Origin of the sequence: Actinomadura sp. KC06, assembly GCF_004348735.1 — a bacterium.
Lineage (GTDB): Bacteria > Actinomycetota > Actinomycetes > Streptosporangiales > Streptosporangiaceae > Spirillospora.
Map to the genome: position 1 here is coordinate 1 of NZ_SMKT01000007.1, position 56,864 is coordinate 56,864.

The 56,864-nt window shown below is 71.0% G+C and carries 52 protein-coding genes, 1 pseudogene and 1 riboswitch (1 of these 54 running past the window's edge); of the genes and pseudogenes, 34 read left to right on the top strand and 19 right to left on the bottom strand.

Annotated features, from left to right (window positions below; translation table 11 throughout):
- Nucleotides 1-191 (bottom strand): annotated as a pseudogene (locus tag E1287_RS04045) (hypothetical protein); the annotation flags it as partial.
- Between the two features lie 240 nt (nt 192-431).
- Between E1287_RS04045 and E1287_RS04050 the strand changes: the two are divergent.
- Nucleotides 432-914: a pyridoxamine 5'-phosphate oxidase family protein gene (locus E1287_RS04050; protein ID WP_131963443.1), complete on the top strand. Its 483-nt coding sequence runs from the start codon at nt 432-434 to the stop codon at nt 912-914.
- Nucleotides 915-969: 55 nt separating this feature from the next.
- On the opposite strand, the gene E1287_RS04055 is transcribed toward E1287_RS04050, so the two are convergent.
- Together E1287_RS04055 and E1287_RS04060 are read right to left on the bottom strand one after the other, a co-directional pair.
- The gene (locus E1287_RS04055; protein ID WP_131963444.1) at nt 970-2,376 is read right to left on the bottom strand and encodes an FAD-binding oxidoreductase; all 1,407 of its coding nucleotides are present in this window, start codon (nt 2,374-2,376) and stop codon (nt 970-972) included.
- A 138-nt stretch (nt 2,377-2,514) separates the two neighbouring features.
- Nucleotides 2,515-5,658 (bottom strand): AAA family ATPase, encoded by a 3,144-nt coding sequence (locus E1287_RS04060; protein ID WP_207933995.1) that lies wholly within the window; start codon nt 5,656-5,658, stop codon nt 2,515-2,517.
- 103 nt (nt 5,659-5,761) lie between these two features.
- Here E1287_RS04060 and E1287_RS04065 point away from each other — a divergent pair, with 103 nt between their 5' ends.
- On the top strand, nt 5,762-6,550 hold the full coding sequence (locus E1287_RS04065; protein ID WP_131963446.1) for a class I SAM-dependent methyltransferase: 789 nt from the start codon (nt 5,762-5,764) through the stop codon (nt 6,548-6,550).
- 376 nt (nt 6,551-6,926) lie between these two features.
- On the top strand, nt 6,927-8,327 hold the full coding sequence (locus E1287_RS04075) for a HAMP domain-containing sensor histidine kinase (protein ID WP_243718591.1): 1,401 nt from the start codon (nt 6,927-6,929) through the stop codon (nt 8,325-8,327).
- On the opposite strand, the gene E1287_RS04080 is transcribed toward E1287_RS04075, so the two are convergent.
- Nucleotides 8,302-9,183 (bottom strand): NAD(P)-binding domain-containing protein, encoded by an 882-nt coding sequence (locus E1287_RS04080; RefSeq protein WP_165968872.1) that lies wholly within the window; start codon nt 9,181-9,183, stop codon nt 8,302-8,304. The two genes, E1287_RS04075 and E1287_RS04080, sit on opposite strands and share 26 nt — an antisense overlap.
- Nucleotides 9,184-9,279: 96 nt before the next feature.
- Between E1287_RS04080 and E1287_RS04085 the strand changes: the two genes are divergently transcribed.
- Genes E1287_RS04085 through E1287_RS04095 form a run of 3 tightly spaced genes read left to right on the top strand, consistent with a single transcriptional unit; the run spans nt 9,280 to nt 13,500 of the window.
- Nucleotides 9,280-12,369, top strand: a complete 3,090-nt coding sequence (locus E1287_RS04085; RefSeq protein WP_165968873.1) for a BTAD domain-containing putative transcriptional regulator — start codon at nt 9,280-9,282, stop codon at nt 12,367-12,369.
- Entirely contained in the window at nt 12,366-13,259 is an 894-nt protein-coding gene (locus E1287_RS04090; RefSeq protein ID WP_131963448.1) for an arylamine N-acetyltransferase, read from the top strand. Before E1287_RS04085 ends, E1287_RS04090 begins: the two co-directional genes overlap by 4 nt.
- Before the next feature lie 52 nt (nt 13,260-13,311).
- Nucleotides 13,312-13,500: a hypothetical protein gene (locus E1287_RS04095; protein WP_131963449.1), complete on the top strand. Its 189-nt coding sequence runs from the start codon at nt 13,312-13,314 to the stop codon at nt 13,498-13,500.
- A 72-nt stretch (nt 13,501-13,572) separates the two neighbouring features.
- On the opposite strand, the gene E1287_RS04100 is transcribed toward E1287_RS04095, so the two are convergent.
- Together E1287_RS04100 and E1287_RS04105 are read right to left on the bottom strand one after the other, a co-directional pair.
- Nucleotides 13,573-13,770 (bottom strand): hypothetical protein, encoded by a 198-nt coding sequence (locus E1287_RS04100; protein ID WP_207933996.1) that lies wholly within the window; start codon nt 13,768-13,770, stop codon nt 13,573-13,575.
- A gap of 59 nt (nt 13,771-13,829) precedes the next feature.
- Nucleotides 13,830-14,186 carry a DUF3140 domain-containing protein gene (locus tag E1287_RS04105; RefSeq protein WP_131963450.1) on the bottom strand — a complete coding sequence of 119 codons (357 nt, stop codon included), beginning with the start codon at nt 14,184-14,186 and terminating at the stop codon, nt 13,830-13,832.
- Nucleotides 14,187-14,281: 95 nt separating this feature from the next.
- On the opposite strand from E1287_RS04105, the gene E1287_RS46230 reads away from it, so the two are divergent.
- The 8 genes from E1287_RS46230 (at nt 14,282) to metE (ending at nt 23,792) form a co-directional block, all read left to right on the top strand.
- On the top strand, nt 14,282-15,739 hold the full coding sequence (locus tag E1287_RS46230; protein WP_131963451.1) for an ornithine decarboxylase: 1,458 nt from the start codon (nt 14,282-14,284) through the stop codon (nt 15,737-15,739).
- Between the two features lie 101 nt (nt 15,740-15,840).
- Nucleotides 15,841-16,674, top strand: a complete 834-nt coding sequence (locus E1287_RS04115; protein ID WP_131963452.1) for a phosphoribosylaminoimidazolesuccinocarboxamide synthase — start codon at nt 15,841-15,843, stop codon at nt 16,672-16,674.
- A gap of 251 nt (nt 16,675-16,925) precedes the next feature.
- The gene (locus E1287_RS04120) at nt 16,926-17,909 is read left to right on the top strand and encodes an EcsC family protein (protein ID WP_131963453.1); all 984 of its coding nucleotides are present in this window, start codon (nt 16,926-16,928) and stop codon (nt 17,907-17,909) included.
- Nucleotides 17,910-18,099: 190 nt separating this feature from the next.
- A complete protein-coding gene (locus E1287_RS04125; RefSeq protein WP_131963454.1) occupies nt 18,100-18,990 on the top strand; it encodes an SRPBCC family protein in 891 nt (296 codons plus the stop codon).
- A 52-nt stretch (nt 18,991-19,042) separates the two neighbouring features.
- On the top strand, nt 19,043-20,080 hold the full coding sequence (locus E1287_RS44575) for a hypothetical protein (protein ID WP_207933997.1): 1,038 nt from the start codon (nt 19,043-19,045) through the stop codon (nt 20,078-20,080).
- Nucleotides 20,070-20,330, top strand: a complete 261-nt coding sequence (locus E1287_RS04135) for a hypothetical protein (protein WP_131963455.1) — start codon at nt 20,070-20,072, stop codon at nt 20,328-20,330. The genes E1287_RS44575 and E1287_RS04135 overlap by 11 nt, the downstream gene beginning before the upstream one ends.
- A 93-nt stretch (nt 20,331-20,423) precedes the next feature.
- Nucleotides 20,424-20,957: a hypothetical protein gene (locus tag E1287_RS04140; RefSeq protein ID WP_131963456.1), complete on the top strand. Its 534-nt coding sequence runs from the start codon at nt 20,424-20,426 to the stop codon at nt 20,955-20,957.
- A 253-nt stretch (nt 20,958-21,210) separates the two neighbouring features.
- A riboswitch (cobalamin riboswitch) is annotated at nt 21,211-21,420 on the top strand.
- A gap of 101 nt (nt 21,421-21,521) precedes the next feature.
- Entirely contained in the window at nt 21,522-23,792 is a 2,271-nt protein-coding gene (gene metE, locus E1287_RS04145) for a 5-methyltetrahydropteroyltriglutamate--homocysteine S-methyltransferase (protein ID WP_131963457.1), read from the top strand.
- 79 nt (nt 23,793-23,871) lie between these two features.
- Here metE and E1287_RS04150 read toward each other — a convergent pair whose 3' ends face one another.
- The gene (locus E1287_RS04150) at nt 23,872-24,402 is read right to left on the bottom strand and encodes a MarR family transcriptional regulator (protein WP_243718593.1); all 531 of its coding nucleotides are present in this window, start codon (nt 24,400-24,402) and stop codon (nt 23,872-23,874) included.
- 93 nt (nt 24,403-24,495) lie between these two features.
- On the opposite strand from E1287_RS04150, the gene E1287_RS04155 reads away from it, so the two are divergent.
- Nucleotides 24,496-25,461: a superoxide dismutase gene (locus E1287_RS04155; protein WP_207933998.1), complete on the top strand. Its 966-nt coding sequence runs from the start codon at nt 24,496-24,498 to the stop codon at nt 25,459-25,461.
- A gap of 75 nt (nt 25,462-25,536) precedes the next feature.
- Here the strand turns inward: E1287_RS04155 and E1287_RS04160 are convergent, their stop codons facing one another.
- The 5 genes from E1287_RS04160 to E1287_RS04180 form a co-directional block, all read right to left on the bottom strand.
- A complete protein-coding gene (locus E1287_RS04160) occupies nt 25,537-26,307 on the bottom strand; it encodes a hypothetical protein (protein ID WP_131963458.1) in 771 nt (256 codons plus the stop codon).
- 419 nt (nt 26,308-26,726) lie between these two features.
- Nucleotides 26,727-26,924: a DUF397 domain-containing protein gene (locus E1287_RS04165; RefSeq protein ID WP_131963459.1), complete on the bottom strand. Its 198-nt coding sequence runs from the start codon at nt 26,922-26,924 to the stop codon at nt 26,727-26,729.
- Between the two features lie 23 nt (nt 26,925-26,947).
- Nucleotides 26,948-27,790: a helix-turn-helix transcriptional regulator gene (locus E1287_RS04170; RefSeq protein WP_131963460.1), complete on the bottom strand. Its 843-nt coding sequence runs from the start codon at nt 27,788-27,790 to the stop codon at nt 26,948-26,950.
- Nucleotides 27,791-27,869: 79 nt separating this feature from the next.
- Complete coding sequence (locus tag E1287_RS04175; protein WP_131963461.1) at nt 27,870-28,088, bottom strand: DUF397 domain-containing protein; 219 nt, start codon at nt 28,086-28,088, stop codon at nt 27,870-27,872.
- Nucleotides 28,085-28,915 (bottom strand): SAM-dependent methyltransferase, encoded by an 831-nt coding sequence (locus E1287_RS04180; RefSeq protein ID WP_207933999.1) that lies wholly within the window; start codon nt 28,913-28,915, stop codon nt 28,085-28,087. Before E1287_RS04180 ends, E1287_RS04175 begins: the two co-directional genes overlap by 4 nt.
- Nucleotides 28,916-29,157: 242 nt before the next feature.
- On the opposite strand from E1287_RS04180, the gene E1287_RS04185 reads away from it, so the two are divergent.
- The 7 genes from E1287_RS04185 (at nt 29,158) to E1287_RS04215 (ending at nt 39,289) form a co-directional block, all read left to right on the top strand.
- A complete protein-coding gene (locus E1287_RS04185) occupies nt 29,158-30,624 on the top strand; it encodes an aminobutyraldehyde dehydrogenase (RefSeq protein ID WP_131963463.1) in 1,467 nt (488 codons plus the stop codon).
- A 26-nt stretch (nt 30,625-30,650) separates the two neighbouring features.
- Nucleotides 30,651-31,613, top strand: coding sequence for an agmatinase (gene speB, locus E1287_RS04190; RefSeq protein ID WP_131963464.1), 963 nt, complete (start codon nt 30,651-30,653; stop codon nt 31,611-31,613).
- A gap of 7 nt (nt 31,614-31,620) precedes the next feature.
- Complete coding sequence (locus tag E1287_RS04195) at nt 31,621-33,231, top strand: N,N-dimethylformamidase beta subunit family domain-containing protein (RefSeq protein ID WP_131963465.1); 1,611 nt, start codon at nt 31,621-31,623, stop codon at nt 33,229-33,231.
- Nucleotides 33,228-33,587: a cupin domain-containing protein gene (locus E1287_RS04200; protein ID WP_131963466.1), complete on the top strand. Its 360-nt coding sequence runs from the start codon at nt 33,228-33,230 to the stop codon at nt 33,585-33,587. Before E1287_RS04195 ends, E1287_RS04200 begins: the two co-directional genes overlap by 4 nt.
- A 74-nt stretch (nt 33,588-33,661) precedes the next feature.
- Nucleotides 33,662-35,128 carry a PucR family transcriptional regulator gene (locus E1287_RS04205; protein WP_131963467.1) on the top strand — a complete coding sequence of 489 codons (1,467 nt, stop codon included), beginning with the start codon at nt 33,662-33,664 and terminating at the stop codon, nt 35,126-35,128.
- A 139-nt stretch (nt 35,129-35,267) separates the two neighbouring features.
- Nucleotides 35,268-36,761 carry an APC family permease gene (locus E1287_RS04210; protein WP_165968874.1) on the top strand — a complete coding sequence of 498 codons (1,494 nt, stop codon included), beginning with the start codon at nt 35,268-35,270 and terminating at the stop codon, nt 36,759-36,761.
- The gene (locus E1287_RS04215) at nt 36,758-39,289 is read left to right on the top strand and encodes a CehA/McbA family metallohydrolase (protein WP_131963469.1); all 2,532 of its coding nucleotides are present in this window, start codon (nt 36,758-36,760) and stop codon (nt 39,287-39,289) included. Before E1287_RS04210 ends, E1287_RS04215 begins: the two co-directional genes overlap by 4 nt.
- Here E1287_RS04215 and E1287_RS04220 read toward each other — a convergent pair.
- The 3 genes from E1287_RS04220 to E1287_RS04230 form a co-directional block, all read right to left on the bottom strand.
- Nucleotides 39,262-40,077: an SAM-dependent methyltransferase gene (locus tag E1287_RS04220; protein ID WP_243718595.1), complete on the bottom strand. Its 816-nt coding sequence runs from the start codon at nt 40,075-40,077 to the stop codon at nt 39,262-39,264. The genes E1287_RS04215 and E1287_RS04220 overlap by 28 nt on opposite strands.
- Nucleotides 40,078-40,229: 152 nt before the next feature.
- The gene (locus E1287_RS04225) at nt 40,230-41,150 is read right to left on the bottom strand and encodes a helix-turn-helix transcriptional regulator (RefSeq protein WP_347813952.1); all 921 of its coding nucleotides are present in this window, start codon (nt 41,148-41,150) and stop codon (nt 40,230-40,232) included.
- 303 nt (nt 41,151-41,453) lie between these two features.
- Nucleotides 41,454-42,401, bottom strand: coding sequence for an NAD(P)/FAD-dependent oxidoreductase (locus tag E1287_RS04230; protein WP_131963471.1), 948 nt, complete (start codon nt 42,399-42,401; stop codon nt 41,454-41,456).
- Nucleotides 42,402-42,493: 92 nt separating this feature from the next.
- Between E1287_RS04230 and E1287_RS04235 the strand changes: the two genes are divergently transcribed.
- Both E1287_RS04235 and E1287_RS04240 read left to right on the top strand, forming a co-directional pair.
- The gene (locus E1287_RS04235; protein WP_131963472.1) at nt 42,494-43,090 is read left to right on the top strand and encodes an XRE family transcriptional regulator; all 597 of its coding nucleotides are present in this window, start codon (nt 42,494-42,496) and stop codon (nt 43,088-43,090) included.
- An 87-nt stretch (nt 43,091-43,177) separates the two neighbouring features.
- Nucleotides 43,178-44,125: a TIGR01777 family oxidoreductase gene (locus E1287_RS04240; protein ID WP_131963473.1), complete on the top strand. Its 948-nt coding sequence runs from the start codon at nt 43,178-43,180 to the stop codon at nt 44,123-44,125.
- A gap of 4 nt (nt 44,126-44,129) precedes the next feature.
- On the opposite strand, the gene E1287_RS04245 is transcribed toward E1287_RS04240, so the two are convergent.
- Nucleotides 44,130-45,317: a cytochrome P450 gene (locus tag E1287_RS04245; protein ID WP_131963474.1), complete on the bottom strand. Its 1,188-nt coding sequence runs from the start codon at nt 45,315-45,317 to the stop codon at nt 44,130-44,132.
- A gap of 59 nt (nt 45,318-45,376) precedes the next feature.
- On the opposite strand from E1287_RS04245, the gene E1287_RS04250 reads away from it, so the two are divergent.
- Complete coding sequence (locus E1287_RS04250; protein WP_131963475.1) at nt 45,377-45,565, top strand: hypothetical protein; 189 nt, start codon at nt 45,377-45,379, stop codon at nt 45,563-45,565.
- Nucleotides 45,562-46,545 carry a hypothetical protein gene (locus E1287_RS04255; RefSeq protein ID WP_131963476.1) on the top strand — a complete coding sequence of 328 codons (984 nt, stop codon included), beginning with the start codon at nt 45,562-45,564 and terminating at the stop codon, nt 46,543-46,545. The genes E1287_RS04250 and E1287_RS04255 overlap by 4 nt, the downstream gene beginning before the upstream one ends.
- Here E1287_RS04255 and E1287_RS04260 read toward each other — a convergent pair whose 3' ends face one another.
- The gene (locus E1287_RS04260; protein ID WP_131963477.1) at nt 46,546-48,249 is read right to left on the bottom strand and encodes an ABC transporter ATP-binding protein; all 1,704 of its coding nucleotides are present in this window, start codon (nt 48,247-48,249) and stop codon (nt 46,546-46,548) included.
- Nucleotides 48,246-50,003: an ABC transporter ATP-binding protein gene (locus E1287_RS04265; protein ID WP_243718597.1), complete on the bottom strand. Its 1,758-nt coding sequence runs from the start codon at nt 50,001-50,003 to the stop codon at nt 48,246-48,248. The genes E1287_RS04260 and E1287_RS04265 overlap by 4 nt, the downstream gene beginning before the upstream one ends.
- A gap of 90 nt (nt 50,004-50,093) precedes the next feature.
- Between E1287_RS04265 and E1287_RS04270 the strand changes: the two genes are divergently transcribed.
- Nucleotides 50,094-50,813, top strand: a complete 720-nt coding sequence (locus tag E1287_RS04270; RefSeq protein ID WP_131963478.1) for a TetR/AcrR family transcriptional regulator — start codon at nt 50,094-50,096, stop codon at nt 50,811-50,813.
- A gap of 1 nt (nt 50,814) precedes the next feature.
- Here the strand turns inward: E1287_RS04270 and E1287_RS04275 are convergent, their stop codons facing one another.
- Nucleotides 50,815-51,201 carry a nuclear transport factor 2 family protein gene (locus E1287_RS04275; RefSeq protein WP_131963479.1) on the bottom strand — a complete coding sequence of 129 codons (387 nt, stop codon included), beginning with the start codon at nt 51,199-51,201 and terminating at the stop codon, nt 50,815-50,817.
- Nucleotides 51,202-51,282: 81 nt separating this feature from the next.
- Between E1287_RS04275 and E1287_RS04280 the strand changes: the two genes are divergently transcribed.
- From E1287_RS04280 to E1287_RS04310, 7 genes are all read left to right on the top strand, one after another.
- Nucleotides 51,283-52,062 carry a helix-turn-helix transcriptional regulator gene (locus E1287_RS04280; protein ID WP_207934000.1) on the top strand — a complete coding sequence of 260 codons (780 nt, stop codon included), beginning with the start codon at nt 51,283-51,285 and terminating at the stop codon, nt 52,060-52,062.
- A gap of 152 nt (nt 52,063-52,214) precedes the next feature.
- On the top strand, nt 52,215-52,694 hold the full coding sequence (locus E1287_RS04285) for a hypothetical protein (RefSeq protein WP_131963480.1): 480 nt from the start codon (nt 52,215-52,217) through the stop codon (nt 52,692-52,694).
- A 53-nt stretch (nt 52,695-52,747) separates the two neighbouring features.
- Nucleotides 52,748-53,872 (top strand): ABC transporter substrate-binding protein, encoded by a 1,125-nt coding sequence (locus tag E1287_RS04290; RefSeq protein WP_131963481.1) that lies wholly within the window; start codon nt 52,748-52,750, stop codon nt 53,870-53,872.
- Nucleotides 53,873-53,902: 30 nt separating this feature from the next.
- Nucleotides 53,903-54,754 (top strand): ABC transporter ATP-binding protein, encoded by an 852-nt coding sequence (locus E1287_RS04295; RefSeq protein ID WP_131963482.1) that lies wholly within the window; start codon nt 53,903-53,905, stop codon nt 54,752-54,754.
- A gap of 10 nt (nt 54,755-54,764) precedes the next feature.
- A complete protein-coding gene (locus tag E1287_RS04300; protein WP_131963483.1) occupies nt 54,765-55,625 on the top strand; it encodes an ABC transporter permease in 861 nt (286 codons plus the stop codon).
- A complete protein-coding gene (locus tag E1287_RS04305) occupies nt 55,622-56,434 on the top strand; it encodes an IclR family transcriptional regulator (protein ID WP_131963484.1) in 813 nt (270 codons plus the stop codon). The genes E1287_RS04300 and E1287_RS04305 overlap by 4 nt, the downstream gene beginning before the upstream one ends.
- Before the next feature lie 61 nt (nt 56,435-56,495).
- Nucleotides 56,496-56,864: the start of a CoA transferase gene (locus tag E1287_RS04310; RefSeq protein ID WP_131963485.1), read on the top strand. Its footprint extends 834 nt past the window's final position; only the first 369 of its 1,203 coding nucleotides appear in the window; the start codon lies at nt 56,496-56,498; the stop codon falls past the right edge of the window.

Genomic DNA, 56,864 nt, shown 5'->3' on the forward strand with positions numbered 1-56,864 from the left:
CCCCCGTCCCGCCCCGACGCCGTGTGCCTGACCGCGTTCGCGACCATCTCGCTCACCACCATGATCATGTCGTCCAGCCCGGGAACGTCGAGCGCCATGTCCCGGACGAAGCCGCGCGCGAACCCGACCGACCGCCGCACCCCCGGCAACGTGATCTCGCCGATCACCACCCGGTCCCGCGCCTTTCCCACAGCCCCGCCTCCCCGACGCCGGGCACGGTCGACGCCAAGGCCCGCTTCGCCTCGGCCGGCAGCTCGCAACGCGTCCACGACGGCTCCCTTCGCCTCTGGAAAGTCGCCCGTCACCCTCGCTGTACGCGCAGGAACCCGTCTCCCGTTCACGTCCGGGACGAACGTTCTCCCTAATCGCACCACCCGTCCCACAAGCAACATGACATGCTCGCGTCCAGCCGGATATGAGGAGGACGCATCATGAGCCTGCCCGCCGACCTCGACCAAATGGCACGTGCCGCCATCGACGCGAACCGCTACATGACGCTGGGCACGACCGGACCCGACAACCGCCCGCGCCTTTCCCCGGTCTACTTCACCCACGCCGGCTACCGGACGTTCTATTGGGTCTCATCACCAACGGCACGGCATTCCCGCAACATCGAGGCCCACCCCGACGTCGCCATCGCCATCTACGACTCGACCGCGGAAATCGGCCACGCCCACTGTGTCTACATAGACGCGACCGCCGCCATCGTCCCGGACGAAGAACTCCCGCAACGCTGCGCCGAAGCCTTCGCCCGCGTCGGCCCGGGCGCCACGGCATTCCAGCCCGAACAGCTAAGCGGCGACGCCCCCCTGCGCCTCTATCTGGCCCACGCCACCAACCACGAAGTGCACGTCCCGGGCCGCGACCCGTCCAACGAAACCGGCATAGACACCCGCCGCCAAGTCAACCCGTAAACCGGCCAACGAGAGCCACCCTCGGGCAGTTCAGGGTGGACTCTCGCTGGGTCGGCTAGTGAGAGGGTTGGATGTTCTGGTTGATGTGGAAAGTGTTGTCCGGGTCGTAGTGGTTCTTGATGGCGGCCAGGCGGGCGTAATTGCCTCGGTAGGACGCGCGGACACGGTCCTGCCCCTCGCTCATCATGAAGTTGACGTATGCGCCGCCGGCCGACGTGGGGTGCAGCTCTTTCCAGTAGTCCTGGGCCCACTGGGTGATGAGGGCGGAGTTGCCCGGGTCCGGGTCGACGCCGACGATCACGCCGGCCCAGCCGCCGTCGCGGTAGGCGAAGGCGGTGGCGTCGGCGGGGACGCGGGCGGCGGCTCCGTCGATGGGGTAAAGGTGCATGGTGGAGTGGCCGGTCGGCAACTGCTCGCCGTACTTGCGGTGGATGTCGATGGCGGTGTCGGAGATCTCGTTGAAGAAGTCCGCCCGCCAGTACCACTGCAGGCCGGCCGGGTAGAGGCCGTCGAACGCGCCCTGCAGGACGTTGAACGGCATTTCGTGCAGGCCCGTCAGCACCGGCGAGCCGAAGGTCTTGACCGGTTCGAGCACCTTGTCGGCCCTGTCGTGCGGACCGGTGTAGCACCACACGATCCCGCAGACCTTGCGGCCCCAGAGCGCCTCCGGGAACGGCGGCGCCGGCGGGACGGTCATGAGCCCGAGCCAGCCGCTCAGCTCCTCCGGCAGCGAGGGCAGCAGCTCCCGGTACCAGCGCATGACGTCGCCGGCGTCGGCGAGGTCGTACAGCACCGGCCCGCCGATGACGACGCCGTGCTCGCCGATGTCGTGGCAGCGGAACGTGAACGAGGTCACGACCCCGTAGTTCCCGCCACCGCCGCGCAGCGCCCAGAACAGGTCGCCGTGGGACGTCTCGCTCGCCTTCACGAACGTCCCGTCGGCCAGGACGACGTCGGCGGAGATCAGGTTGTCGACGGTGAGGCCGAACCGGCGGGACAGGTAGCCGATGCCGCCGCCGAGCGTCAGCCCGCCCACGCCGGTGGACCCGAGGAAGCCGGACGGAGTGGCCATGCCGAATCCGACCGTCGCGTGGTCGACGTCCTGCCAGGTGCATCCGGCGTCGACGCGGACGGTGCGCGCCGCGGGATCGACCGTGGTGCCGCGCAGCATGGACAGGTCGATGACCAGCGCGTCGTCCCAGACTCCGAGACCTCCGGCGTTGTGCCCGCCGCCCCTGATGGCGAGCTCGACGCCGTGCGCGCGGCCGAACCGGACGCAGGAGATGACGTCGACGACGTCCCGGCACCGCGCGATGGCGGCCGGACGCTTGTCGATCATCGCGTTGTAGACGGCGCGGGCGGCGTCGTACTCGACGTCCCCGGGCCTGATCAGGTCCCCGTGCAGGACACCGGACAGCTCCTCGTACGGAGCCGTCGCGGTCGTATCCGTTGCCGTGCTCATGATGCTCCCCCTTGGATGCTTCGCTCGACAAGAGGGACGCTAGGAGGCAAGGCGTTCGCGAAGCGTTCGTCCAACCCCGCCCATATCAGCCGATGGACGGAACGCTGCCCCCAGAACCCGAACGCCCCGAACGCCCGCCTAGGTCGTCAGGCCGCCCAGGTCCCTTAGGTCGCGATTGCAGCGGTTGAGTAGGGCGACGCTGCCGTGCTCGGAGGCCGTGCGTGCGGCGGAGCGCAGCCGTGAGACGGACTGTTCATGGTCGTCGTAGGCGGCGCGCATGCGCATCACCTCGGGCAGCCACCAGAGATCGTCGTGGGACTGTGCGGCGGCTAGAGCAGCGTCGAGTGTGGCCCGTGCCGCGTCCGGGCGCCCGTCGCGCGCCAGCAGGTCGGCGAGCAGCGACAGCCAGTAGGGCATCCTGGCGAACGACCCCTCGGCCCTGAGGTTGCCGATGCCCTGCCGGGCGAGGTCCACGCCCGCCTGGCCGCCCCGGTACCACCCGTCCAGGACCAGGCCCCACTCCCGGTAGTACGCGAAGTCGTAGCGGTCGCACAGCTCGCGCAGGTCGGCGACGGTGTCCCTCAGCTCGGACAGGTCACCGCGCATCTGATGGGTGACGGCGCCGTAGGCCAGCGCCACGGCCAGACTGTAGGGGTGCCCGGTCGCCCGAGCGTCCTCGATCACGCCGGTGCAGGCGGCCAGCGCCTCCGCGTCATGGCCGAGGAGCCAGTGGGCGTGGGCCGCCCAGGCCGTGCCGTGGATGTCGAGCCGGGTACCGACGTTCAGCATGAAGTCGGCGCGCGTCTGTATGGCGAGTTCCAGGTGCCGCAGTCCCTCGGCGGGCCGGCCGAGGCTCACCGCCGTCCCGCCGGCGGCGAAGTGGGCCGAGCCGCTCGGCTCGGATCCGGGGTCGACGATGTTCAGCGCCTCGAGGGCGAACCGATACCCCTCGGCCGTACGGCCCTGGACGAACCGGGACGCCCAGAGCGCGACCAGGCCGGCCAGCTTCGAGTCGTTGTGACCGAGTGATTCGGCGAGCACGACGGATCGTTCGAGCGTTTCCTGCAGGTTCGGAGAGGCGTACCCGTATTTGGCGTTGATCGGCGCCGCCGCGGCCTGGAGCACTTCGAGTTCCTTGGTGTCCCTGTCGCGGCCCGCGGGCATGGCGCGCACGATCGACAGCGCCTCTCTGTGCAGCCGGATCGACTCGGTGTGGGCGAAGAGGCCCGCCGCGACCTCGGCGGCCCGCCGGTAGTAGGCCAGTGCGCGGTCGGGGCGCCCACCGCGCGCGTACTGCTCGGCGAGCTGCGCCGAGACCGCGTCGGTGTCGTCGGCGTGCAGCAGTTCCAGCCCCTGCGCGACCCGGCGGTGCAGCAGCCACCGTTTCGGCGGGCTGACCCCCGCGTACGCCGCGTCGCGCAGCAGGTCGTGGGAGAAGTCGTAGCCGCCCCGGAACTCCCGCATGATCCGGTGGCGCCACAGCTCGTCGACGGCCTCGACGACGACGCCGGCGTCCAGGTCGCTCGCCTCGGTGAGCAGGTCCAGGGTGAAGTCGGTCCCCACGGCGGCGGCGAGCCCGGCGATCTCACGGGCCGGCGCGGACGCCCGTTCCAGCCGGTTTCGCAGAACCGAGGTGAGATCGCCGATGGGCGGCGGGACGGCGTCGGAACCCGGCTCGGCGCCTTCCGAGCCGACGCCTTCCGAGTCAGCGCTTTCCGAGCCGGCGCCGTCGGGGCCGTCGTGGCCGGCGGCGCCGCGGAGGGTCTCCACGACGTAGAGCGGGAACCCGCCTGTCGTCGCGTGGAGCAGGTTCGTGTCGGTCTCGGGGAGACGCCGCCCGACGATCGCCTCGGCGAGCCCCGCCGTGCCCTCGGCCTCCAGCGGGTCGAGGGTGAACTCGGTGAGGAGCCCGGCGGTCCGCATCCGGACGGTCCAGTCCGCGAGCACCGGGCCGTCCCCGAGACCCTCGTCGCGCACGGTTCCGGCGATCATGACCGGAGCGTCGCCCGCCAGCCCCAGATAGAACGTCAGGAACGCCAGCGTGTCCTGGTCGCACCATTGCACGTTGTCCAGGACCAGCAGCATCGGCTGGCCGACGGCGATCAGCGCCCGCGCCAGGCCCTCGAAGAACCGCGGGCGCTGCCAGGCGTCCGCCATGGCCCACGCTCCGGCGCCCCGCGACCCGTGGCCCTTGACCGGGACCAGCCGGTCGACTTCGGCGCGCCACGTCTCGTCGAGCGTCGCGGTGGCCGATCGCGCTGCCGGGGCGCGCAGCCAGTCCGCCACCGGCGCGAGTGCCAGCCGTCCGGACGACCCGAAGCACTGGCTGCCCGCCACCACGGCGCCCTGCCGCCGGGCCAGCTCGGCGAACTCGTTCACCAGCCGGGTCTTCCCGACCCCGGCGGCGCCCCGTACAAGCGTGCAGCCTGGACGGCCCGCCACGGCCGTCCGCCATAGGTCGCACAGCCGGTCGAGCTCCCGCGAACGGCCGACGAGCCGCGCCACGGCGACACCGGACCGGCCGGCGACCGGCTCGACCCGCGCCGTCTCGCCGCCCGCGTCCGGGCCCTCGCGCGAAACCGCGTCCCCGCCTGCGCTCGAGCCCGCGTCCGCCATCAGGCGCTGGAAGGCGCGCCGCGTCGCCGGGTCCGGGACGACGCCCAGCTCGCGCTCCAGCACCGAGGCGCAATGGTGGTAGGTGCTGATGGCGCCCGCGCGATCGCCCAGTTCCGCCTGCAACCGGATCAGGACCCGGTAGCCGACCTCCTCCAGCGGCTGCAGCCGGATCCGGCGGCGGGCGGCGTCCACGGCCCTGGCCAGATCGCCCGATTCGGCGCTCGCCGTGGCGACGAGATCGCACATTTCCACGCATTGGCGCTCGAGTTCCGACCTGGCGTCCAGGACCCAGTCGTCGTGCATCCCTGGCAGGAGATCGCCCTTGTACTCGGCGATGGCCCTGGCGGCGTGCTCGGCGGCCGCCTCGCTGTCCCCGCGGGCCAGCGCCGCCCGGGCGCCCTCGCACTGGACGGCGAAGACGCGCAGGTCGACGCGGCACGTCCCGCTGTCCCGCCAGCACAGATCCCTGGAGGTGACCACCAGCGAAGGCTCCGGGCCGAGGACCCGGCGCAGGTGATGCAGTTCGCGGCGCAGATTGGTGAGCGCCTGCGCGTCCGTGGAGTCCGGCCAGAAGATCCCCGCGATGTGCTGCCGCGTCTGGGACGAATCCGCATGGGCGGCCAGATACGCGACGAGACCGACCGTGCGCGGTGAACGAGATCGCACGCCGGACTCGTCGTCGCCGATTACCTGATCCCCCAATAGAGACGCGTAAAGCATGTCGACTCCGCCTCCCGAAACCCCAGGCTAGCTGTATCGTCCTCACGCCATGGGCGACGAATGGGCTGGCAGTGACGCCTACGAGGACTACGTGGGCCGCTGGAGCCGCCGTGTCGCGGACCCGTTCCTACGCTGGCTGGACGTGCCCGCCGGCAAGCGCTGGCTGGACGTCGGCTGCGGCACCGGAGCGTTGACGGCAACCGTCCTGACCTTGAAAGACCCAGCCCAGGTCATCGGACTGGACTCTTCGGAGGCATTCCTGGTCGGCGCACGCGCGCAGGTATCCGACGCCCGGGCGAGCTTCATCGTCGGGGACGCCCGGACGCTGCCGTTCCCTGATGACCGGTTCGACGCCGTGGTCAGCGGGCTGGCGCTCAACTTCGTCCCCGAGCCGCATCTGGCCGTGGCCGAGTTCGGCCGGGTCGCCGCGCAGGGCGGCACAGTCGCCGCCTATGTCTGGGACTACGGCGAGGGCATGGCGATGATGCGGTACTTCTGGGACGCCGCCACCACGCTCGACCCGGCCGCCGCCGAACTGGACGAGGGCCGCCGCTTCCCCATCTGCCACCCCGAACGCCTGCATCGGCTGTGGGCCGACACAGGTCTGGACGACATCGTCGTCGAGCCGATCGAGGTGGCGACGGTGTTCAGCGACTTCGACGACTACTGGCGTCCGTTCCTCGGCGGCCAGGGCCCGGCGCCGGGATACGCGATGTCGCTGGACGAGCAGCACCGGAACGCCCTGCGCGACCTGCTCCACGCCCGCCTGCCCGCCTGCCCGGACGGGTCCGTCGCCCTCACCGCCAGAGCATGGGCGGTGAAGGGAGTCGCGGCTTGATCGTCCTGACAGGCCGCCGCTAGGAGTCGGCCAGCCAGGCGAGCAGACGGCCCCGCGACCAGCAGCGGCCGAGGCCCTCGGCGCGCAGGGACGAGTGGTCGAACAACGCCAGGCCCATGACGCTGTGACCGGACGCGCGTCGATCGCCGAAGGTCGGTATCGCCGGAGCGATATCTCGGCGGCGTCGACCTCGGCGAAACGCCGGTACACCTGGGCGAGCGTGCGCGCCCTGCTTCCCATGGCCGACCTTGGCATCCCGACGATTCTAGCCATCGGAGACGAATCCCCCGTCTGGCGGCCGATAGGCGATCACATACGCTGAGTGCGTGAGTTGTTACTGTTAGTGTCCGGCCGTTCGGGATACGGGGGATCGGCTGTGGCGACGGAGAGGTGGGAGGCGTGCCGCCGGTGGCACAGGCGGCTGTTCTTCACTGTGCGGGGACGCGCGACGGTCACCACCGTGGCGGCGTCGGCGGTGATCCTCGGCCTGGTGTTCGTGCTGCTCATGCTGCTCGCGCGGGAATGGGCGGAGAGCAATGTGTGGCGGAAGTCCGAGCGGACGGTCGAGCGGGTCGTGACCGACATCGTCCGGGGACGGTACGAGGACGTGCTCGCCCCCAGGCCGGACGAGACGCCGATGGTGCAGGTCCTGGGCCCGGACGGGGCGGTCGTGGCGGAAAGCGCCGAGCTGAGCGGTGTTCCGCCGCTGGCGGCCGAGGACGTGCGCAAGGACAGGATGCTCCTCGACCGGAGCATCTGCCCCGAGTTCCTGGACGAGTGCGTATGGATGTTCGGGACGCGGGTGCGGACGTCGCCGTGGGGCCCGGGTGTGATGGTCATCGCGGTGACGCCGGAGCCGACCCTGCTGAACGTGTGGCTGCTGCCGCTGGGCCTCGCCCTGATCATGCTGGCGCTGCTGGCGCTGATCGCGTGGTGGACGTGGCACACGATCGGGCGGACGTTCGTCCCGGTCGACGAGATCCGCGCGGAGATGGCGGAGTTCAGCGCGCGGGGCCTCGGCCACCGGGTGCCCGTCCCGCAGGCGGGCGTCAGGATCCAGGCGCTCGCCGAGACCGTCAACGCGACGCTCGAACGGCTGGAGGAGGCGACGGAGCGGGAACGCCGGTTCATCTCGGACGCCTCGCACGACCTGCGCAACCCGCTCGCGGCGCTGCAGATGCAGCTGGAGACCGCGCTGGGCGAGCCCGACGGCTTCGAGTGGAGGCCGATGGTCGAGGCGGCGCTGCGCGACACGCGGCGGCTGAACGACATCGTCGTCGACCTGCTGGAGCTGTCGCGCCTCGACTCCCGCGCCCCCGTCCCGGTGGAGCGGATCGACCTCGCGGGCCTCGCCCGCCGGGAGGTCGAACGCCGCCCGCTCCGCATCCCGATCACGACGGATCTGGAGCCGGGCGTGCTCGTCCGGGCGAACCCGGTGCGGCTGGCGCGGGTGCTCGGCAACCTGCTGAGCAACGCCGAACGGCACGCGACGGACCGCATCCAGGTCACCGTGGCGCGGGACGGGGACGAGGCCGTCCTCGAGGTGCTGGACGACGGTTCCGGCGTCCCGGAGGAGGCGCGGGAACGGGTCTTCGAGCGGTTCGCGCGGCTTCGCGAGTCGCGGAACCGGGACCCGCAGGGCACCGGGCTCGGGCTGCCCATCGCACGCGAGATCGCCGAGGTCTACGGCGGCACGCTGCGCATCGCGGACAGCCCGCGCGGCGCCCGGTTCGTCCTCCGCCTCCCCCTCCTCAAGAACGGCGGATCACCTCGATGACGCTGGACAGGCCGTCGGAGCCGTGTCCGGCGTCCACGGCGCGCCAGAACAGGTCCCTCAGCGCGAGCGGTCCGGCCGTGTCGATTCCCGCTTCGCGGGCCGCCTCCACGACGTGGTCGGCGCCGACGGCCTGCATCCTGAGCGTGTGGTCGTCGCCCGGGTGGACGCCGGCGTCGATCATCTCGGTGAGGATCTTCAGGAAGCCCATGGGGCCGTCCGTCCCGAGGTCCCGCACGGTCGTGGCGGCGAACGGGCGGAACTGCTCGGCCGACACGCCGGCCGTGCCCAGCAGCGCCACGGAGTGCATGTAGGCGGCCAGCGTCGACCAGAACAGGTACAGCTGCGCCTGGTAGTAGAGCATCGACAAGCCCGGGTCAGAGCCGACGAACGTGGCGTCGCCCAGCTCGCTGAGCGTTCCGCGGTGGCGGTCGAGGATCGCCTCCTGGCCGCTGTAGAAGACGTACGCGCCCGGTTCGCCGATGCCCTGCGGCGGCGCCATGACGCCGCCGGTCAGCAGGTCCGCGCCGTGCCGGGACGCCCATTCGCCCGCGCGGCGCAGCTCGTCCGGGCTGCCGGAGCTGAGGTTGACCACGACGCGGCCCTTGAGCGCGTCGGCGGCGTCGTCGAGAGAGTCGTACATCGCGGCGTAGTCGGTCTGGCTGACGACGATCAGGTCGGACGCGGCGAGCGCGTCGGCGGGCGTCGCGGCGAGGGTCGCGCCTTTGGCGACGAGAGATTCCGCCTTGGCCGCGGTCCTGTTCCACAGGGTGGTCGGATGCCCGTTGCCGAGGAACGTGGCGGCCATGGCCGCGCCCATTGGGCCGAGGCCGATGACCGTAACCGGTGATTTCGTCATTGGATTCTCCTCTGAGTGGCGTGTGGATTCAGCGTCGCTTCGGGCGCTACGGAAATGCTTCGGGTGGTTCCGTAGCGGGTGCGTACGCTGGACAACGTGCGTTTCGGGGTGCTGGGGCCGCTCGCCGTGTGGACGACCGACGGCCGGCATGTGCACGTCCCCGAGCCGAAGGTCCGGACGCTGCTGGCGATGCTGCTGGCCGAACCCGGGCGTCCGGTCTCGGTCGATCGGCTGGTGGACGCGCTGTGGGGCGACCGCCCGCCGCGTAACCCGTCCGGCACGCTCCAGGCCCGTGTCTCGCAGCTGCGCCGGATCCTGGACGACGCGGAACCGGCTGCGCGGGCGCTGCTCGTGTCGCGTCCGCCCGGATATCTGCTCGACGTGTCCCCGGACGCGGTGGACTCCGGACGGTTCGCGGCGCTCGCCGTCCAGGCGGGCGAGGCGGCCGATCCGCTGGCGAAGGCGCGCCTGCTGGGGGACGCGCTGGCGCTGTGGCGCGGGCCCGCGTTCGACGGCCTCGACCTTCCGCACGGCGTCGCGGCCGAGCTTGAGGACCGGCGGCTGGCCGCGCTGGAGGAGCACGCCGAGGCCCGTCTCGAGCTGGGCGAACATGCCGCGCTGAGCGCGGAGCTGGCGGCGGAGGTCGTCCGGCATCCGCTGCGGGAGAGGCTCCGCGCCGCGCACCTGCGCGCCCTCTACCGCGCCGGACGCCAGAGCGAAGCCATCGCCGGGTACCACGACCTGCGGGAACGGCTGGCCGACGAGCTGGGCGTCGATCCGAGCCCCGAGCTGGCCGCGCTCTACATGTCGATGCTGGAGCAGGCGCCGTCCGAGGCGGGACCGCCGCGCGCCGCGTCGAAACTTCCGGTCGTCCTCGGGGAGCTGATCGGGCGTGGGGACGCCGTCGAACGGGCCCGCGCGCAGCTCGTATCCGACCGGCTGGTGACGTTGACCGGCCCCGGCGGCGTCGGCAAGACCCGGCTCGCCCTGGAGACGGCCGCGCGGTCGGCCGCCGACCACCCGGACGGCGTGTGGTTCGTGGAACTGGCCGCCGAGCAGGCTGAATCGGCCTCGGACATCGCCGAGCGGGTGGCGCGCGTCCTCGGCTTGTGGGACGAGGGCGGAGACGGGCCGGTGGAACGGCTCACGCGTGCACTCAGCGCCAGGCGTTCGCTGCTCGTCCTGGACAACTGTGAGCACGTCATCGAGGCCGCCGCCGACCTGGCCGGGCGGCTCCTGGCCGGGGCTCCGGGGCTGCGGATCCTCGTCACGTCCCGCGAACCGCTGGGCCTGCCCGGGGAGCGGCTGCGGATCGTCCCGCCGCTGGATCTGCCCGGCCGCGAGACGACGCCGGACGCGCTGCTGAGGTCCGGCGCGGTGCGGCTGTTCGTCGCGCGGGCCGCGGCGGCGGCGCCGGGGTTCGCGCTGGACGAGGCGTCCGCGCCGTGGGTCGCGTCGATCTGCCGGAGGCTGGACGGGCTGCCGCTCGCGCTCGAACTGGCGGCGACCCGCGTCCGCGCGCTCGGGGTGCGGGAGCTGGCGGCCCGGCTGGACGACCGGTTCCGCCTCCTCGCGGGCGGAAGGCACGGCGGCCCGGAACGGCAGCGGACGCTCCGCGCGATGATCGACTGGAGCTGGGAGCTGCTGACCGGGCCGGAGCGGGTCGCGCTGCGGCGGCTGGTCGTCCACGCGGGCGGCTGCACCCTCGACGCGGCCGAGACGGTCTGCGACACCGACGCCGCCGTGCTCGCGAGACTCGTCGACCGTTCACTGATCACCCTGGACGGCCGCTACCGCCTGCTGGAATCGGTCGCCGCCTACGGCTTGGAGCGGCTCAAGGAGGCAGGCGAGGAGGACGAGTTCCGCCGCCGCCACGCCCGCTACTACACCGGCCTCGCCGAGCGCGCGTCCGAGCGGCTGCGCGGTCCTGAGCAGGCCGAATGGCTGGACGTTCTCGACCACGAGGCCGCCAACCTCACCGCCGCGCTGAAGCACGGCGACGCCGTCCGGCTGGCCAGCGCGCTTGGCTGGTACTGGTTCCTGCGCGGACGATTCGGCGAGGCCCGAAGCGCCTTCGAATCGGCATCGCGCCCGCCCGCCGCCGCCTCGGGCGACGCCGCCGTGTGGCTGGCCGCCTTCACCATGCTGTCCGGCGAAAGCAAGGATTCGGAACAGCTCCGCCAAACCGCCCTAGCGACCGCCACCGCCTCCTCCTCTGGAGAGGACGAATTCGAGCAAGCCAAGGCGGAATGGTTCCTCAGCCACGTCCATTGGGCCTACGGCGACATGGCCGCGAATGAAGAACGCGTCGACCACGCCCTGTCGGTGTTCCGCGCACGCGGCGACCGGTGGTTCACGGCCGCCGCGCTCGCCACCCGCGCCAAGTTCGCCCTGGGACGCGGCCGGCCCGCGGCGGCGCGCCAGGACGCCGAGACCAGCCTGGCGATCTTCGATGAGCTCGGCGACCCGTGGGGACGGCTGGAGGCGTCCGACGCCCTGGCCCGCCACGCCGAGATCATCGGCGACCACGACGAGTCCGCCCGCCGCCACCGCGCCGCCCTCCACGTCGCCGAGGACCTGCGGATGTGGCCCGAGGTCTCCTACCGGCTGTCCGGGCTGGGCCGCGTCGCGCTGCTCACCGGCGACCTCGACAAGGCCCGCGACCTGCACGAACGGGCCCTGGATCTGGCCGGACGGCATGCGGCCAGGTCCGCGCAGGAGTTCGCCGAGATCGGGCTCGGGCTCGTCGCCAGGGCGCGCGGCGACCTCGACGCCGCCGAGGCGCACCTGCGCACCTGGCTCGGCTGGCTGCGCGGCATCGGCGGGACCGCCGGGATCGCGTTCGCGCACGCCCAGCTCGGCTTCATCGCCGAGGAGCGCGGCGACGCCGAGACCGCGCTCGCCCTGCACACCGAGGGCCTCGCCGGAGCCCGCGCCGTCGGTGACCCGCGTGCCGTCGCGCTCGCCCTCGAAGGTCTCGCCGGGGCCCGCTCCCTCGCCGGCGATCACGCCGCGGCGGCCGGGCTGCTCGCCGAGGCCGCCGCGCTCCGCGAGGCCGCCGGGGCGCCGCTCCCCGCCGCCGAACGCCGGGACGTCGACCGCATCGCCGGGAGGATCCGGGCCGCGTCCGGTGTTACCCCACACATGGGGACTGTCCACGGCGAGAGGAAACAGAGGAGACCATGAGCGAGGATCTCGGATACGGATGGCAGGGCGATCTCCTCGACCTGCCCGCCTACCTGAAGCGGGTCGGCCACGACGGCGACCTCGCCCCGACCGGAGACACGCTGCGCGCCCTGCACCGCGCGCACACCACGTCCATCCCGTTCGAGAACCTGGAGATCATGCTGGGGCGGCCGGTCGTCCTGTCGCTGGACACCGTCCAGGCGAAGCTGGTCGGACGGTCCCGCGGCGGCTACTGCTACGAGCACAACCGGCTGTTCGCGGCGGTGCTGGAACGGCTCGGCTACGAGGTCACCGCCCTCGCCGGACGGGTCACGCTCGGCGCCCGCAAGCTGCTGCCCGCCACGCACGCGCTGCTGCACGTCCGCCCGCCGGGCCAGCCGCGGGACGAGCCCGCCTGGCTGTGCGACGTGGGTTTCGGCGCCGGGCCGCTGGAACCGCTGCGGCTGCTCGACGGCGAGGAGGCCGAGCAGGACGGCTGGGGCTTCCGCCTCCAGAAGGGCCGGACCGCCACCGCCTGGACGCCCAGCACGGTCGGCTGGGAACTGCACCAGAGCGGGAAGGACGGCTGGGTCCAGCGCCACACGTTCACGATGAACGAGCAGTTCCGCATCGATTTCGAGGTGGGCAATTTCTTCGTCTGGGCGAACCCGCACTCGCCGTTCTCGACCCGTCCGTTCACGCAGAAATTCAAGGTCGACGCGCACCTCGTCCTGGACGGGACGAACCTGACCATCACCCGCCCCAACGGCTCCACCGAGAGCCGCACGCTGACCCCGGAGCAATTGCCCGAGACGCTGGCGGAGGAGTTCGGAATCGTCCTGGAAGGCGAGGACGTGACCCGCCTCATCGACTTCGAGCGCAACCGCGCCGCTGCGGGGAGCGACGGTTGAACCCCGTCCTCCGGGTACCCCCAGACGTCGGAACCGCCGTTTTGGAGGGGTGATGAGCGAACGCAAGCACGACGAGGACAAACCGCTCGCCGACCGCCGCGCCGAGGGGAACGCGCCGCAGGAGGACGACCACGACTTCGCGGACGAGCACACCCCCGGCCCCACCGACCCGCCGGTCGCCGAGGCCGAGACCCCGGGCGGCGAGGACGACGGCTACAGCCCGCAGACCGACGTCCCCTGACCGCGTCCGGCCGCGGCCCGCAGGCAGACCTGCGGCCCGCGGACCGGCGTCCCCTGACCGCGTTCGCCGCTGCTAGTCGGGGTGGGGCGGCTGCTGGTCGGGGGGCGTCCCGCCGCCCTCACCGCCTCCCCTGTTCCCCTTGTCGGTGCCGTGCGCGTGGCCCTTCGCCCTCGTCTTCTTCGGGTCGGTGGCCTCGGGCGCGGGCTCGTTCGTCACCGAGGTCCGCTCGGATCGCCGGATCTCGGGCTGCTGCGGGTTCGGCATCTTCATCCCTCCTCTGCGGCTGGACGGCTCCCAGACGCTGGACGGTGTCCAGCGCCGGACGGTGTCTACGCGCTGGACGGTTCGGGACGCAGCGGGTCATGTCCCACCGTCATGAGCGCGTGCCGCCACTCCTCGTCCCGTTCCGCGTCCGGCGGACGGTTCTCCAGCCGGTCCTCCACGTAGTCCACGACCTGCCGCATCACGTCGGCGTCGTCCTCGGTGAGGTCGACCTTCCGCTTGCGCAGGACGTCCACGACGCGGGCGCCCAGTTCGGACACCCCCGGGCTCGGGCCGGGCGGGAACGCCTCCTCGCCGGAGGCGTCCGTCATCAGCCAGATGCGCAGCTCGTCGGAGGTCATGTTGACGAGCCGGTGGAAGTCCTCCCAGGCCAGCTCGGCATCGGCCGGAATACGATCTTTCATTGCCTAACTCCCTGTCGCCCGTTCGCCCCCGCCCTACCCGACACCGCCCACCCCATTCACCGTTAGATCGCGAGCGGCCCGGGAAGACGGCGGGCATGGACCATTCGCAGGCCCCCGTCCTCGACGCCCTCGCCGCGTACCACCGGGAAGGCCAGGTCCCGTTCACCCCGCCCGGCCACAAGCAGGGCCGCGGCGCGGACCCGCGCGTCCTGGCCGTGCTGGGCGACGCGGTGTTCCGCTCCGACCTCCTCGCGATCTCCGGCCTGGACGACCGCACGTCCAGCAACGGGGTCCTGGAACGCGCGCAGGAACTGATGGCGGACGCCGTCCACGCAGAGCAGACGTTCTTCTCCACCTGCGGCAGCAGCCTGTCGGTGAAGAGCGCGATGCTGTCCGTCGCCGGGCCCGGGGAGAAGCTCCTGGTCGGACGGGACGCGCACAAGTCGGTCGTGTCGGGCCTGATCCTCTCCGGCGTCCGCCCGATCTGGGTGGAGCCGCGGTGGGACGCGACCCGCCGGCTGGCGCACCCGCCGTCCGCCGAGGCGTTCGCGGCCCGGCTGGACGAGCACCCCGACGCCCGCGGCGCCCTCGTCACGAGCCCCACCCCGTACGGCGCCTGCGCCGACCTCGCCGCGATCGCGGCGGCCTGCCACAAGCGCGGCAGGCCGCTGATCGTGGACGAGGCGTGGGGCGCGCACCTGCCGTTCCACCCCGACCTGCCGACCTGGGCGATGGACGCGGGCGCCGACGTGTGCGTGACGAGCGTCCACAAGATGGGCGCCGGGCTGGAGCAGGGCTCGGTGTTCCACCAGCAGGGGGATCTGGTGGACCCGTCCGTCCTCAAGGCCCGCGAGGACCTTCTCGGCACCACCAGCCCGTCCGTGCTGCTCTACGCGGGACTCGACGGCTGGCGCCGCCAGATGGTCGAGCACGGCCACGACCTCCTGCAGAACGCCCTCGACCTCGCCGCCGACGTCCGCGAGCAGATCTCCGCCATTCCCGGCTTCGCCGTTCAGGGGCCGGACGAGTTCACCGGCCCCGGCCGCGCCCACAGCCTCGACCCGCTGCCCGTCGTCATCGACATCGCCGACCTCGGCACCACCGGCTACCGCGCCGCCGACTGGCTCCGCGCGCACCACCACATCAACCTGCATCTCGCCGACCACCGCCGGATCAGCGCCCAGCTCACCTTCGCCGACAGCGAGGAGACCGTGGCGCCCCTGCTCGCCGCCCTCCGCGACCTGCGCGAACACATCGAGCCCGCGCCGGAGGTCCACGTCCCGCTACCGGACGAACTGCGCCTCGAACTCGTCGTCACACCCCGCGACGCCTTCTTCGGCCCCGCCGAGCAGGTGTCCGCCGAGGAGGCCGTCGGACGTATCTGCGCGGAGATGCTCACCCCGTACCCGCCGGGCATCCCCGTCGTCCTGCCCGGCGAGCGCATCACCGCCCCGGTCATGGACTACCTGCGCAGCGGCGTCGACGCGGGGATGGTCGTCCCGGACGCGGCGGACTCGTCCGTCAAGACCGTCCGGGTGTTCATCGAGGACTGACCGGGCGTCGTCGCCGGACACCCCCTATGCCAGACTCGCTTGTCGGCGGATTTTCGGCGGCTTCCGGCGGGCTTTCGGCGGACGACGAGTTGAGGAGCGTCATGGAGTTGGTCCACTCGGGCAAGGTCAGGGACGTCTACGCGGACGGGGACGACCTGATCCTCGTCGCGTCCGACCGGGTGAGCGTGTACGACGTCGTCCTGCCGACGCTGATCCCCGACAAGGGGAAGATCCTCACCCAGCTGTCCCTGTGGTGGTTCGAGCAGCTCGCCGACGTCGTCCCGAACCACGTCATCTCGGCGACGAACGTCCCGGACGAGTGGGAGGGACGCGCCGTCCGCTGCCGCCGCCTCGCCATGCTCCCCGTCGAGTGGATCGCCCGCGGCTACCTCGCCGGCCTGGGCCTCAAGGAGTACGAGAAGGGCGGCGCGGTCTCCGGCGTCCCCCTGCCGGACGGCCTGGTCGAGGGCTCGAAGCTCCCCGAGCCGATCTTCACCCCGACCACCAAGGCCACGGTCGGGCACGACGAGTTCATCACCTACGACGACGTCGTCACCGAGATCGGCGACGACACCGCCGCCCGCCTGAAGGACGTCACCCTGGAGATCTACAAGCGCGGCGCGTCCCTGGCCGCCGAACGCGGCATCATCATCGCCGACACGAAGCTGGAGTTCGGACGCGCCGCCGACGGCACCCTCACCCTGGGCGACGAGGTCCTGACGTCCGACTCGTCCCGCTTCTGGCCCGCCGACCGGTGGCGGCCCGGCGGCCCGCAGCACTCGCTCGACAAGCAGTACGTCCGCGACTGGAGCAGCACGCTCGACTGGGACCGCACCCCACCCGGCCCCGCCATCCCCCAGGACGTCGTGGAAGCCACCCGCGCCCGCTACATAGAAGTCTACGAACGCCTGACCGACCGCCGCTGGCACGCCTGAACAGGCACAGCGCCCAGGCCATCCTGACGTCCAACTGTGGCCAGCACCAGCACCCAGCGCCAGCGGTCAAAGCGCGGAATCCGGCTGAGATGCGCCCCTCCGCGCCGTCATTAGAGCAGCTAGACGGCCAGATTTGCCGCCGGTGACCCAGAGCGGGCCGACCACCCTGACGACCTGGGGAATCGACGGGCCGCGAGCGGCGATTCCGGAATTGGCGATTAATACCGGTTCTCTCGTTAGCCTTCGCCGGTGTGAGCGAAAGCCTTGAGGAAGTCCGCGCGATGTCCCCGTACGAGGAGCGGCGTTGGGCTGATCTGCAGCGACATTGGGCGAAGAAGGCCGAGCGCCGCCAATTGGTCCCGCAGAAGGCCCGAGCCGTCCTCGGCGAAGCCGGTGACCAGGTCAGGGACGCCGCCCGTAAGGCCGGCAAGGCCGTCTCGAACGTGTCGCCCCCGGTCGTCAAGGACGGCGTGGAGATGGTGACCGACGCGGCACTGATCCCTGCCGTCAAGGGAGGGGTTCACCTCCTCGAACTCGTGACCGACTGGACGACCGAGCTCATGGATCCCGAGAAGGTCCTGGAGCACCACCGGGCGGCGGGCCGCGATGTCGCGAAGCTGGAGGACCTCAAGGAGCTAGACCTCGAACTCCTCGACGACTTCACCCGGTCGATGGCCCGGAAATGGCGCACGAGCGGGGCGCTCCAAGGTGGCGCGATGGGCGTCCTCGCGATGGTCCCGTTCGCGGGCGGCGTCGCGGCCGTCACCCTGGACGCGCTGGTGACACATGTGCTGAGCACGGCCGTCGCGACGCGGGTCTGCTACGCCTACGGCTTTGACGTGACCGACGACGAGATGAGGCACCTCGTCGACCGGATGGTCATGCGCGCCTACCGCAACCAGGCACCGAAGGCCAAGACCGTCTTGAAGGCCGGCTCGGCATTCAACGCCACCAAGAACCGGGTGCGATGGAGCCAGAAGCTGCGAGACGACCACAAGCTGATGGCGGCGGTCGAGAAGCTCATGCAGCAGTTCGCGAACGGACGCGCCGTGCCGGTCGGCAAGGTCACGAAGGCCATGCCGGTGGTCGCGGTGATCACCGGAGCGGGCACCAACGCATACGTCCTAGGCGACGTCGCGCATCAAGCTCGTCTCTACGCCCAGACCCTCCATCTGGCCGAAAAGTACGGCCTGCCTCTCCCAGAGAACCTCCGCCACCACGACGACAACGAGTGAACCCCACCGGAAGCCGATCACACCCGTCCCCACCGCCTTCGCGCTCTCATAAGACGGCCTGGCCGCCTACACCCCCGTCTTCGGCCGGACGGTAGATCTTTCGTTTTCGCTGCTCAGCGGCGGTCTCGTCGTTTTGTCTGGGTTTTCTCGGCTATGCCGTCCAAGACGGAAGCAATGACGAAGCGAAGTGATGACCATGCCGGAGACAGGCACCGAGGAACGCGCCGACGACAAGAGCCGTCCCGTCGAGGGACTCAAGGACGCCGGGCGGGAGTTCGTCCAGACGCTGATGGTGCGGACGCTGGAGAAGGCCAGCGGCAGGATCGAGGGGATGACCCGGCGGCTGAACGACGCCGCGGACGGCGATGGGGCCAGCAAGAAGGCGGCGGCGGCCGGCGCGGAGAAGCTCGCCAAGGGCGCGGGCCCGCTGAAGGCGGGCCTCGGCGCGGGCGTGGCAGGCGCGAAGGAGAAGGCGAAGGAGGCCGTCGGCGCGGGCGGCGGAAAGGGAGGAGGCGCCGGAAAGGCGAAGGTCACCAACATCGTCGAGCAGTTCGACGTGGGCCTGCCGCGGCGCGTCGCCTACGACCAGTGGACGCGGTTCACCGACTTTCCGAGCTTCACCAAGAAGGTGGAGAGCGTCGAGCAGGAGTCCGACGAGAAGGTCAATTGGCGGGCGCAGATCCTCTGGTCCCACCGCAGCTGGGAATCCACGATCACCGAGCAGGTTCCCGACGAGCGGATCGTCTGGACGTCCAAGGGCCCCCGCGGATATGTCGACGGCGCCGTGACCTTCCACGAGCTGGCGCCCACCATGACGCGGATCCTGCTGGTGGCCGAATACCACCCGGACGGATTCTTCGAGAAGACCGCGAACCTGTGGCGCGCCCAGGGCCGCCGCCTCCGCCTGGAATTCAAGAACGTCAAGCGCCACATGATGACGCAGACGCTCCTGAACCAGGAGGAGGTCGAGGGCTGGCGCGGTGAGATCCGCGACGGCGAAGTGGTCAAGACCCACGAGGAGGCCGTCAAGGAGGAGGAACAGGCGTCCGAAGGCCGGGCCGGAGAGCGCGGCCGGGCATAGACCCGCGTCCGCCGGTACGGCAATTCAAACGGAGCGAATATCGGGGGAGACGATGGGCGACGACGCGTCCGGCAAGCCGGAACCAGAACGCGAGCGGAACGCATCCGACGACAGGCCGGAAGGTCTCACCGGCAAGCCCCTGGCCCCCGAGAATCGGCCGCGTCCCAGCGAGGGGCCGGACGTCTATCTCGACGTCCCGCTGCTCAAGGTGGACGAGATCTCCCTTGAAGTCGAGAACCTGGAGGCGCACGTCTCGCTCGTCGCCCAAGTCCTCGACCTGCTCAGGTTGAACGTGGGCGCGGACGTGTTCCTCGGCAAGGTCAAGCTGGACATCAAAGGCGTCGAAGCGCAGGCGCAACTCGAAGTCCGCCTCGACAACGTGGCCGTCATCGTCGACCGCGTCCTGACCACGCTCGACCGAAACCCCGAGATCCTCCAGCACATCGGACGCGGCGTGGAGGCCGCGGCACGCGACATCGGCTCCGGCACGGGCACCGCGGTGGGCGAAGTCGGCAGGGGCGCGAAGGGCGCCGTCCAGGACGTGGGCCGGGGCGCAGGCGGAGCGGTCGAAAGCGTCGGCGAGGGCGCGGGCGGGGCGGTCCAAGACGTCGGCCGAGGCGCGGGCGGAGCCGTCCAAGACGTCGGCAAGGGCGCAGGCGGAGCCGTCCAGGACGTCGGCCAAGGCGCAGGTGGAGCGGTCGAGAACATCGGCAGGGGCGCGGGCGACGCCGTCCAAGACGTGGGCGCAGGCACCGGCCACGCAGCCGAGGGAGCCGGACGCGCAGCCGAGGGCGTGGGCGGAGCGGCCGAGAACGTCGGCGAAGGCACGAGCGACGCCGTCCAAGACGTGAGCGCGGGCACCGGACGCGCAGCCGAAGACACGGGCAAAAGCGCAGGCGAAGCAGTCAAGGACACCGGGAACGAGGACGACACAAAGGAAGCCAAGCCCAACTACCAGGAGAGCACGGACTTCCAGACCGCCTTGCACGGGACCGAGGAGTCCGTACGGGATCTCGGCCGGGCACTGCTCCGGATGTTCTCCCAGCAGCACCGCTCACCGGAAAAGGAGCCGAACAACCATGACTCATGACGGGCTCCCAGACGCAGAACGCCGCCGCACAGCCGACATCCTCTTCTCCGCCAAGGTGAAAGCCGAAGAACTCCGTTTCGACGTGGCCCCCGAAAGCTCGGTCGTATTCAGAGGCGACGCCAGCGACGACTCCACATCCGGCAGCAACCGCACCAACCTGCCGGACAAGATCCAGGAGAACACCACCTACCGCGACATCAAGATCCACTACGCCATAGCAGCAAAACTGGACGCCCCCGACCCACCCTGACTCGCGGACAACCCACACGGACGCGGGGTGTGGTGGGGCGGTTGTGGCGTGTTTAAGACACGAACCGTGGTGGCATGAGCGGCCATCTCATGGGTGTACGTGAAACGCCTGATTTACGGGGAGAAGCTCATGCACATCCGCACCAGAGGGCGCGCCGGTAAGGCCGGCGCGATGGCTGCTACAACGGCCTTCGCCGTGACCGCGTCGGTAATGGCCGGGGGGCTCGTCTCACCGGCGCAAGCGACTACACGGACGACGCCGTCCAAGGCGCCTGCGCAGGCGTCGCAGCTTCGAGGCGAATGGAAATCGCTGACCGACCGCCAGCCGGTGGACGGCGATGACGGCGGCGTCAGTGGCTATGCGCACCGCTACTGGTCCGGCGACGCCGACGACACCTGGGCGGAGGTCAACTTCAGGGCTCTCGGCGAGAAATGGGGCGTCGCCAACAGCACCGGCACGACGGCCTACTTCTTCGCGTGGGTCGACAACAAGATCTACTTCCAGTGGAAGCTCAAGCCCAACGAGCGCAAGACCTGGAGCCGCGGCTTCCGTGAGGGGCTCCCGGTCAAGATCCAGGTCTGCGTGAACAGCCGAGGCTGTGCCACGCAGGACAACCTCCGCACATAACCCGCGCCGCCGGTCTAGGGAGGACGTCCCGGAACGTCCTCCCTAGATTGGGCCTATGACGACGCTTGCCCAGCTTCGCAAGGCTGCCCTTTCCTATCCCGAGACCGCCGAGCACGTCATCGACTCCGGAAGTGTCACATTCACGGTGACGGAGAAGCGGTTCGCGTCGATGGGCAAGGACGCCGTGGTGGAGCTCCACCTGCCTGCGGTGGATGCCGACGAGGTCCTGGCCGCTCATCCCATTGGTGTCGATAGACTCCGGTTTGCGGACGGTTCACTCGGTTTCGAGTGTCGTAAGAGGGAACCCGGTGCGAATCCGGGACTGCCCCGCAGCGGTGAGTGGGAACGACCGCCGTCATCACGCACTGGGCCAGACGGCCTGGGAAGCGACGGTTAGTAGGACGCTTCTTCAGGGAAGCGATGCCCGCGAGTCCGAAGACCTGCCTCCGCCCGCGCACCGGCCGGTGCGCGGTGGTCTGCGGCCTCGCGGGAGGGTCAGCGGCGTACGTTCCATCGTGCGCTCCTCCCCGCGCGTCCGCCAATGGCACAGCGAGGGAAGCCGCCATGAAAACGACGATCCTGGGATATCCCCGAATCGGGGCGCGCCGGGAGCTGAAGTTCGCCACCGAGGACTTCTGGGCCGGACGCGCCGACGCAGACGCGCTCGCCAGGACGGGCGCCGAACTGCGCGCCGCCGTCTGGACGAGCCTGCGCGACGCCGGTCTGGACTCGGTCCCGTCCAACACGTTCTCCTTCTACGACCAGGTGCTCGACACGAGCGTGCTGGTCGACGCCGTCCCCGACCGGTACCGCCACCTGCACGGGTTCGACCGGTACTTCGCGATGGCGCGCGGGGTGCAGGACGTCCCGCCGCTGGAGATGACGAAGTGGTTCGACACGAACTACCACTACATCGTCCCGGAGCTGGGTCCGGACACGCGGTTCCGGCTGGCGGACGGTTCGGCGGCCAAGCCGCTGGTCGAGTACCGGGAGGCCAAGGCGCTCGGGATCGAGACGCGGCCGGTGCTCGTCGGGCCGCTCACCTACCTGCTGCTGGCCAAGCCGGCGGAGGACGCGCCGGACGAATTCCGGCCGCTCGATCTGCTCGACGGGCTCATCGATGTGTACGCGGAGGTGCTGGAACGGCTGGCGGGATCGGGAGCCGAATGGGTGCAGTTGGACGAGCCCGCCCTCGTCGCCGACCGCAGTGAGGAGGAGGTCGCGGCGCTTGCTCGTGCGTACGCGCGGCTGGGGCGGTTGACGAGCAGGCCGCGGCTGATGGTCGCCACGTACTTCGGCACGATCGGCGCGGACGCGCTGCGTGTCCTGGCCGGGAGCCGTGTCGAGGCGGTCGGCCTGGACTTCGCGGCCGGGCCGGACAACCTCGACGTCCTCGCGTCGGTCGGCGGGTTGCCGCGCAAGACGCTCGTCGCCGGTGTCGTGGACGGACGCAACGTATGGCGCGCCGACCAGCGCCGCGCGAAGGCCACGTGCGCGTCGCTGCTCGGCCTCGTGGATCAGGTCGTGGTGAGCACGTCGTGCTCGCTGCTGCACGTCCCGATCGATCTGGACGCCGAGGCTTCGCTCGACCCGGGCGTCCGGGAACGGCTCGCGTTCGCGCGGCAGAAGGTCGCGGAGGTCGTCGCGGTCGGGCAGGCGCTGCGCGAGGACGTCCCGCCGTCCGGCGCGGTCCCGGCCGAGGCTCCTGCGGCGACCGCGGGCGTCGACCGGGGTGTCCGCGCCCGGCTGGACTCGCTCGGCGACGGGACGGGACGCGGCGACCGCACCGCCCGGTTCGCCGCGCAGCGGGACGCGCTGGGCCTGCCCGCGCTGGCGACGACGACGATCGGCTCGTTCCCGCAGACCCCCGAGATCCGCCGGGCCCGCGCCGACCTCCGCGCCGGACGCCTCACCGCCGACGCCTACGAGCAGACGATGAAGGACGAGATCGCCCGCGTCATCGCGCTGCAGGAGGACCTCGGCCTGGACGTCCTCGTCCACGGCGAGCCCGAACGCAACGACATGGTGCAGTACTTCGCCGAGCAGCTCGACGGGTACGCCGCCACTGAGCACGGGTGGGTGCAGTCGTACGGGTCGCGGTACGTCCGGCCGCCGATCCTGCACAGCGACGTCGCGCGGCCTCGTCCGATGACGGTGGAGTGGGCGACGTACGCGCAGTCGCTGACGAGCAAGCCGGTCAAGGGCATGCTGACCGGTCCGGTGACGATGCTGGCCTGGTCGTTCGTGCGGGACGATCAGCCGCTCGCCGACACCGCCCGGCAGGTCGCGCTCGCGCTGCGGGACGAGATCGCCGACCTGGAGGCGGCCGGGATCCGCGTCATCCAGGTGGACGAGCCCGCGCTGCGCGAACTGCTGCCGCCGCGGGACGCCGACCGTCCGGCCTACATGGAGTGGGCCGTCGGCGCGTTCCGCCTCGCGACCTCGGGCGTCGCGGACACGACGCAGATCCACACGCACATGTGCTACTCCGAGTTCGGCGAGATCATCGGCGCGATCGGGGAGCTGGACGCCGACGTGACCAGCGTGGAGGCGGCCCGCTCGCACATGGAACTCGTCGCCGACCTGCGCGCGGCCGGGTACGAGAACGGCATCGGGCCGGGGGTGTACGACATCCACTCGCCGCGCGTCCCCGGCGCCGACGAGATCGAGGAGAACCTGCGGCGTGCGCTGCGGGCCGTCGACCCCGGACGCCTCTGGGTCAACCCCGACTGCGGCCTGAAGACCCGCGCCTACCCGGAGACGGAGGCGTCCCTGCGGAACCTGGTCACGGCGGCCCGCCGCGTCCGCGCCGACGTGACGGGCACACCCGCCTGACCCCGTCCGCCCCCAGCACGCCAGGCCGACCCCGCGGCACGCCCCGGGGTCGGCCTGGTGCTTATGCAGTGGGGATGGGTCAGGGGTTGCCTAGGGTGCGGGGGGCGGTTGATTCGTCGCCGAGGCTGAGGAGGAGCGTGCGCAGGGTGGCGGCTAGGTCGTCCTGCTGGTGCTGGTCGAGTGCGGCGAGGATGCGCCGTTCGTTGTCGACGTGGGCGGCGACGGCGCGGTCGATGAGGTCGCGGCCGGCGGGGGTTAGGGCGACGAGGACCGCACGTCGGTTGGACGGGTCGATGTCGCGCGTGATGTAGCCCTTGGCGACGAGCCGGTCGAGCCGGTTGGTGACGGCGCCCGAGGTCACCATCGAGGAGCGGGCCAGCATGCCGGCGGTCATCCCGTCGGGCGAGCCGGCGCGGCGAAGGGTGGCCAGGACGTCGAACTCGCCCCTCTCCAGCCCGAACTCGCTGAAGAGCGCCTTGAGCTCGCGCTCGACGAGCCGGGTCACCCGGGACAGGCGGCCGAGGACCCGCATGGGGGACGCGTCCAGGTCCGGCCGGGCGCGGGCCCACTGCTCCACGATGAGGTCGACGGCATCACGCTCCTGCTCCACCCCAACACCTCTCAACGTTTAACTATTTGACGCCAAGGTATCACCGGCGTACGGTCCTCAGCGTTGAACATTTCAGCGTTGAAAGGTCATGCCGTGCGACGTCCAAGAATCTTTGCCCTGCTCGCGCTCCCGCTCGTCCTGGCCGCCGCGTTGAGCGCGCCCGCCCACGCGTTGAGCGCGCCCGCCCAGGGCGCCGCCGAGCCGTACCCGACCACGATCCGGCTGCCGGACGGGTTCCAGCCCGAGGGCATCGCGACCGGGCCCGGCCCGTTCGCCTATGTCGGCTCCATGGCCGGCGGCTCGATCTACCGCGCCGACCTGCGCACCGGACGCGGCGCGATCATCAACCGCGGGTCAGGCGCCGGCACGCAGGCCCTCGGGATGAAGACCGACGCGCACGGACGGCTGTTCATCGCGGGCGGCACGGGCGGTGATGCGCGGGTCATCGACGCCCGCACCGGCGAGCCGCTGGCCTCCTACCGGCTGGCCACCGGCCCCTCGTTCGTCAACGACGTCATCCTCACGCAGGGCGCCGCCTGGATCACCGACTCCGTCAACCCGGTGCTCTACAAGCTGCCGCTGCACGGGGGACGGCTGCCGGCCGACGCCGTCCGGATCCCGCTCACCGGCGACCTCGTCTACCAGACGGGGCCCGGCAGCGCCGCCTTCAACGCCAACGGCATCACGCCCACCCCGGACGGACGGGGACTGATCGTCGTGCAGTCGAACACCGGCGGGCTGTTCCATGTGGACCCGGCGACCGGCGTGACCCGCCGGGTGGACCTGCACGGCGAGTCGCTCCCGGAAGGCGACGGGTTGCTGCTGCACGGCCGGACGTTGTACGCGGTGCAGAACCGGTTCAACACCGTGGCCGTCGTGCGGCTGAACGCGGCGGGCACCGAGGGCCGAGTCGTCCGGCGGGTGACGGACAGCCGGTTCGACCTGCCGACGACCATCGCCGCGTTCGGCTCCCGGCTCTACCTGCCGAACATCCAGTTCTTCAGCACGGAGCCGACCCCGCACGTCCCGTACAACGCCGTCGCCATTCCGCGTCCCTGAACGGCGGTCGCGACGGGTGTGTGCCGCATGGCCTGACCGCCGCTCTCCGGTGCGGTCAGGCTACGCGGCCCCCTCCTACTCCCGGTCGTCCAAAGCCTCGTAGAGCCGGACGACCTGCTCGCACACCTCCGTAATGTCGGAGACGGGGAGCTTTCCGGTCTCGCCGGAGCGTGCGCACCAGCGGAACGTCGCGGTCTCGCACCACACGGTCAGGTCGCCGGGACCGGTGAGCATGCTGACGCCGAGTTCGTCCTTGCGCCGGAGACGGTCGACGCCGCGCTGGACGAGGAGCGTCTCGAGGTTCCGCATCGCCTGCGGCCCGTCGACCTGCCGGGCGTGGCGGCGGCCGGGCACGGTGCGGAGGATGGGGAGCGCGAACCAGGTGGCCTTGCCGCGGACGGCCGGGGAGCTCAGCCGGGACCGGGACGGATGATGCCCCCACCGGCCGTCCGCCAGAATCCGGATGATCTCCAGGCCGCGGCCGTGCTCGTGCACGTCACCGGCCGTCTCGCGGCGGCGGCGCCACTGCCGGAGCGTGTCGAACGCCTTGACGACCAGCTCGTCGCGGCCCCGCTCGCCGCTCCGCTGGTACACCCACAGCTCGGCCCCCGGGAGCCCGTCGCCGGACGCGGACGTGGCGTGCTGCAGCACGTTGGTCGCCAGCTCGCTGACCATGATGGCGAGGTCGTGGACGTCCTGGACGGACAGCCCGAGCGCGGGAAGCAGCCCCTTGACCTGGGACCGCGCCACCGCGGCGATGGACTCGTCGCCCGGCAGGGGAAGGACGGCGCAGCCGCCGTCCTCCAGCCTCCAGGGAATCCCGCACACTGCCGCGGTCTTCGTCATGACGCCCACTCTCCGAGTTTCGCGGAGCCATCGGTGCGATCCAGACATTCGCGACATGAACCTCCGTGGTTCGCGACTCGCTATGTGTGAATCACAGATCCAAGCTTCGCACATTCCCGCGGCCGAAACCCGGTTCACGACAAAGGTTCCGCAACTGCAAATGAGACGTTCACCGATACGCCCGAAGGCGCCCAGAACAGTCCTGCCCGGAGTGATCGAAGCGTGTACCGGCGGACACGGGACGATTTGGCCTCCGAGATGTAGCGTGGACGGCGCCTGAGAGAGGGCCGCACACATGAAGATCCCCCAGGGGTGCAGCCCTGGGGGATCCGGTGTGTGCGGCCCGGCTTTCGGAGGGAGCCGGGCCGCGCCTCCGCCGGTCGGCGGTCATAGCCGCCGGTCAGCGCGCTAGCGGCCGGTCAGCGGTCGTAGCGGCCGGCGCGGACGTCGTCGAGGAACGAGGCGAACACCGACCGGGGGACCACGTGCGCCCCGGCCTCCGGCGTCTTGCTGTCACGCAGCCCGGTGGCCGTCTCGAGGTCGGCGACCTCGACGCAGCCCCCGTTGCTGCTCGCGCTCGCGGTGGCCTTGAACCACCGTGCCTGAGAGAGGTTCATGTCGCTTCTTCTCCAGGTAGGTCTTACTCCAGTGTCGCGATCAGTTTCTCCAGGTGCTCCGCGGTGTCGGCGGTGCTCAAGGCCGCCGCGCGGATCTGCTCGAAGATCTGGTCATAGGCCTCCACTTTGCCGGGGGTGTCGATCTCCTGGATGTCGGCGTCGTTCTCGAGGAAGACCACGGGCGGCTCGTCGCCGGGGAACCGGAAGATGTTGACCAGCGTCGACATGCCGGGGTGCAGGCCGTCCGACAGGCGGAGCAGCCGCAGCTCGACGTTCGGGCGCGCCGACGCGGTCAGCAGGTGGCGGAGCTGCGCGCGGCGATCGCCCACCTCGCCCCACTCGTACATCAGCGACGCCTCGGTGATCAGGGCGATGAGCTGCGGGGCCGTGCCGTCGGCACGGTCCAGGATCTGCTGGCGCCGCAGCCGCGCCCGCAGCGCCCGCTCGCGCCACTCCGGCGACTTCGTCCCGGACGTCAGCAGGGCCTGCATGTAGGGCAGCGTCTGCAGCAGGCCCGGCAGCACCAGCGGCATGATGACCCGGATGCTGGACGCGTCGCCCTCGTAGCCGGGGAACTCGTTCTCGAACACGTCCCCGTACTCGCGCCACCAGGCCCGCTGCCGTGCCCGCGCCGCGAGTTCCTCCAGTTCGTCGAGGTCGCTGCCGTCGTAGATGCGCGCCAGGTCGCGGATGTCGCTCAGCTCGGGCCGCACCCAGGTGTTGGCCTCGAACCGGCCGACCTTGCCCCGGCCCCAGTTCAGCCGGTCGCACACCTGGTTGGCCGTGTATCCCGCCTCGACGCGCAGGTCCCGCAGACGGCGTGCCAGCCCCCGCTTGGCGATGGTGGCCCCGTAAGCCTCGCTCAACGGAACCACCTCCCTTGACAGACGACCGCCATCAGCATACGCCTTCCGAATTTGTGAATCACAGATGCGGCGCCCGGTTTCAGGACGCCGCGTCGTCGAACTCGCCCTTCTTCACCCCGTCGAGGAAACAGGCCCACTCGTTCTCGTCGAACACCGAGATCAGCTCGCCGGACGTGCGCACCAGCGTCCATTCGCCGGCGAACGCCACCTCGATCGCGCCCTCGTCGTTTCCGGAGCGCTTCCATTCGAGGGCGTCCGGGTCGATGCCCAGCTCTTCTACGGTCGGCTTTCGCGTCATGCGCTCTTCCTCGCCACAGCACAGTATCCCCAGCGTGAGCCCTCACTGTCGGCCGCCTCGGGGTCCTCGGCGCCCCATTCTCCGAGGTAGCAGATCTCCGCCGGCGCGCCCTCGTACGGCGGGACGATCTCCAGCCCGGTGAAGAAGCGCTCGATCTCCGCGCGGGGCCGCGGGTAGGCGCCGCCGGACGACGACCTGGCGAACACCTTCTTGAGGTCGTCGATCGCGCCCTCGATCTGCCGGTCGCTGGTGACGGCGGACAGGGCGAGGTAGCTTCCCGGCGCCAGCCGGCCCATGTACTCCTGGATGAGGCCCCAGGGGTCGTCCTCGTCCGAGATGAAGTGGGTCACGGTCACCAGCAGCAGCGCCGCCGGCTCCGTGAAGTCGATCATCGCGCGGGTCTCCTCGTGCCCGAGCAGGGCGTCCGGGTCGCGGAAGTCGGCCGTGATGCAGGCCGTGCCCGGGACGTCCTTCAGCAGCGTCTTCGCGTGCATCTCGACCAGCGGGTCGAAGTCGGCGTACAGGATCCGCGCGTCGGGCGCGACCGCCTGCACCGCGTCGTGCGTGTTGTTGCCCGTCGGCAGGCCGGCGCCGACGTCGATGAACTGCCGGATGCCGTTCTCGGCGAGCCACCGCACGGAACGCTGCAGGAATCCGCGGTTGGCCCAGGCCGTGTCCACCATGTCGGGCATGGCCTGGCGGACCCTCTCCGCGGCCTCGCGGTCGACCTTGTAGTTGGCCGTGCCGCCGAGGATGTAGTCGTAGATGCGGGCCGGGCTGGGGACAGTGATGTCCACCCCGGGGGGAGCCTGCTCGATCTCGTCCACTGCTGCGCCTCCGTTGCCGCGATTTGTGATGCACGAATTATGAAACAGCTTCCCCACCCGGGCGATCGTTACCGCCACGAGAGGACGAAACGTACAACCCGCCTGGCCGGACGGGTCCATTCGCACGGCGAGGGGCGCGGGGGCGGCTTCCTAGCATGGCCGCGGAGCGTCATGGCGCGCGGATCGTGGCGAGCAGAGGCAGACCGTGGCGAGCAGAGGACGCGGCGAGCAGAGGGGGCGCGATGAGCGGCGGGACCGAGCTGCGGAACTTCATCGACGGCGAGTTCACCGCGCCGTCCGGCGGCGGGCGGATGGAGATCGTCGACCCGGTCGCCGGGGAGGTCTACGCGACGGCGCCGCGATCGGGCGCGGCCGACGTCGACCGGGCCTGCGCGGCGGCGCGGCGGGCGTTCGCCGGGTGGCGGCGGACGACCCCCGCCGAACGGATGGCCCACCTGCTCCGCATGGCGGACGCGATCGAACGCCACGCGGGCGACCTCATCGCGGTCGAGTGCCGCGACACCGGCAAGCCGCTGGCGCTGACCCTGCGCGAGGAGGTCGCGCCGATCGTCGACCAGCTCCGGTTCTTCGCGGGGGCGGCCCGGATGCTGGAAGGCAAGGCGACGGCGGAGTACGTGCGCGGGCACGAGTCGTCCGTCCGGCGGGAACCGGTGGGGGTCGTCGGGGCGATCGCGCCGTGGAACTACCCGGCGATGATGGCGGTCTGGAAGTTCGGTCCCGCGCTGGCGGCGGGGAACACGGTCGTGCTGAAGCCGTCCGACACGACCCCGGCCAGTGCCCTGTACCTGGCCGAGCTGTTCGCCGAGATCCTGCCGCCCGGGGTGTTCAACGTGGTGTGCGGCGACCGGGAGACGGGCGCGGCGCTGGCCGCGCATCCCGTTCCGGCGATGGTGTCGATCACCGGGAGCACTGCGGCGGGACGGGCCGTCGCCCGGTCCGCGGCGGACACCGTCAAGCGCGCGCATCTGGAACTCGGCGGCAACGCGCCCGTGCTGGTGTTCGGCGACGCCGACATCGAGGCGGCGGCCGGCGGCGTCGGGTTCGCGGGCTACTTCAACGCCGGACAGGACTGCACGGCCGCGACCCGGGTGATCGTGGCGGAGGAGGCGCACGACGCGTTCGTGGACGCCCTCGTCCGGCGAGCGCGTGCCGTCGGGTTCTCGCCCGATGAGGCGGACGTGGCGGACGAGCTTGACGAGGGCGCTCTCTACATCCCGCCGCTCAACAACCCTGACCAGCTCGCCCACGTCGGCGGGCTGGTCGCGCGGGCGCCGTCGCACGCGAAGGTGCTGGTCGGCGGCGAACCCGTCGGCCCCGGATACTTCTACCGGCCGACCGTCGTCGACGGGGTCGACGCGTCCGACGAGCTGAGCCGCACCGAGATCTTCGGGCCGGTCGTCACCGTGCAGACGTTCAGCGGCGAGGCGGACGCGATCCGGCAGGCCAACGACTCGCCGTACGGGCTGGCGTCCAGCGTGTGGACGCGCGACCACGCGCGGGCGCTGCGCGTCTCCGCCGCGATCGACGCCGGTCATGTCGGCGTCAACTGCCACCTGCCGCCCGTCCACGAGATGCCGCACGGCGGCGTCAAGCAGTCGGGCTACGGCAAGGATCTCTCGCTCTACTCCGTCGAGGAGTACACGCGCGTGAAGCACGTCCTGTCCGCGCTCGGCGAGGAGAACGGGTGACCCCTGACCCTGGAGGCCGCGAACCCATGAGGGACACACCCAAAGTCGGGCCAACCGACGCGACGAAGGTGCCCCGGTACGCCGAGCCCGGCACGTTCGCGCGGCTCCCGCGCACCGACCAGGTCGATCACGTGGACGTGGCGATCGTCGGGGTGCCGTTCGACACCGGCGTCTCCTACCGTCCGGGGGCGCGGTTCGGGCCGGGGCACGTCCGCGCGTCGTCGAAGCTGCTGCGGCCGTACCATCCGCCGCTGGACGTGGAGCCGTTCGGCGTCCAGCAGGTCGCCGACGCGGGCGACATCGGCGTGAACCCGTTCGACATCGAGGACGCGATCCGCACGATCGAGCGGCGGTCGGACGAGCTGCGCGCGGACGGCGCGAAGCTCCTGACGCTCGGCGGCGACCACACGATCGCGCTGCCGCTGCTCCGGTCGCTGCACCGCGACCACGGCCCGATCGCGGTCCTGCACTTCGACGCGCACCTGGACACCTGGGACACCTACTTCGGCGCCCCGTACACGCACGGCACGCCGTTCCGCCGCGCCGGCGAGGAGGGGCTGCTCGACCCCGAGCACTGCATGCACATCGGGATCCGCGGGCCGCTGTACTCGCGGGAGGACCTGGTGGACGACGGCGTGCTCGGGTTCCAGGTCGTCCGCGCCGACGACTACGAGACCGGCGGGATCGGTGCCGCCGTCGAGCGGATGCGGGCCCGGCTGGGCGACCGTCCGGTGTACGTGTCGGTCGACATCGACGTGCTGGACCCGGCGCACGCGCCGGGCACCGGTACCCCGGAGGCGGGCGGACTGACCAGCAGGGAGCTGCTCGGCACGCTGCGCGGCCTGGCCGGGACGAACCTGGTCGGCGCGGACGTCGTCGAGGTCGCGCCCGCCTACGACCATGCCGAAATCACCGGTATCGCCGCAGCTCACGTGGGGTACGAGCTGCTGAGCGTGCTCGCCGCCGGGCACCGACCGAAGGGGGACTGAGGCCCAGATGGAAGACGCCGTGCAAACCGCCAAGCCCGCGTTCGCGTGGTCGCCGCGGGGGTGGCCGTCGGAGACGGCGTACGCGACCCCGGACGCCGAGGAGGTGTGGTGCTACACCGACCGGTTCTGCTACTTTCCCGGCGAGACGGTCGCCTTCCATCTGAGCGCGAGCGTCCCGGCGTTCACCCTGGAGATCACCCGTGACGGCCTGAACCCGGAGACGGTGTGGCGGCGCGAGGACGTCACCGCCGGACGGTTCGAGGCGCCCGCCGACGCGTACGCGCAGGGGTGCGGCTGGCCCGCCGGTCTCAGGCTGGACGTTCCGGACGAGTGGCGTCCCGGGTTCTACATCGTGACCGTCCGGGCGGTGCTGAGCGACGGCGAGCTCTGGGAGCGCGAGCACTTCTTCGTGGTCAAGGCCGCTCCGGGACGGCGTCCGAAGGCGGCGCTCGTCCTCACCACGGGCACGATGCTGGCGTACAACGACTGGGGCGGCGCGAACCACTACCGGGGGCTCGGCGACGACCCGCGCGACGACGCCGGAAGCCCGCTGTCGTCCACGCGGCGGCCGATCGCGCGCGGGATGATCCGCAAACCGGCGGGCGCGCCGCGGGAGGCGAACCACCTCACGCTCCCGATGGGCGGCGCGCCGCGCTACGCGACCTACGAATGGGCGCGCCTGAACGGCTACAGCCGCCACCACGCCGACGCGTTCTGGGCGACGTACGAGCGGCTGTTCGTCCTGTGGGCCGAGCGGCACGGCTACGAACTCGACTACCTCACCCAGCATGACCTGCACGTGGACGAGACCGTCCTCGACGACTACCGGTGCGTGATCGTGGTGGGGCACGACGAGTACTGGAGCTGGGAGATGCGCGACGCCGTCGACCGCTTCGTGGACGGCGGCGGCGGCCTCGCCCGGTTCGGCGGCAACTACCAGTGGCAGGTCCGGCTGAGCGACGACCTGTCGACGCAGTTCTGCTACCGGCTGCCGTCCCTCGACCCCGACACCGCCCGGTCGCCGCGCACGGCCAGCACGATGTGGGAGGCCAAGTCCGTGGGACGGCCGGGGGCCGCCACGGTGGGGCTGAACGGGCTCGGCGGCGTCTACACCCGCTACGGGGTCGCCACGCCACGGTCGTCGGGCGGATTCACCGTTTACCGTCCGCACCACTGGGCGTTCGAGGGGACCGACTTGTACTACGGCGACCAGCTCGGCGCGGCCCCGTCCTTCCTGGCCGCGTTCGAGGTCGACTCGGTCGAGTACACGTTCCGCAGGGGGCTGCCGTACCCGACGTTCGAGGACGGCGCGCCCGAGACCCTGGAGATCCTCGCGATGACCCCGGCGGTGCGGGGCGAGGAGGACCGGTTCGGCGGGCGACTGCCGATGGGCGGGCCCGAGGAGGAGGTGTACGCCTACAACCGGGAGCTCGGCGACGACCTGCCCGACTACGTCCACGAGGGCGGGATGCGCGGCGCCGGGATGATCGCGGCGTTCACGCGCGGGCGCGGAGAGGTGTTCAACGGCGGTTCGACGGAATGGCCCTACGCGCTCCATGTGGGGGATCCGTTCGTCGACCGGATCGTCCGCAACGTCCTCGACCGGTTCCTCGCATGACGATCACCGATATCGTCCGGCTGTCGCCGGAGACGGGCGTGGCGACGGTGCCGCCCGTCGAGGAGTACGAGGTCCTCTCCGCCGAGTGGACGGAGACCGAATATCTCGCGTACGGCGGCCCTGCCAGGGAGTATTCGGGCGGGTATTGGACCGGGGAGCCGGGCGCGGTTCGTATCGACCCGTGGCCGTATGACGAGATCTGCGTGATTCTGAGCGGACGGGTCGCCGTCGTCGACCTCGACGGCGGCCGCGCGGAATTCGGCGCGGGCGACGCCTTCTTCATTCCGCAGGGATTCGCGGGCGACTGGGTGACCGTCGAACCCACGAGCAAGATTTTCGTCGCCGTCACCCGCTGAACTCGCATCGCCCGCTGAACGCGCTTGGACGCCCTGTTACTCGGCCATAACCGTCCCGCCATTACGGTTGCCCCGTGGTTCCCCTTCGGCTTTTCGTGAACCGGCTGTCGCTGCGGCCGCTGGGCGCCACCGATCCGTCCGGCCGGTGGGTGCGCTGGGTGCACGTCAGCGAACTCGCCGACCCGTCGCCGTTCCTGCGCGGCGGGGAGCTGCTCCTGCTCGCCGGGACCGGGTTTCGTCCCGACGAGAGCGGCGAGTACGTGCGGCGGCTGGCGGACGCGGGAGTCGTGGCGATCGGGTTCGGGGTGACGCCGGTGTTCGACGCCGTCCCGCCGGAACTCGTCGCCGCCTGCGACGAGCACGGCATGGCGCTGCTGGAGGTGCCGCCGCACGTGCCGTTCGCGTCGGTCGTCGAACTCCTCCACGCCGAGCTGGTCCGCGCCGAGACCCGCGACCTGAAGCACCTGTCGGACGGCCAGGCCGTGCTGATCCGCGCGGCCGCCGGGCCCGGCCCGCTGCGCGCCGTCGTGGAACGCCTCGCCGAACTCCTCGAAGGCTGGGTCCTCGTCGTGGACCGCAACCGCGACCGCACCTGGTCCGCCGGGCCGGTCCGGCGGGACGCGGAGGTGACCGCCGCGTTGGAACGTGCCTGCGCGAGCCCCGCGCCGATGAGCGCGGCGCTCGCCACCGCCGACGAGCACGTCGAGATCCAGCGGCTCCTCGGCCCCGCGCCGACCGGGTACGCGATGGCCGTCGCGCGGCGCGGGCCGTTCAGCGTCGCCGACCGGGGCGTCGTCGGCGTCGCGGCGTCCGCGCTGTCGCTGCTGTTCACCGCGCCGTCGGCGGCCGGCTCGCCGGAGGCGCTCGGCTCCGCCGCCGTGGCCGGGCTGCTGCGGCTCCCGACGCTCGCCCGCGCCCTCGCCGGTCCGCTCGACCTCGGCGGGGACGCGTCGTGGCGCGTCGTCCGCGGCCTGCTCACCGAGCCGCCGGGGTCCCGCGAGACGATCATCCAGCGGCTGTCGGCGCTGCTCGGCACCCCGTTCGTGGAGCAGGACGCCGGCTCCTTCACCGCGATCGTCCCCGGCGACGATCCTGTTGACGAGCTGTGCCGCCTGCTGGACGACGCCGGTCATCTCGCCGGGATCAGCCGTCCGCATCCCGCCGATGATCTCGATCCCGCGTGGGGTGAGGCGGGTTCCGCGCTCGACGGGGCCCGCATCGGCGGCGCGAGCGTGGTCGCGGGCGCCGATCCGCACGGCGTGATGGCGCTCCTCGACTCCGCGCAGGCCGCCCGGCACGCCGACCGGCTCCTCGAACCGCTGGACGGCGCCGGCGCGCCCAGCGAGCTGCTCGGCACGCTGCGGAGCTGGCTGGCGCACCACGGCAACTGGGACCGGACGGCCGCCGACCTCGGCGTGCACCGCAACACCGTCCGGCACCGGCTGGGCCAGATCACCCGGCTCCTCGGCCAGGACCTGAACGACCCGGACGTGCGCATGGAGCTGTGGTTCGCGCTCCGCTGGCGAACCCGGGCCCGCTGACCTTTGCTGGGAAGTGGTCGATGCGTACAACGGGGGCGCTCGGGTGGGGCTGAATGTCCACTTCAGCCGCCTGGAACGGCTGCATAGCTTGGCCGGAGCGGGCTCACTGAGCTCCCGTTATCTCCGGAGGCGGATGACCATGTCGACACCCTCATCAGGCGGCGACCGCCTGGCGACGACCGCGGGCCCCGGCCGTCTGGCGGCGAACGCGATGGGGACGAAGGACCTCGTCTTCACGGTCCTCGCCGCGCTGGCGCCCTTGACCCTCATCGTCGCCGTGGCGCCGCTGCACTTCCTGAAGGGCGGCGCGGCCGTCCCGGGCGGCTACCTCGTGGCGGGCGTCGTGATGGCGCTGTTCGCGTCCGGATTCATGACGATGAGCAAGTACGTCCGCAACGCGGGCGCGTTCTACGCCACGATCGCCCGCGGGCTCGGCCGCCCGCTCGGCTCGGGCGCGGCGACGCTGGCGCTGCTCGCGTACAACGCGCTGCAGATCAGCACCTACGGGGCGCTCGGCCTCTACGCCGCCGGGACGTTCGAGAAGTACACCGACGTGTCCGTGCCGTGGTGGGTGTTCGCGCTGGTGGGGATCGTGCTGGTGGCGTGGCTCGGGTTCCTCGGGATCCAGACCAGCGCCAAGGTCCTCGGCGCCCTGCTGATCCTTGAGGTGGCGGTGCTCGCGGTGATGGCGCTGTTCGTCCTCGGCAAGGGCGGCTCCGGCGAGACGACGTTCACGTCCTTCTCCCCCGGGACGGTGTTCACCACGTCCAACGCGGCGATGTTCGGGCTGGTGTTCGGCGCGTTCATGGGGTTCGAGTCGACCGCGATCTTCAGCGAGGAGGCGCGCGGCGGCGTCCGGACGGTCCGCCGCGCGACCTACATCGCGGTGGCGTTCATCGCGATCTTCTACGCGTTCATCACGTGGACGATCGTCCAGGCGATCGGCGCGAACGGCATCGCGGCGGCGGCCGGGGAGGACACCGCCGGGCTGGTCACCGGCGTGTTCGACCAGTACACGCCGGGCTCCGTCACCGCCGTGATGGAGATCCTGCTGCTGACCAGTGCGTTCGCGGCCCTGCTCGCGCTGCACAACGCGGCGAACCGGTACCTGTTCGCGCTCGGCCGGGAACGGCTGATGCCCGCCTTCTTCGGCCGCACCCACCCGCGCACCCGCTCCCCGTACCTGGCGGGGGCCGCGCAGACCGTGCTGGCGACGGTCGTGGTCGCCGCCTGGGCCATGTTCGACCTCGACCCCTACCTCGGGCTGCTGCTGTGGGGCAGCACGATCGGCTTCCTCGGGATCATCGCGCTGTGGGCGCTGTGCTGCCTCGCCGTGATCGTCTACCTGCGCAGGAACGCCGTCGAGGACGGGCTGTGGCGGACCCTGATCGCCCCCGGCCTGAGCCTCGTCCTGCTCTGCGTCGTCATCGCCCTCGTCGTGTCGAACATCTCGCTGCTGACCGGCGCGGGCACCGTGACCAACGCGATCCTGCTGGGCTCGTGCGTGATCGCCTTCGCCGCGGGTATCGCCTCGGCCATGTCGCTGCGTTCGCGCGCGCCCGGCCAGTACGCGGTGCTCGCGGAGAAGACCTTCAACGGGACGGACGGCGCCGTCCCGGCCGCCCACTCATGACCTGGGAGCGCGGCTACCGGGCCCTCGACCTGACGGCGTCGTGGAACGCTCCGCTGACCCTGCTGGACGACGTGGACTCCTCGTTCACCGGCGAGCGGCGGCTCTACGGGCTGCCGTTCCGCTTCGGCGACGACCTCGACGGCCCGTCCCTGGTGCGCGTGACCGGCGAAGCCGAGATCCTCGTCGACGACGACTGCCAGTGGATCCTGTTCGCCCACGCCCTCGAAGAACCGGACGTCTTCGAGGGCGCGCCGGTCGGTTCGGCGGCCGCCCGGTACACGTTCCGGTACGCGGACGGCAGCGCGGAGACGGTCCCGATCCGGCGGCGGTTCGAGATCGGGCCCACGCCGCGGCTGTGGCAGGACCGTCCGATCCCGCTCGACTGGGGCCAGACCCCGTTCCTCGCGCTGCCGGACGCGCAGCACCGGCTGATGCACCGCACCTGCGGACGGTTCGACGCGGCGGGCGCGAGGTTCGTGGACATCGATGATCCGCAGGCCCGCTCCCCCTACGTCCTGCCGTACCGGTTCTACCTGTGGCCGTGGCGCAACCCGCACCCGGAGCGCCGGGTCGCCGCGGTCGAGATCGCGTCCGGCGGACCGGCGGTGCTGATCGGCGCCGTCACGCTGAGCCGGCTGGCGGAGGACCCGTTCGGCCGGACGGTCTCCCGAGACCTGATCTTCACGCTTGCGGACGGCCACGGCTCGGTGGACGAGGACGTCGCGGTGACCGTCGACCGCGGAACCGCCACCTACGCCTACCGGACGGTCGACGACGGCAGCCTGTCCCGCCCGCCCGCCTGGGGCGGGGCGACGAACCCGCGCACCGGTTACGTCAAGGTCGCCGCGACGCCGTCCGCGACCGTCTCACTCGACGTCGGCGGCACCGGGACGGCCACCTTCACCTGGGGCGACATCCTCGACAAGGGCCGGATCGTCACCGCGGACGGCACCGAATGGCGCCTCCCCGACGCCGGACGGGCCTGGATCAAGGGCACCGTCGTGGACGACGCGACCGGCGAGCCCCTCACCTGCCGCCTGCATTTCCACACCCCGGACGGCGTCCCGCTCGCCCCCTACGGGCATCACGCGCACATCAACTCCGACGGCAACACCTGGAACCTGGACATCGGCGGCGACGTCCGCCTCGGCCAGCGGACCTACGCCTACGTGGACGGCGAGTTCGAGGGCTGGCTCCCCCACGGGCAGGTCGTCGTGGAGGCCGCGCGAGGGTTCGACTACGTGCCGTCGCGCGAGGAGCTGACGATCCGTCCCGGGCAGCGGACGCTCGAACTGCGGCTCAAGCGGTTCCACGACCCGGAGGCGGACGGATACGTGGCGGGCGACACCCACGTCCATTTCGTCTCCACGCACGGCGCCGAACTGGAGGCGCGCGGCGAGGGCGTGCGGGTGACGAACCTGCTGATGAGCCAGTGGGGCCACCTCTACACCAACACCGAGGACTTCACCGGCCACCCGCACACCTCTGCCGACGGGACGACCCACGTCTTCGCCGGTCAGGAGAACCGGACCGCGATGCTCGGCCACATCAACCTGCTCGGCCTGCGGACGCCCGTCCGTCCGTGGTGCACGGGCGGCGCCGAGGAGTCCGATCTCGGCGGCGGCCTGGAGACGACCCTCGCCCACTGGGCCGACGAGTGCCACGCCCAGGGCGGGACGGTCGTCCTCGCGCACTTCCCCGTCCCGAACGGCGAGGCCGCCGCGCTGATCGCCACCGGCCGGCTGGACGGCGTCGAGATGATCGCCTACGACGACTACAACATCGGGCAGTACTACCGGTATCTCAACGCCGGATACCGCCTGACGCTGGTCGGCGGCACGGACAAGATGAGCAGCGAGGTGCCGATCGGGCTCGTCCGCACCTACGCCCGCGTGCCCGACCCGCGGAGGATGGACTATTGGGACTGGTGCACCGCCGTCCGGTCCGGCGACACGGTCGTCACGAGCGGCCCGCATCTGCGCCTGTCGGTCAATGGGGCCGCGCCCGGTTCCGTGCTCACCGGCACCCGTGCGGTTCGCGGGGTGGCGGAATTCCACTCGATCTTCCCCGTCGACCGGTTGGAGATCGTCGTCAACGGCTCAGTGGCCGAGTCGCGGCACTGGGACTCGGCGGTGCAGACCGGCTCTCTGGAATTCGACCTCGCCGTGGACGGGGCGTCCTGGATCGCCGCCCGCTGCTACGGGCCCGGGGAGGGCGCCGCCCGGCATGTCGCCCGGCACAAGGACGTCTGGGAACGTCCGATCATGGCGCACACGTCCCCGGTGTACGTCGCGTCCGGCGACTCCTACGAGCGCACGGACAAGGCCGTCCTCGCCGAGATGCTGCAGCTGATCGAGGGTGTCGAGCAGCACGTCCGCACCCGCGCCAGAACCGCCTGGCCCGGCCAGGTCGACCACCGCCACGGCTCCCCGGACCACGACCGCTTCCTGCTCGAACCCCTGGCCGAGGCCCGGCGGACGATCCGCGACCGCCTCGACGGTCAGGGCTTGCGGCCCACGGCGCAGTAGAAGTCCATGCCCCGGTCTGCGTAGAGGGTGCCGGTGTCGGGACGCCACTGGGGCAGCGGCACCAAGCCCGGCTCCAGCAGGTCCATGTGCTCGAAGAAGCGCTTGAGGCCGGCGGCGCTGCGCATGATGATCGGGGTGGCGCCGCTGTCGTTCCATTTCCGGGCGACCTCGTCCATCGCCTCGGTGTTGGTCTCGTTGCTGGGGCAGGCGATCGCCAGGAAAGAGCCGGACGGGAACGGCTCCAGCACCCGGTTCACGATCGTGTACGCCTCGTCGGTGACGCTGAATTCCAGGATGCCGAGCAGCGTGACCAGCACCGGCTTGGTGAAGTCGAGCGTGCGGGCGGCCTCGTCCAGGATCGTGTCGGGGTCGTGGAGGTTCGCGTCGATGAAGTCGGTGGCGCCCTCGGACGAGCTGTTGAGCAGCGCCCGCGCGTGCGCCAGCACGACCGGGTCGTTGTCGACGTAGACGACGCGGCTCTCGGGGGCGAGGCGCTGCGCGACCTGGTGGGTGTTGTCCCTGGTGGGGATGCCGGTGCCGATGTCGAGGAACTGCCGCACGCCCTCGCCGATCACGTGCCGGACGACGCGTCCGAGGAACTCGCGGTCGGCACGCGCCCACAGGACGACCTCGGGGATCGTCTCCTCCAGCTGGTCGCCCACTTCGACGTCGGCCGGGTAATGGTCTTTTCCGCCGAGCCAGTAGTCCCACACCCGTGCCGGGTGCGCCACGCTGGTGTCGATTCGGATTTCCGGCTCCTGGCCGGAGGCGTACGCATCACCGGTCACGACTTCGCCTCCCAGAGGGTTTCGGCGGTTCGGGGTCCGCGCGGCGCGGGCCCGTTCATTCTGGCCGCCGAGTTGAAAATCTGCAATCAGATCATCCATGCCGAAAAATGGCGACGGCGGGGCGTTCAGCGCAATCCGCCGCCCGTCGACGCTCAGTGCGATCCGTCGAGGAGGGCCGTCAGGAGGTCGCCGGTGGCGGCGGGCGGGGACGCGTTGACCGACAGCCGGTCGAGGTGGCGTTTGTAGACCGACAGGTCGGCGGCCTTGTCGAGGTAGAGCGCGCTGGTCAGCTGCTCCATATACACGACGTCCGGCAGGCTCGGCTCGGCGAAGCGCAGCAGGGAGAACGGCCCGGCCATCGCCGCCATCGCGCTGCGCGCCGGCGGCACGATCTGGAGGGTGACGTCCTGCGTGCGGACCGCGTCGAGCAGCGCGGCGAGCTGGGCGCGCATGACCTCCCGGTCGGCGATGGGACGGCGCAGCGCGGCCTCGTCCACCAGCGCCCACAGCAGCGGCGGAGCGTCGCGGCGCAGGATCCGCTGGCGCCGCATCAGCACGTTGACCCTGCGTTCGATCTCGGTCGCGGACGCCATCGGGTGGCCGAGCCCGAGCGCGGCGCGGGCGTACTCCTCGGTCTGCAGCAGCTCGGGGACGAACCGCGTCTCGTGGACGCGCAGCGCGGACGCCGCCTCCTCCAGCCCGATGTAGACCTCGAACCAGGGCGGCAGGATGTCGCTGTAGCTCTGCCACCAGCCGGGCCGGTTGGCGCGCTCGGCCAGTTCGAGCAGGGGCTCGCGCTCCTCCGCCGCGATCACGCCGTACAGGGTGAGCAGGTCGGCGACGTCGCGCTTCTTGAACCCGACGCGGCCGAGCTCCAGCCGGCTGATCTTGGACGCGGACGCGCGGATGGCCTCGCCGGCGTCCTTCGGCGCGATGCCCCGGCTCTCGCGCAGCCGCCGAAGCTGCCCGCCGAGCAGTATGCGCAGCACCGTGGGGCCGCTCTCGCCGTTCTGGCCGAAATCGTGCACGCGACGGCCGCTCTCGGGGTTGCCGTCCGGTTGAACCGCTTTCACGTCCACTCCCGCCCGCCACTCAACGGCACATCTCGAATGCACACTGTGATGCCGACAGTAGTACTGATGTGCTGCCCGATAAGAGTCTTCGCCTTCGGTGAATGCGCCGAAGCTCGGGGCGTCGTCCGGGAGTCGGAGTCCGGGCAAAGCGGTGTTCGGGCAAAGCGGTGGCCGGGCCGCACGGGGGCCACGGCCCGGCCTTATGCGTCTCATCATCCGCCTCTCAGGGCGTTCTGACCAGATGGCCAGGCCATACTTCCTTCGGCAGATTTCATATGGTGACCGCCGGGCATGACGCGAGCGTCAGCAATCGGGTTCCCGGACGGGCGGCGGGACGTTTCCACGGTGTTCGTCGACGGCTCGGGCGACGTCTTCGTCCAGGAGGTCGGTGTTGAGGGCGAACGCGGCGGCGGAACCCATGCCGGCGGCGGCGATGACCTGCGCCCGAGGGTCGATGACGTTGCCCGCGGCCCAGACGCCGTCGACGCTGGTCCGTCCGGTGCGGTCGGTGATGACCCAGCCGTTGTCGTCCTTGGCGCAGCCCAGTTGGGTGAGGAATTCGTCCTGCGGGACCATGCGAGGGGAGAGGAAGACGGCGGCGCGCGGCACGGTGCGGCCGTCGGCGAGTTCGACGCCCCGCAGCCGGTCGTCGGCGATGACGAGCTGCTTGACCTCGCCTTCGATGATGCGGAGCCCGCGGGCGTCCAGCCGCTCCCGGTCCTCTGCCGTCAGCTCAAGGGTGTGCGGGAAGAAGACGACGTCGTCGCTCCAGCCGCGCAGGAGCAGCGCCTGATGCACGGACCCCGGCTGGGTGCCGAGGACGGCGAGCGGCTGGTCGCGGACTTCGTAGCCGTGGCAGTAGGGGCAGTGCAGCAGATCCCTCCCCCACCGCTCGCGCACGCCCGGAATGTCGGGCAACTCGTCGCGCAGCCCGGTCGCGACCACGATCCGCCGCGCCTTGATCACCGACCCGCCGACCAGGCGGACGGTGAAGCCGTGCTCGATCCGCTCCACCCGCCCCTGGATGAGCCGGACGCCGTACCGGGCGATCTCTTCGCGGCCGAGTTCGAGCAGCGTGGCGGGGGACAGGCCGTCGCGGGACAGGAAGCCGTGCATGTGCGCGGCGGGCGCGTTGCGCGGCTCGCCGGCGTCGATCACCGCGACCCTGCGGCGGGCGCGTCCTAGGAGCAGGGAGGCGCTCAGACCGGCCGCCCCGGCGCCGATCACCACCACGTCATAGACCTCGTTCATGAGGATCACCTCCACGTCCGAGAGTGCGCGCCGCCCGCCCCGGTCAGCAACTTTCGTTGCCATTTCCGGGACATGAGGGTGGAATGTGCGGCATGGACGAAGACTCCCCGATCAACGCCGCGCTGGCCCAGGTCGGCGCCCGCCTCAAGCGCATCCGGACCCGGCGGGGCGTGAGCCTGGCCGCCCTGTCCGAGGCCACCGGCATCTCCAAGAGCACGCTGTCCAGGCTGGAGACGGGCCAGCGCCGTCCGAGCCTGGAGCTCCTGCTGCCCATCTCGCAGGCCCACAAGGTGCCGCTGGACGAGCTGGTCGGCGCGCCGGAGGTCGGCGACCCGCGCGTCCGGATCAAACCCCGCGTCCGCGACGGCCGGACGGTCGTCCCGCTGACCGTCCAGCCGGGGCCGCTGCAGGCATGGAAATCGATCATCCCGGCGGAGCAGAACCGGCCCCAGCCGGTCACGCACGAGGGCTACGAGTGGCTGTACGTCCTGTCCGGGAGGCTGCGGCTCGTCGTGGCCGGACGGGACCTGACCATGGGACCGGGCGAGGCCGCCGAGTTCGACACGCGCCTGCCGCACTGGTTCGGCTCCACCGGCGACGGCCCGGTGGAGGTGCTCAACCTGTTCGGCCGCCAGGGCGAGCGCATACACGTCCGCGCGAAGCCGCGCTCCCGGGAGGAGGCGTCCTGAGCGGCGCCGCGCGTGAGCCTCCTCTCCTTCTTTGAACGCGTTCAACTCTCTGGGATAGGCTAGCCCCACTAGGCGGAGGGGCAGCCGATGAAGATCGTGATCCCGGGGGGCACCGGGCAGGTGGGCGCGATCCTCGACCGCGCCTTGACCGCCGCGGACCATGACGTCGTCGTCCTGACCAGGAGCCCGCGGCGCGACCGCGAGATCCGCTGGGACGGCGAGACGCTCGGGCCCTGGGCCGACGCGATCGACGGCAGCGACCTGGTGATCAACCTGGCCGGACGCAGCGTGAGCTGCCGCTATACCCCGGCCAACCTGCAGGCCATGATGGACTCGCGCGTCAACTCCACCCGGGTCGTCGGCGAGGCCATCGCGGCGGCCGCGCGGGCGCCCCGGGTGTGGCTGCAGATGAGCACCGCGACCATCTACGCGCACCGCTTCGACGCCGGCAACGACGAGGCGACCGGCGTGATCGGCGGCGCCGAACCCGGCGTCCCGCGCTACTGGGCCTACAGCGTCGAGATCGCGAAAGCCTGGGAACGCGCCCAGGAGCAGGCCGAGACCCCCTCCACGCGCAAGGTCGCCCTGCGTGCCGCGATGGTGATGAGCCCCGACCGCGGCGGCGTCTTCGACTACCTGCTGTGGCTGGCGCGGCTCGGGCTCGGCGGGCCCGTCGGGGGCGGTGCGCAGTACGTGTCCTGGATCCACGACCGCGACTTCGTCCGCGCGGTCGAGTTCCTCGCCGAGCGGGACGACCTCACCGGCCCGGTGAACCTCGCGGCTCCCGGCCCGCTGCCGCAACGTGCGTTCATGCGCGCGCTGCGCGCCGCGTGGGGCGTTCCGGTGGGCCTGCCCGCGACGAAATGGATGGCGGAGATCGGAGCCCTCGCGATCCGCTCCGACACCGAACTCCTGCTGAAGAGCCGCCGCGTCGTCCCCGGCCGCCTGCTGGACGCCGGATTCTCCTTCGACCACACGCAATGGCCGGAAGCCGCCACCGACCTCGTCCAACGCGCGCGCGTCCGGCGCACCTGACAGCTCAGGGGGCCGACCAGGTCAGGGGCAGGGAGTCCAGGCCCAGGACGAGGCCGGTGTGTTCCGTGGGCTGGGCTCCGTCCGGGACGCGGTACTCGGGAATGCGGCGGTGCCATTCCTCCAGCGCGATGCGCAGCTCCAGCCGCGCCAGATGGGCGCCGAGGCAGCGATGCGGCCCCGCACCGAACGCGACATGCCGGTTGGGCGTCCGGCCGAAGTCGACGGTGTGCGGATCGGGGAACACGCGAGGGTCGCGGTTGGCCATCGCGAGCGGCAGCATCACCATGTCGCCGGCGCGCATGGGGCAACCGTGGACGTCGACGTCTGCGGTGAGCTTGCGAGCGGGCAGGATCGGCGAATAGGCGCGGAGAAGTTCCTCGACGGCGTCCGGGATGATGCCGGGTTCGGCGACGATGCGGGCACGGTCGGCGTCATGCCCGGCCAGATGCCAGAACGAGTACGACAGCTGCGCGGTGACGGTGTCCATGCCGGCCAGGAACAGCAGGACGCACAGCTGCAGCAGCTCGCCATCGGTGACCGGTCTGCCATCCACCTCGAACGTGATCGCGACGCTCACCACGTCGTCGCGCCGCTCGGCGCGCGGAGCGGCGCGGCGTTCGGCGATCAATTGCTGGAAGCAGGCCGTGACCTTCGCCATGGCCTGGCCGCGTCCCTCCCCGGACGGCGGCGGATGCAGGATCGCGTGCTCCCATTCCAGGAACTCTCCGAGCCTGTCGACCGGCAGACCCATGAATTCCAAGAACACCGTGGTCGGGAAGCGGCGGGCGAAATCGGTGACGAAGTCACAGGCTCCCTTGTCGGCCAGGCCGTCGATCAGGCTGGTGCAGCGGCGGCGAATGGCGTCCTGCATCGCGGCGGCGCGGGCGGGCGTGAACAGCGGGCGCAGGAGCCTCCGCCACGTGGTGTGCACCGGCGGATCCAGCATGACCGGGATCCATTGATAGCCGGGATCAGGGTCGATGACCGAGACCGCCCGGCTGGAATGGGACACGGCGTCCTGATAGGCGGCGACGATGTCGCCGTACCGGGTCAGCACCCAGAACCCGCGTCCGGCCTCGCTGCGGAAGGCCGGGCAGCGCTCGCGGAGCTCGTCCAGGAGCGGATGGGTGGTGCCCGCCGGACGCGGCCCGGCGAAAGGGGCGAAGTCGATCCGGGGATGGGGACGGCTCATCGGTGATCTCCTTCACGACTCGGGTTCGTTTGAGAGATTGGGTGGGATCATGATTGCTGATGAAGAGGGTCGATGTGCTGACGGTGGTCGTCGGGCTTGTCGTGCTCTCCGGGGTCGTCGGCTTGATCGTTCAGGCCAAAAGGCCGGGTGATGTCGCGAATAGGATCGCGGCTGGCTTTGGGTCACAGATCGGTCCTGCGCTCACTGGGCATAGTGAGGGGGTCAGGGCGGTCGCGGTCGGTGTTTGAACGGGCGGACGATCGCCGTTTCGGCCAGCGACGACGAGACGGTGCGGGTGTGGGATCTGGCCGCCGGAAAGCAGATTGGCGAACCGTTTGAAGACCACGGCGCTCCAGTGCGCTCGGTGGCGTTCGGGCGGTTGCCGGACGGGCGTGCGGTCGCGGTTTCCGCGAGTTCCGGCAGCAATCTGCTCGCCGGATTCGATCGCGGCGACAACGGGCTGCGGGTCTGGGACCTGGCCGCGCACCGGCAGCTCCGGAAGATCACGCATGATGACGGTCGCGAGACCGATTCGGCCGGGCCCGAGTCGGTCGCGGTGGGCGAGCTGGCGGACGGCCGGACGGTGGCGATCTCCAGCACTCCGACGGACGGGAGAATCTGGGATCTGGCCACCGGAGCACAGATCGGCAGGTCGATGTTCGCGAGCGGGCCGGTGGCGACCGGGGTTGTGAATGGCCGTGCCATCGGTCTCACGGGGTGCAAGAAAGCCATGAACGAGCTGGAGCCGTGCAAGAAGCGTGCGGCCACGGTGCGGGACCTGGCCACGGGACGGCCGTTCGGCAAGGGTCTCGCCGGGGAGCGCGACCACTTCGTCGGCGGGGCCGCCGTCGGTGAATTGAATGGTCGGCCCATTGTCGTATCCGGTACCAACTCCAGCATTTGGCCCTGGAAATCTCGGGACCATGCCGTGCGAGTTTGGGATCTCGGCAGTGGTCGGCAGATCGGTGAGCCGCTCAAAGGGCATCCCGATGATGTCCAGAGTGTGGCGGTGGGCAATCTGGGTGGACGGTCAGTTGCCGTAGCGGGTGGTGGTGACCTGCGGGTTTGGGATCTGGGGGCCGGGAAGCAGATCGGTCGGCCGTTCACCGGGCCTGACAACTCGTTCTCCTCGGTGGCGCTGGGCGAGCTGAACGGCCGTCCGATCGCCGTCTCCGGTGGGCGGGACAAGACGGTACGGGTCTGGGACCTCGGGCCGCCCTTTCCCTGATCAGGTGGCCAGGGAGATGTTCCAGAAGTCGGCATAGCGGCCGCTGCGGTGCAGGAGCTCTTCGTGGTCGCCTTTTTCGATGATCCGGCCGGCGTCCAGGAATGCTATTTGGTCGGCTCGTTGAATGGTGCGCATCCGGTGGGCAACCATGACCACCGTCCGGCCTGCCATCAGGCGGTCGATGCCTTCGTGGACGGCCGCCTCGTTCACCGGGTCGAGCGCCGAGGTGACCTCGTCCAGCAGGACGATGGGCGTGTCCTTCAGCAGCGCCCGCGCGATCGAGACGCGCTGGCGTTCGCCGCCCGACAGCAGCGCGCCGCCCTCGCCGACGTTCGCCGCCCATCCGCCGGGCAGCCGCTCGATGACCTCGTCCAGCCGGGCCGCGGTCGCCGCCGCGCGGACCTCGGCGTCGGCGGCGTCGGGACGGCCGAGGCGCACGTTCTCCTCGATGGTGCCGTCGAAAAGGTAGACGTCCTGGAACACGATGGCTATCTGAGCCATCAATTCCTCGGTTTTGATGGCGCGCACGTCCACGCCCCCAATGCGCACCGCGCCCGCGTCGACGTCATAGAAGCGGGCTAGCAATTGCAGCAATGTGCTCTTACCCGCGCCGGACGGTCCGACGACGGCGAGCCGCGTGCCCTGCGGCACCGAAAGCGATACGTCCTTGAGCACGGTGCGGTCGCCGTGGTGGAAGGTCACCGCGTCGAATTCCAGGTCGTGGCGTTCCGGACGGATCGGCTCGCGGGGTTCGGGGAGCGGTTCCGTGCTCAGGACCGCGTCCAGCCTGGCCAGTTCGGAGCGTGCGCCGCGGAGCTTGCCGCCGATGTCCGACAGCGACAGCAGCGGGTCGGCGCAGCGGGCGGCCAGGACCAGGATCGTCAGGACCTCCGCCGCGCCGACGTTCCCGCCGAGCGCGAGGTAGGCGCCCAAAGTCAGCAGGACGGTGAACATCGCCTGCACCGTGACCGTCAGGCCCACGACGCCGGGCAGTGCCGACAGGACGGTGCGGCGGGACGCGCGCTGCAGTTCGCGCAGCGAGTCGTCCAGCAGCCGGAAGCGTTCGGTGGTGCGGCCTCCGGCGCGCAGCACCGGCTGGGCCTGGAGGTACTCGATGACCCGTCCGGTTGCCTCGTGGTCGCGTTCGGCGCGCTCGGCGTCGGCAGCGGTCATGGAGCGTCCCGTCCAGAGCTGGATGGCCGCGACGACCGGGACGGCGGCCAGCGCGGCCAGGCCGAGCTGCCAGTTGAAGGCGAGCATCACGAGGACGATCGTCAGGGGAGTCACGCAGGCGGAGATGTACGGCGCGAGAAGGTGCGCGATCACGGCCATCGCGTCCAGCACGCCGCGGCTGGCCAGGACGGACACCTGCCCGACGCGGCCCGCGCCGTACCAGCCGATCGGCAGCCGCGCCAGATGGTCGCCGAGGCGGTGGTACATGCCGCGCAGCAGCGTCGTCCCGACCCGGAAACCGGACAGGTCGCTGGCGTAGCGCAGCACCGCGTAGACCGCGACGGCCGTCCCGAACCCGATCAGCCATGGCCAGGCGTCCTCGGGCGTGCTCCCGAACAGGGCCCGGAGCACCGGGACCAGCAGCGCGTACGACAGCCCTTCGACTATGGCGGTCGCCGTCATGAGGGCCACGGTGCGGCGTACCGGGCGGGCGTATTCGTGTCCGAGCACGCGAAGCAGCGTTGGGATCATCGGGACGTGTCTCCTTGCAGTACCTCGGCCTCGTCCGGTCGGTGGGTTCGCCAGAACGCGGCGAAATCGCCGTCCTGGGCCAGGAGTTCGGACGGTGCGCCGCGCTCGGCGATCGCGCCGTCCTTGAGCATCACGACGGTGTCGGCGTCGGCGATCGTTTCCAGGCGGTGGGCGATGACCAGGACGGTCTTGTCGCCGTCCAGCGTCGTCAGGGCCCGGCGCACCGCCTGCTCGGTGTGCGGGTCCGCGAAGGCGGTCGCCTCGTCCAGGACCAGGACGGGCGCGTCGGCGAGCAGCGCGCGGGCGATCGAGATCCGCTGCGCCTCGCCGCCCGACAGCCCGGCCTCGTCCCCGATCACCGTGTCGTAGCCGCGCGGCAGCTCCAGGATCCGGTCGTGGACGTTCGCCAGCCGGGCGGCGCGGATCACGTCGTCCAGGTCGGCGTGCGGCACCGCGAGCGCGATGTTGTCCGCGACCGATGCGCGCAGGAGGCGGACGTCCTGGAAGACGAACGAGACCGTCCGGTAGAGGTCGCGGCCCGCGATCTCGCGGAGGTCGGCGCCGCCCAGGACCACCGAGCCGTGGTTCGGGTCGAAGAACCGCGGCAGGAGCTGGACGAGCGTCGATTTGCCGCTGCCCGACGGGCCGACGATCGCGGTGACCGTCCCCGGTTCGAGGACGAGGTCGATCCCGCGCAGCACCTCCTGACCTTCGTCGTAGCCGAACCGGACGTCGCGCAACTCCACCCGGTGCCCCTTGGGTGCGGCCGGGTTCGCGGGCTCCGGCAGCGGCTCCTCTGAGAGGACGTCCCGGATCCGGCCCACCGCGCGCCGGGCGGCCTGCATGTCGTCGAAGCCGTGGCCGAGGGCCGCCACCGGAGCGGTCAGGCCCAGGCCCAGCAGCAGGAACGGCAGCAGGTCGGCCGGGGCCAGGCCGCCGCCCGTGATCAGGGCCGCGCCGCCGATCAGCACGACCAGCAGCACGAACGGCGGCGACAGCGCCAGCTGCATCCCCGCGGCGATCGGGGACAGGCCGCGCACCCAGCGGTAGAAGGTCGCGACGAAATCGTCCACGGCCGTGAGGAAGCGGCGGTGCGCGCGGCCGGACCCGCCGAACGCCTTCACCACCGCGATGCCCTGGACGAACTCGACCGCCGAGCTCGAGATCCGCCCCATGGCCTCGTCGAACTCCTTCTGCTCGCGCAGCCTGGCCGAGGTCATCATCAGCGGGACGAGCGCCACCGCCAGCACCACCGGTATCAGCGTGATCAGCGTGAGCCGCCGGTCGACGGTGAACAGGTAGACCAGCGATACGAGCGGCACGACGAAGGCGGCGACCAGCTCGCCGGGGGCGTGGGCGATGAACGGGTGCACGGCGGCCACGTCCTCCCCGACGACCTTCGCCAGCTCGCCGGTCCGGCGGCGGGAGAACCAGCCGATCGGGACGCGTCCCAAGCTCATGGCGAGTTGGCGGCGGAAGGAGAGCTGGACCCGGCCGTCCAGCATGTGCCCGATGCCGGACGACGCGGCCGTGCACAGCAGCCGGACGGCCAAGCCGGCGGCGCCCGCGATCACGGCCGTCCAGACGTGCCCGTCATCGATCGGGCCGGGTGTCAGCAGCGTGCGGCCCAGTTCGGCGACCGCCAGCAGCGGCGCCAGGCCCGCGACGGCCCCGATGACCTGAAGGATCACGACGGCCGCGAAACTCCGCGCGTGGGGGCGCAGCAGCCCAGCAGTGCTCGACTTTCGGAACATGTTCCTAAAGTACATCACGGAGGCCGGACGTCGAATCCCCGAGCGCACGCCGATGTCACCGGAGCGCGCCGCGGGCAGCATGATGGGACGGTGCCAGCACAACGAGAAGGGCCGCCCACCAGGTCGTCCGGGCGGAACGCGTCATCCAGGCGGACCGGGCGGCCGCCGGCGACCTCGCGGGCCGAGATCCTGGCGGCCGCCCGCCGGCTCATCGACCGCGACGGCTGGGAGAGCCTGACCATCCGCCGCCTGGCGGCCGAGACCGGCGTCGGGGCGACGACCCTGTACCACCACGTCCGGGACAAGGACGACCTGATCGTCCAGCTCGTCAACGAGCACGTCGACCAGGTCGCCCGCCCCGAACTGCCCGACGCCCCCCGAGACCGGATCATCGTCGCCTGGACGACGATCCACGACGCCCTCGCCGGCTGGCCGTGGGGCGCGGAGGTCCTCACGTCCGACGGTTTCCTCGCGCGCCTCGGCGATTCCGCCCTTTGGTTCGTCGAGACCATCGTGGGCGGCGCGGTCGATTACGGATGCACGCGCCTGCAGGCCGTCGACCTTTTCCGGAGCATTTGGTACTACACCGTGGGGGAAATACTCGTCCGGGCGCACACCGTCCGGCGGAGGGACGAGATCGGCGACGCCGACCGCGAATTCAGCCTCCGCGCCCTGGACCCGTCCCGATATCCGCATCTGGCCGCCATTGGCGACCAATGGCCGGCGCGCGCCTCCCTCGACCTCTACCCCCAGGTCCTCCACATCCTGGTCGACGGCCTACTGGCCCAGGCCACGGCGAACCGGCACTAGATCAGCGCTCGGCGGGCGCCCACCACTCCAGGTTGGCGGACGCCTGAGCCACCGGCTCGATGACCTCCCACGCCTCGGCGATCAGCCCGTCCTCGAACCGCCAGACGTCCACGACCGCGATCTCCGGCCCCGCATCGGGAAGCCGGCGCCGGGAGTGCATCATCACGTGATCGCCGTCGGCCAATAGGTGCTGGACCTCGACCTCCATGTCGGCGATCTTCACCCACGCCGCGCGCACGGCGGCGAGCCATTCCGTTTTGGTGGACGTCGAATCCGGCCGGTGATGGACGAATTCGTCGCTCAGCACCGCGCCGAGCGCGTCGACGTCCCCTGTCTCGATCAACTCCGCCATCGTCTTTTGCACGATGCTCTTGTTCTCGTCGCTCATGGACGCAGTGTTTCCACCGGTCGCGACGTTTGTCGATGAAATCCCATTTCATGGCGCCCGGCACCGCGATGAGTAACCTGGATGCTCGTGCACACAGTCGGGGAGCTGCTGCGGCAGTGGCGCCACCACAGGCGCGTCAGCCAGCTCGATCTCGCTATCGCCGCCGACGTCTCGGCCCGCCATGTCAGCCTGGTCGAGACCGGCAAGTCCAACCCGAGCGCCGACATGGTCCTCCGCCTCGCCGACCAGCTCGACGTCCCGTTGCGCGATCGCAACCGGCTCCTGCTCGCCGCCGGTTTCGCCCCCCGCTACACCGAACGGCCCCTTGAGGACGGCGCGCTCTCAGCCGCCAGCGACGCGATCGCAAGGGTGCTCCGCGCGCACGAGCCCTACCCGGCGCTGGTCTTCGACCGCCGATGGAACATCGTGATGACCAACCGCGCCATCGAACCGTTCCTCGAAGGCGTCGACCCCGACCTCCTGCGACCGCCCGTCAACCTCGTCCGCCTGGGGCTGGACCCGCGCGGGCTCGCTCCCCTGGTCGTCAACCTGGCCGACGTCCGCACGATGTTCCGCGCCCGGGTCGCCCGCCAGCTGGCCGCCGCCCCCGACCCCGGCCTCGCCGCCCTCTACGAGGAACTGCTGGGCCCCGCCCCCGAGGACGCACCAGGACGGTCGATCGAATCCGACGTCCTGATCCCGATGATCATCCGCTTCCGGGGGCGCGAACTGCGGCTCTTCTCCACCATCACCACCTTCGGCACCCCGATGGACATCACCCTCGACGAGGTGGCGATCGAGTCCTACTACCCGGCCGACTCCGAAACCGCCGCCTACTTCACGTCAGGGAGCAGGGACTAGGCAGGCCCGGCGGCCGCGGCCCGCTCGACCGCTCCGATGTGATGGAACGTTCCGGAATTTGCGATTCGGGCTATTGACTCTCCGCCGAATGTGTCCTTATCGTTCCGGCAACAGGAACGACGTATCGCTCAGCAGAACGAAGGGTGCGATCAGTGGGCAGCGGGAACCTCGGGGCGGCGAGCGCCCTCATCGACAGGTACCTGCAGCTTTGCGAGGACCGGCGGCTGGACGAGGCGGGTGCGCTCCTCACTCCGGGCGCGCGGCTGGTGTTCCCCGGGAACCGGGTCTACGCCACGCTCCCGGAAATGGCCGCCGCGTCCGCCGGCCGGTACCGCTGGGTCCGGAAGGAGCGGGAGCGCTACTTCGAGGGCACCACGAACGGCGGCGCGAACGGCAGCGGGGACGGCGGCTCGAACGGCGGCGGCGCAATCGGGGGCGGCGCGCTGACGGTCACCTCGCTCGGCACCCTCTACGGCGAAGACCTGACCGGACGGCCCTTCTCGGGCGTGCGGTACGTGGACGTGTTCGTCCTGCGTGACGGGCTGATCGCCGAGCAGCACGTGTACAACGACCTCGCGGTCGCCGGCATCGGAGCAGCGCCGGCGGCGGAGGAACCCGGGACGCCCGCCTGACGGGCGCACCTCGGCAAAGACCCTTGTCAACTCGTCCGATCGAGGTCCCGACCATGAAGAGCACCCCCCGAACGAGCGCCGCCCGAACGAGCGCCGCCGCGCTCGCCGTGTCGACCGCCGCCGCGCTCGCGCTCACCGCCTGCGGCGGCGACTCCGGCGGCGACTCCGGCAACGAGATCACCGTCGCCTTCGCCGGGGCCGTCAACGCCCCCAAGGAGGACGTCGCCACCTACGCGGTGGCCAAGGAACAGGGCTTCCTCGACAAGGAGAAGCTGAAGGTCAAGACCATCAACGCGGACGGGTCGTCCGCCGCGATCCAGGCGGTGACCTCGCGCAGCGCCGACATCACCGCGGCCGACGTGGGCTCCATCCTGGCCGCCAAGGAGAAGGGCGTGCCGATCAAGGCGATCGGCGGGCTCGTGCAGAACTGGCCGTGGCGGATCGCGGTGAAGCCGGACAGCCCGATCAAGTCCGGGACGGACCTCAAGGGCAAGAAGATCGGCGTGATCAGCCTCGCGTCCGGCTCGGCCCCGTACGCGCGGGCGTTCGCCAAGGACGCGGGCCTGGACGGGCAGAAGGACATCGACCTGCTGCCGGTCGGCATCGGCACCCCGGCCGCGTCCGCGCTCAACACCGGCAAGGTGGACGCGCTGGCCCTGTACACCGCCCCGTACGCGGCGATCGAGAACTCCGGCACCAAGCTCAGGTACCTGCCGAACTCGGCCGCGTTCCAGGGCATCCGCTCGCTCACCTTCGCGGCGCGCGAGGACACGATCAAGAAGAAGAAGGACGCGCTGACCCGCTATCTGCGGAGCGCCTACCAGGGGATCCTCTTCTCGTCCGTCCAGCCGAAGGGCGCGATGCAGATCGGGTTCAAGACGTTCCCGGCGATGCTGTCCGGCCAGTCGGCCGAGCAGCGGCTGACCGGCGACACCAGGGTGCTGCAGAGCTTCCTCGACAGCGCGACCCCGGCCCAGGGCGAGCCGGAGTCGTTCACCAACTGGGGCGCGATCAGCGACGCCGAGTGGACCAAGACCATGGCCTACACCAGGGCCGCCGGCCAGATCACCGAGGACATCCCGATCTCCGACGCCTGGGATCCGAGCCTGCTCCCGGCCGCCAACCAGTTCGACGGGGCGCAGGTGATCTCCAAGGCGAAGGCGTACGGCCCGAAGTAGCGGATCCGAAGATCGTCCGAAGGAGAGTTCATGGCCAGCAGAACCCTCGGCCGGCGCCAGGCGGCCGCCCGGGCCGGGGCCCGCGCGGAGGCCAAGGCCCCGGCCGACGAGGGCTCCTGGATCGAGGTGGCCGGGCTGGAGAAGGTGTACCGGCCGCGCAGGTCGGAGCCGACGCACGCGCTGTCCGACATCGACTTCACGATCAAGCGCGGCGAGTTCGTCTCGGTCGTGGGCCCCTCGGGCTGCGGGAAGACGACCCTGCTGAAGATCCTGGCCGGGCTGATCCCGAAGACGGACGGGACGGTCCGGGTGGCCGGACGCGACGTCAGCGGCCCGCTGCCCGAGGTCGGGATGGTCTTCCAGGCGGCGACCCTGCTGCCGTGGCGGACGATCCTGCAGAACGTCATGGTCCCGGTCCAGGTGCAGCGGCTGAACGTCCGCGAGTACCGGGAGCGCGCCGAGGACCTGCTGAAGATGGTCGGCCTGGAGGACTTCGCGGGCAAGTACCCGCACGAGCTGAGCGGCGGCATGCAGCAGCGGGCCGGCATCTGCCGGGCGCTGGTGCACAACCCGGCGGTGCTCCTGATGGACGAGCCGTTCGGCGCCCTGGACGCGATGACCCGCGAGTACATGAACGTCGAGCTGCTGCGGATCTGGCGGGAGAGCGGGCAGACGATCGTGTTCGTCACGCACTCGATCTCCGAGGCGGTCTTCCTGTCCGACCGGGTCGTCGTGCTCAGCCCCCGGCCGGGCCGCATCGCCGAGATCGTCGACATCGACCTGGGCCGTCCGCGCGACCTCGGGATCGTGTCCTCGGACGCGGCCGGCGTCTACGTGAAGCGGATCCGCGAGCACTTCAGCGCCGCCGGCGTCATCGATTGACGAGGTCCCCATGACATCGACGCAGAAGACAAAGAACACGTCCAAGAACACGGCCACCGCCCCGCCCGGACGGGCGAAGCTGCGCCGGATGCTCGACCCGCGGGAGCGGCCGGAGATCGTGCTGGTCCCGGCGGTCTTCGCGATCGTGATGCTCGGCTGGGAGTTCCTGGCCACGCCGCTCGGGATCGACGAGTACACCCTGCCGCGGCCGTCGCAGATCTACGAGTCGCTCGAAGGCCAGCTCACCGACGGCCAGTTCTGGGGGCACCTGCGCGTGACCCTCCAGGAGGCGCTGTTCGGGTACGCGATCGGCGTCGGCGCGGCGATGCTGCTCGGCACGCTGATCTCGCAGATCCGGCTGGTCGAGCGGACCCTGATGCCGTACATCGTGGCGTTCCAGACCGTCCCGAAGGTGGCGCTGGCGCCGCTGTTCGTCGTCTGGTTCGGGTTCGGCATCAGCAGCAAGATCGTAATGGCCGCGGTCATCTCGTTCTTCCCGATGCTGGTCAACGTCATCGAGGGGCTCCGCTCGGCGGACGCCGACCGGATCCAGATGCTCACGGTGTTCGGCGCCGGACGGTTCCAGATCTTCCGCATGGTGCGGCTGCCCACCGCGGTGCCGTTCATCTTCGCCGGGCTCGACATCGGCATCGTGTTCGCGATCCTCGGCGCGGTCGTCGGCGAGTTCATCGGCGCCAAGGAGGGGCTCGGCTACCTTCTCCTGCAGAGCAACTTCAACTTCGACATCGCCGGCATGTTCGCCGTCCTCGTGGTGCTCTCCGTGCTCGGGCTCATCGCGCACTTCCTCATCCGGCTCGCCCAGAGGCGCATCGCGTTCTGGGCGGAAGAGAACAGGGTGATCGGGGCGTGACACAAGCGGAGACCAAGGAACCGACGCGTTCGGGCATCGCCCGCGCCCTCGCCGTGATCGACGCCATCGCCCGGTCGCCGCGGGCCCAGGGCGTCTCGGTGATCGCCCGGGAGACCGGCCTGTCCAAGGCGGTCGCGCACCGGATCCTGCGCGAGCTGGTCAACGGCCGGTTCCTGCGCTTCGACGAGACGACGAAGGTCTACCGGCTCGGGCCCGGCGCGCTGGGCATCGGGCTGGCCGCGATGCGCGAGCTGGACGTCCCGGCCATCGCGCACCGCCACCTCGTCGCGCTGTCGGAGCGCACCGGGGAGACGACCACGCTCTCGCTGCGCCAGGGCTGGTCGCGGGTCTACGTCGACCAGGTGCTGTCGTCGCACGAGATCCGCATGTCGGTCGCGCTCGGTTCCAGCCATCCGCTGCACGCGGGGTCGTCGTCCAAGGCGATCCTGGCGGCGCTGCCCGACGGCGAGGTCGACGACTACGTCGCGCACCACAAGCTCGACAGCGTCACCGACGCCACCATCACGTCCGCGGACGCGCTGCGCGAAGAGATCGAGCGGATCCGGGCGCTCGGCTACGCGGTCAGCTCCGGGGAACGGCAGTCGGGCGCGGCGAGCGTCGCGGCGCCGATCTACGGCGCGGCCGGGCAGCCGATCGGCTCGATCTCGGTGTGCGGGCTGCAGGACATGTTCACCCGCAGCCGCAACAGGTCGCTCGGCGACCAGGTCATCGCGGCGGCCGCCGCGGTCTCCGCCGATCTGGGACGCCGCCCGCCCAGGTCCGAGCGCGACCCCGGGGACGTCGCATGACGCCCGCCGCCACACCGCCGCGGCGGCACTGATCGTGTCCAGATTTCACTTGGGGGAATGAATGCAGGACGGTCCACTGCAGGGCCTGCGGGTCATCGACGCCTCGACCATCCTCGCCGGGCCGCTGTGCGCGCAGATCCTCGGCGACTTCGGCGCGGACGTCGTGAAGATCGAGCACCCGGTCGCCGGCGACGGGATGCGCGGGCACGGCAAGTCCAAGGACGGGACGCCGATCTGGTGGAAGGAGATCTCGCGCAACAAGCGGGGGCTCGCGCTGAACCTGTCCGCCCCCGAAGGCGCCGAGATCCTGCTCAGGCTGGCCGCGCGGTCGGACGTCCTGATCGAGAACTTCCGTCCGGGGACGCTGGAGCGCTGGGGCATCGGCCCGGACCGGCTGCACGAGGTGAACCCGAGCCTGATCATCGTCCGG

What these genes read in the sequence shown, in the direction of transcription:
- E1287_RS04050 (WP_131963443.1), top strand. Translation starts at nt 432, where the DNA reads ATGAGCCTGCCCGCCGACCTCGACCAAATGGCACGTGCCGCCATCGAC.
- E1287_RS04055 (WP_131963444.1), bottom strand. Translation starts at nt 2,376, where the DNA reads ATGAGCACGGCAACGGATACGACCGCGACGGCTCCGTACGAGGAGCTG.
- E1287_RS04065 (WP_131963446.1), top strand. Translation starts at nt 5,762, where the DNA reads ATGGGCGACGAATGGGCTGGCAGTGACGCCTACGAGGACTACGTGGGC.
- E1287_RS04080 (WP_165968872.1), bottom strand. Translation starts at nt 9,183, where the DNA reads ATGACGAAATCACCGGTTACGGTCATCGGCCTCGGCCCAATGGGCGCG.
- E1287_RS04090 (WP_131963448.1), top strand. Translation starts at nt 12,366, where the DNA reads ATGAGCGAGGATCTCGGATACGGATGGCAGGGCGATCTCCTCGACCTG.
- E1287_RS04095 (WP_131963449.1), top strand. Translation starts at nt 13,312, where the DNA reads ATGAGCGAACGCAAGCACGACGAGGACAAACCGCTCGCCGACCGCCGC.
- E1287_RS04100 (WP_207933996.1), bottom strand. Translation starts at nt 13,770, where the DNA reads ATGAAGATGCCGAACCCGCAGCAGCCCGAGATCCGGCGATCCGAGCGG.
- E1287_RS04105 (WP_131963450.1), bottom strand. Translation starts at nt 14,186, where the DNA reads ATGAAAGATCGTATTCCGGCCGATGCCGAGCTGGCCTGGGAGGACTTC.
- E1287_RS46230 (WP_131963451.1), top strand. Translation starts at nt 14,282, where the DNA reads ATGGACCATTCGCAGGCCCCCGTCCTCGACGCCCTCGCCGCGTACCAC.
- E1287_RS04115 (WP_131963452.1), top strand. Translation starts at nt 15,841, where the DNA reads ATGGAGTTGGTCCACTCGGGCAAGGTCAGGGACGTCTACGCGGACGGG.
- E1287_RS04125 (WP_131963454.1), top strand. Translation starts at nt 18,100, where the DNA reads ATGACCATGCCGGAGACAGGCACCGAGGAACGCGCCGACGACAAGAGC.
- E1287_RS44575 (WP_207933997.1), top strand. Translation starts at nt 19,043, where the DNA reads ATGGGCGACGACGCGTCCGGCAAGCCGGAACCAGAACGCGAGCGGAAC.
- E1287_RS04135 (WP_131963455.1), top strand. Translation starts at nt 20,070, where the DNA reads ATGACTCATGACGGGCTCCCAGACGCAGAACGCCGCCGCACAGCCGAC.
- metE (WP_131963457.1), top strand. Translation starts at nt 21,522, where the DNA reads ATGAAAACGACGATCCTGGGATATCCCCGAATCGGGGCGCGCCGGGAG.
- E1287_RS04160 (WP_131963458.1), bottom strand. Translation starts at nt 26,307, where the DNA reads ATGACGAAGACCGCGGCAGTGTGCGGGATTCCCTGGAGGCTGGAGGAC.
- E1287_RS04165 (WP_131963459.1), bottom strand. Translation starts at nt 26,924, where the DNA reads ATGAACCTCTCTCAGGCACGGTGGTTCAAGGCCACCGCGAGCGCGAGC.
- E1287_RS04175 (WP_131963461.1), bottom strand. Translation starts at nt 28,088, where the DNA reads ATGACGCGAAAGCCGACCGTAGAAGAGCTGGGCATCGACCCGGACGCC.
- E1287_RS04185 (WP_131963463.1), top strand. Translation starts at nt 29,158, where the DNA reads ATGAGCGGCGGGACCGAGCTGCGGAACTTCATCGACGGCGAGTTCACC.
- speB (WP_131963464.1), top strand. Translation starts at nt 30,651, where the DNA reads ATGAGGGACACACCCAAAGTCGGGCCAACCGACGCGACGAAGGTGCCC.
- E1287_RS04195 (WP_131963465.1), top strand. Translation starts at nt 31,621, where the DNA reads ATGGAAGACGCCGTGCAAACCGCCAAGCCCGCGTTCGCGTGGTCGCCG.
- E1287_RS04200 (WP_131963466.1), top strand. Translation starts at nt 33,228, where the DNA reads ATGACGATCACCGATATCGTCCGGCTGTCGCCGGAGACGGGCGTGGCG.
- E1287_RS04210 (WP_165968874.1), top strand. Translation starts at nt 35,268, where the DNA reads ATGTCGACACCCTCATCAGGCGGCGACCGCCTGGCGACGACCGCGGGC.
- E1287_RS04215 (WP_131963469.1), top strand. Translation starts at nt 36,758, where the DNA reads ATGACCTGGGAGCGCGGCTACCGGGCCCTCGACCTGACGGCGTCGTGG.
- E1287_RS04230 (WP_131963471.1), bottom strand. Translation starts at nt 42,401, where the DNA reads ATGAACGAGGTCTATGACGTGGTGGTGATCGGCGCCGGGGCGGCCGGT.
- E1287_RS04235 (WP_131963472.1), top strand. Translation starts at nt 42,494, where the DNA reads ATGGACGAAGACTCCCCGATCAACGCCGCGCTGGCCCAGGTCGGCGCC.
- E1287_RS04240 (WP_131963473.1), top strand. Translation starts at nt 43,178, where the DNA reads ATGAAGATCGTGATCCCGGGGGGCACCGGGCAGGTGGGCGCGATCCTC.
- E1287_RS04245 (WP_131963474.1), bottom strand. Translation starts at nt 45,317, where the DNA reads ATGAGCCGTCCCCATCCCCGGATCGACTTCGCCCCTTTCGCCGGGCCG.
- E1287_RS04250 (WP_131963475.1), top strand. Translation starts at nt 45,377, where the DNA reads ATGAAGAGGGTCGATGTGCTGACGGTGGTCGTCGGGCTTGTCGTGCTC.
- E1287_RS04260 (WP_131963477.1), bottom strand. Translation starts at nt 48,249, where the DNA reads ATGATCCCAACGCTGCTTCGCGTGCTCGGACACGAATACGCCCGCCCG.
- E1287_RS04265 (WP_243718597.1), bottom strand. Translation starts at nt 50,003, where the DNA reads ATGTTCCGAAAGTCGAGCACTGCTGGGCTGCTGCGCCCCCACGCGCGG.
- E1287_RS04275 (WP_131963479.1), bottom strand. Translation starts at nt 51,201, where the DNA reads ATGAGCGACGAGAACAAGAGCATCGTGCAAAAGACGATGGCGGAGTTG.
- E1287_RS04280 (WP_207934000.1), top strand. Translation starts at nt 51,283, where the DNA reads ATGCTCGTGCACACAGTCGGGGAGCTGCTGCGGCAGTGGCGCCACCAC.
- E1287_RS04290 (WP_131963481.1), top strand. Translation starts at nt 52,748, where the DNA reads ATGAAGAGCACCCCCCGAACGAGCGCCGCCCGAACGAGCGCCGCCGCG.
- E1287_RS04295 (WP_131963482.1), top strand. Translation starts at nt 53,903, where the DNA reads ATGGCCAGCAGAACCCTCGGCCGGCGCCAGGCGGCCGCCCGGGCCGGG.
- E1287_RS04300 (WP_131963483.1), top strand. Translation starts at nt 54,765, where the DNA reads ATGACATCGACGCAGAAGACAAAGAACACGTCCAAGAACACGGCCACC.